Annotated in this window: 48 protein-coding genes and 1 pseudogene (2 of these 49 cut by a window edge); 37 read left to right on the top strand and 12 right to left on the bottom strand. The window is 61.2% G+C overall.

Going from position 1 to position 57,671, the window contains the following annotated elements; genetic code table 11:
- Positions 1–610, top strand: the end of a protein-coding gene (locus HX790_RS15760; protein WP_157786493.1) for a M91 family zinc metallopeptidase. It extends 923 nt beyond the left edge of the window; 610 of the gene's 1,533 nt are visible here — the last part of the coding sequence; its start codon lies off the left edge, out of view; its stop codon occupies positions 608–610.
- A 130-nt stretch (positions 611–740) separates the two neighbouring features.
- On the top strand, positions 741–1,169 hold the full coding sequence (locus HX790_RS15755) for a hypothetical protein (protein WP_017136736.1): 429 nt from the start codon (positions 741–743) through the stop codon (positions 1,167–1,169).
- A gap of 8 nt (positions 1,170–1,177) precedes the next feature.
- Here the strand turns inward: HX790_RS15755 and HX790_RS15750 are convergent, their stop codons facing one another.
- From HX790_RS15750 to HX790_RS15730, 5 genes are all read right to left on the bottom strand, one after another.
- Positions 1,178–2,041: an alpha/beta hydrolase gene (locus HX790_RS15750; protein ID WP_017136737.1), complete on the bottom strand. Its 864-nt coding sequence runs from the start codon at positions 2,039–2,041 to the stop codon at positions 1,178–1,180.
- Between the two features lie 181 nt (positions 2,042–2,222).
- Positions 2,223–4,136: an arginine decarboxylase gene (gene speA / locus HX790_RS15745; protein WP_017136738.1), complete on the bottom strand. Its 1,914-nt coding sequence runs from the start codon at positions 4,134–4,136 to the stop codon at positions 2,223–2,225.
- Positions 4,137–4,348: 212 nt separating this feature from the next.
- Entirely contained in the window at positions 4,349–4,720 is a 372-nt protein-coding gene (locus HX790_RS15740) for a translation initiation factor Sui1 (RefSeq protein WP_012722004.1), read from the bottom strand.
- Between the two features lie 194 nt (positions 4,721–4,914).
- Positions 4,915–5,451: an NUDIX hydrolase gene (locus HX790_RS15735; RefSeq protein ID WP_026013681.1), complete on the bottom strand. Its 537-nt coding sequence runs from the start codon at positions 5,449–5,451 to the stop codon at positions 4,915–4,917.
- Positions 5,452–5,453: 2 nt separating this feature from the next.
- Positions 5,454–6,431, bottom strand: coding sequence for a DUF2333 family protein (locus tag HX790_RS15730; RefSeq protein WP_370589438.1), 978 nt, complete (start codon positions 6,429–6,431; stop codon positions 5,454–5,456).
- 389 nt (positions 6,432–6,820) lie between these two features.
- On the opposite strand from HX790_RS15730, the gene HX790_RS15725 reads away from it, so the two are divergent.
- From HX790_RS15725 to HX790_RS15665, 13 genes and pseudogenes are all read left to right on the top strand, one after another.
- The gene (locus tag HX790_RS15725) at positions 6,821–8,491 is read left to right on the top strand and encodes a PleD family two-component system response regulator (RefSeq protein ID WP_017136741.1); all 1,671 of its coding nucleotides are present in this window, start codon (positions 6,821–6,823) and stop codon (positions 8,489–8,491) included.
- A 1,499-nt stretch (positions 8,492–9,990) separates the two neighbouring features.
- Positions 9,991–10,506, top strand: a pseudogene (locus HX790_RS29880) (methyl-accepting chemotaxis protein); the annotation flags it as partial.
- 272 nt (positions 10,507–10,778) lie between these two features.
- A complete protein-coding gene (gene aroQ / locus HX790_RS15715; RefSeq protein ID WP_017136743.1) occupies positions 10,779–11,234 on the top strand; it encodes a type II 3-dehydroquinate dehydratase in 456 nt (151 codons plus the stop codon).
- Between the two features lie 24 nt (positions 11,235–11,258).
- Entirely contained in the window at positions 11,259–11,720 is a 462-nt protein-coding gene (gene accB, locus HX790_RS15710; protein ID WP_017136744.1) for an acetyl-CoA carboxylase biotin carboxyl carrier protein, read from the top strand.
- Between the two features lie 17 nt (positions 11,721–11,737).
- On the top strand, positions 11,738–13,099 hold the full coding sequence (accC, locus tag HX790_RS15705; protein WP_017136745.1) for an acetyl-CoA carboxylase biotin carboxylase subunit: 1,362 nt from the start codon (positions 11,738–11,740) through the stop codon (positions 13,097–13,099).
- Between the two features lie 202 nt (positions 13,100–13,301).
- On the top strand, positions 13,302–14,180 hold the full coding sequence (gene prmA, locus HX790_RS15700; protein ID WP_017136746.1) for a 50S ribosomal protein L11 methyltransferase: 879 nt from the start codon (positions 13,302–13,304) through the stop codon (positions 14,178–14,180).
- A 30-nt stretch (positions 14,181–14,210) separates the two neighbouring features.
- On the top strand, positions 14,211–15,425 hold the full coding sequence (locus tag HX790_RS15695; protein WP_176991773.1) for a DUF3426 domain-containing protein: 1,215 nt from the start codon (positions 14,211–14,213) through the stop codon (positions 15,423–15,425).
- Between the two features lie 185 nt (positions 15,426–15,610).
- Positions 15,611–16,624 carry a tRNA dihydrouridine synthase DusB gene (gene dusB / locus HX790_RS15690; protein WP_099548135.1) on the top strand — a complete coding sequence of 338 codons (1,014 nt, stop codon included), beginning with the start codon at positions 15,611–15,613 and terminating at the stop codon, positions 16,622–16,624.
- A complete protein-coding gene (gene fis, locus HX790_RS15685; protein ID WP_003221275.1) occupies positions 16,621–16,941 on the top strand; it encodes a DNA-binding transcriptional regulator Fis in 321 nt (106 codons plus the stop codon). The genes dusB and fis overlap by 4 nt, the downstream gene beginning before the upstream one ends.
- A gap of 81 nt (positions 16,942–17,022) precedes the next feature.
- Complete coding sequence (gene purH, locus HX790_RS15680) at positions 17,023–18,630, top strand: bifunctional phosphoribosylaminoimidazolecarboxamide formyltransferase/IMP cyclohydrolase (RefSeq protein ID WP_176991772.1); 1,608 nt, start codon at positions 17,023–17,025, stop codon at positions 18,628–18,630.
- Between the two features lie 125 nt (positions 18,631–18,755).
- Positions 18,756–20,048, top strand: coding sequence for a phosphoribosylamine--glycine ligase (gene purD / locus HX790_RS15675; protein ID WP_017136750.1), 1,293 nt, complete (start codon positions 18,756–18,758; stop codon positions 20,046–20,048).
- Between the two features lie 115 nt (positions 20,049–20,163).
- Positions 20,164–22,935 carry a hybrid sensor histidine kinase/response regulator gene (locus tag HX790_RS15670; RefSeq protein WP_017136751.1) on the top strand — a complete coding sequence of 924 codons (2,772 nt, stop codon included), beginning with the start codon at positions 20,164–20,166 and terminating at the stop codon, positions 22,933–22,935.
- A 162-nt stretch (positions 22,936–23,097) separates the two neighbouring features.
- Positions 23,098–23,694 carry a MarC family protein gene (locus HX790_RS15665; RefSeq protein WP_017136752.1) on the top strand — a complete coding sequence of 199 codons (597 nt, stop codon included), beginning with the start codon at positions 23,098–23,100 and terminating at the stop codon, positions 23,692–23,694.
- Here HX790_RS15665 and HX790_RS15660 read toward each other — a convergent pair.
- From HX790_RS15660 to cobG, 5 genes are all read right to left on the bottom strand, one after another.
- On the bottom strand, positions 23,691–24,467 hold the full coding sequence (locus HX790_RS15660; protein WP_176991771.1) for a hypothetical protein: 777 nt from the start codon (positions 24,465–24,467) through the stop codon (positions 23,691–23,693). The two genes, HX790_RS15665 and HX790_RS15660, sit on opposite strands and share 4 nt — an antisense overlap.
- 237 nt (positions 24,468–24,704) lie before the next feature.
- A complete protein-coding gene (cobJ, locus tag HX790_RS15655; RefSeq protein ID WP_176991770.1) occupies positions 24,705–26,342 on the bottom strand; it encodes a precorrin-3B C(17)-methyltransferase in 1,638 nt (545 codons plus the stop codon).
- Positions 26,342–27,073 (bottom strand): precorrin-2 C(20)-methyltransferase, encoded by a 732-nt coding sequence (locus HX790_RS15650; RefSeq protein WP_017136755.1) that lies wholly within the window; start codon positions 27,071–27,073, stop codon positions 26,342–26,344. The genes cobJ and HX790_RS15650 overlap by 1 nt, the downstream gene beginning before the upstream one ends.
- The gene (locus HX790_RS15645; RefSeq protein ID WP_017136756.1) at positions 27,073–27,699 is read right to left on the bottom strand and encodes a precorrin-8X methylmutase; all 627 of its coding nucleotides are present in this window, start codon (positions 27,697–27,699) and stop codon (positions 27,073–27,075) included. Before HX790_RS15645 ends, HX790_RS15650 begins: the two co-directional genes overlap by 1 nt.
- Entirely contained in the window at positions 27,692–29,038 is a 1,347-nt protein-coding gene (gene cobG, locus HX790_RS15640; RefSeq protein WP_176991769.1) for a precorrin-3B synthase, read from the bottom strand. Before cobG ends, HX790_RS15645 begins: the two co-directional genes overlap by 8 nt.
- 38 nt (positions 29,039–29,076) lie before the next feature.
- Here cobG and cbiE point away from each other — a divergent pair, with 38 nt between their 5' ends.
- Together cbiE and HX790_RS15630 are read left to right on the top strand one after the other, a co-directional pair.
- Positions 29,077–30,282 carry a precorrin-6y C5,15-methyltransferase (decarboxylating) subunit CbiE gene (gene cbiE, locus HX790_RS15635; protein ID WP_176991768.1) on the top strand — a complete coding sequence of 402 codons (1,206 nt, stop codon included), beginning with the start codon at positions 29,077–29,079 and terminating at the stop codon, positions 30,280–30,282.
- Positions 30,279–30,998, top strand: coding sequence for a cobalt-precorrin-6A reductase (locus HX790_RS15630; RefSeq protein WP_099548129.1), 720 nt, complete (start codon positions 30,279–30,281; stop codon positions 30,996–30,998). The genes cbiE and HX790_RS15630 overlap by 4 nt, the downstream gene beginning before the upstream one ends.
- A gap of 30 nt (positions 30,999–31,028) precedes the next feature.
- On the opposite strand, the gene HX790_RS15625 is transcribed toward HX790_RS15630, so the two are convergent.
- Complete coding sequence (locus HX790_RS15625) at positions 31,029–31,277, bottom strand: DUF6124 family protein (RefSeq protein ID WP_176991767.1); 249 nt, start codon at positions 31,275–31,277, stop codon at positions 31,029–31,031.
- A gap of 670 nt (positions 31,278–31,947) precedes the next feature.
- On the opposite strand from HX790_RS15625, the gene HX790_RS15620 reads away from it, so the two are divergent.
- The 9 genes from HX790_RS15620 to HX790_RS15580 all read left to right on the top strand — a co-directional run bounded on the left by HX790_RS15620 (position 31,948) and on the right by HX790_RS15580 (position 42,065).
- Positions 31,948–32,343, top strand: a complete 396-nt coding sequence (locus tag HX790_RS15620) for a DUF2946 domain-containing protein (RefSeq protein WP_068931263.1) — start codon at positions 31,948–31,950, stop codon at positions 32,341–32,343.
- A 46-nt stretch (positions 32,344–32,389) separates the two neighbouring features.
- Positions 32,390–32,872: a copper chaperone PCu(A)C gene (locus HX790_RS15615; protein ID WP_017136762.1), complete on the top strand. Its 483-nt coding sequence runs from the start codon at positions 32,390–32,392 to the stop codon at positions 32,870–32,872.
- 10 nt (positions 32,873–32,882) lie between these two features.
- The gene (locus tag HX790_RS15610) at positions 32,883–33,293 is read left to right on the top strand and encodes a DUF2946 domain-containing protein (RefSeq protein WP_176991766.1); all 411 of its coding nucleotides are present in this window, start codon (positions 32,883–32,885) and stop codon (positions 33,291–33,293) included.
- 93 nt (positions 33,294–33,386) lie between these two features.
- Positions 33,387–35,447 (top strand): TonB-dependent copper receptor, encoded by a 2,061-nt coding sequence (locus HX790_RS15605; protein WP_026013683.1) that lies wholly within the window; start codon positions 33,387–33,389, stop codon positions 35,445–35,447.
- 116 nt (positions 35,448–35,563) lie between these two features.
- The gene (locus tag HX790_RS15600; RefSeq protein WP_176991765.1) at positions 35,564–36,946 is read left to right on the top strand and encodes a PepSY domain-containing protein; all 1,383 of its coding nucleotides are present in this window, start codon (positions 35,564–35,566) and stop codon (positions 36,944–36,946) included.
- Positions 36,947–37,099: 153 nt separating this feature from the next.
- Entirely contained in the window at positions 37,100–39,208 is a 2,109-nt protein-coding gene (locus HX790_RS15595) for a TonB-dependent siderophore receptor (RefSeq protein WP_176991764.1), read from the top strand.
- Between the two features lie 117 nt (positions 39,209–39,325).
- Positions 39,326–40,114 carry an ABC transporter ATP-binding protein gene (locus HX790_RS15590; protein WP_017136767.1) on the top strand — a complete coding sequence of 263 codons (789 nt, stop codon included), beginning with the start codon at positions 39,326–39,328 and terminating at the stop codon, positions 40,112–40,114.
- A complete protein-coding gene (locus HX790_RS15585; protein ID WP_138450637.1) occupies positions 40,111–41,058 on the top strand; it encodes an ABC transporter substrate-binding protein in 948 nt (315 codons plus the stop codon). The genes HX790_RS15590 and HX790_RS15585 overlap by 4 nt, the downstream gene beginning before the upstream one ends.
- The gene (locus tag HX790_RS15580) at positions 41,055–42,065 is read left to right on the top strand and encodes an iron ABC transporter permease (protein WP_017136769.1); all 1,011 of its coding nucleotides are present in this window, start codon (positions 41,055–41,057) and stop codon (positions 42,063–42,065) included. Before HX790_RS15585 ends, HX790_RS15580 begins: the two co-directional genes overlap by 4 nt.
- Positions 42,066–42,067: 2 nt before the next feature.
- Here HX790_RS15580 and HX790_RS15575 read toward each other — a convergent pair whose 3' ends face one another.
- A complete protein-coding gene (locus HX790_RS15575) occupies positions 42,068–47,959 on the bottom strand; it encodes a DUF4329 domain-containing protein (protein ID WP_176991763.1) in 5,892 nt (1,963 codons plus the stop codon).
- A 299-nt stretch (positions 47,960–48,258) separates the two neighbouring features.
- On the opposite strand from HX790_RS15575, the gene urtA reads away from it, so the two are divergent.
- The 11 genes from urtA to ureC all read left to right on the top strand — a co-directional run.
- Positions 48,259–49,524 carry an urea ABC transporter substrate-binding protein gene (gene urtA / locus HX790_RS15570; protein WP_017136771.1) on the top strand — a complete coding sequence of 422 codons (1,266 nt, stop codon included), beginning with the start codon at positions 48,259–48,261 and terminating at the stop codon, positions 49,522–49,524.
- A gap of 140 nt (positions 49,525–49,664) precedes the next feature.
- The gene (urtB, locus tag HX790_RS15565; protein WP_099548121.1) at positions 49,665–51,167 is read left to right on the top strand and encodes an urea ABC transporter permease subunit UrtB; all 1,503 of its coding nucleotides are present in this window, start codon (positions 49,665–49,667) and stop codon (positions 51,165–51,167) included.
- Positions 51,167–52,234, top strand: a complete 1,068-nt coding sequence (urtC, locus tag HX790_RS15560; RefSeq protein WP_017136773.1) for an urea ABC transporter permease subunit UrtC — start codon at positions 51,167–51,169, stop codon at positions 52,232–52,234. Before urtB ends, urtC begins: the two co-directional genes overlap by 1 nt.
- Entirely contained in the window at positions 52,231–53,064 is an 834-nt protein-coding gene (urtD, locus tag HX790_RS15555) for an urea ABC transporter ATP-binding protein UrtD (protein ID WP_169986495.1), read from the top strand. Before urtC ends, urtD begins: the two co-directional genes overlap by 4 nt.
- A 128-nt stretch (positions 53,065–53,192) precedes the next feature.
- Positions 53,193–53,891 carry an urea ABC transporter ATP-binding subunit UrtE gene (urtE, locus tag HX790_RS15550; RefSeq protein WP_065930636.1) on the top strand — a complete coding sequence of 233 codons (699 nt, stop codon included), beginning with the start codon at positions 53,193–53,195 and terminating at the stop codon, positions 53,889–53,891.
- Positions 53,892–53,922: 31 nt separating this feature from the next.
- A complete protein-coding gene (locus tag HX790_RS15545) occupies positions 53,923–54,762 on the top strand; it encodes an urease accessory protein UreD (protein ID WP_099548119.1) in 840 nt (279 codons plus the stop codon).
- 159 nt (positions 54,763–54,921) lie between these two features.
- The gene (gene ureA / locus HX790_RS15540) at positions 54,922–55,224 is read left to right on the top strand and encodes an urease subunit gamma (RefSeq protein ID WP_017136777.1); all 303 of its coding nucleotides are present in this window, start codon (positions 54,922–54,924) and stop codon (positions 55,222–55,224) included.
- 9 nt (positions 55,225–55,233) lie between these two features.
- Positions 55,234–55,746, top strand: a complete 513-nt coding sequence (locus HX790_RS15535) for a GNAT family N-acetyltransferase (RefSeq protein ID WP_017136778.1) — start codon at positions 55,234–55,236, stop codon at positions 55,744–55,746.
- A gap of 5 nt (positions 55,747–55,751) precedes the next feature.
- The gene (locus HX790_RS15530) at positions 55,752–56,285 is read left to right on the top strand and encodes a GNAT family N-acetyltransferase (RefSeq protein WP_017136779.1); all 534 of its coding nucleotides are present in this window, start codon (positions 55,752–55,754) and stop codon (positions 56,283–56,285) included.
- The gene (locus tag HX790_RS15525; RefSeq protein ID WP_012721964.1) at positions 56,282–56,587 is read left to right on the top strand and encodes an urease subunit beta; all 306 of its coding nucleotides are present in this window, start codon (positions 56,282–56,284) and stop codon (positions 56,585–56,587) included. The genes HX790_RS15530 and HX790_RS15525 overlap by 4 nt, the downstream gene beginning before the upstream one ends.
- Positions 56,588–56,700: 113 nt before the next feature.
- A protein-coding gene (gene ureC / locus HX790_RS15520) for an urease subunit alpha (RefSeq protein WP_169986499.1) crosses the window boundary here: on the top strand, positions 56,701–57,671 show its 5' portion. The gene runs 730 nt beyond the window's last position; 971 of the gene's 1,701 nt are visible here — the first part of the coding sequence; its start codon is at positions 56,701–56,703; its stop codon lies beyond the right edge, outside the window.

Genomic DNA, 57,671 nt, shown 5'->3' with positions numbered 1-57,671 from the left:
TCTCGACCAGCTTCGAGGTTCGCCTGTCGGCCAGCGGATGCTTGAGCAAATGGACGACTTCGTGGACGACATAAGGTCTCCCGTCACCCTGCGAGAGTCTGCCGACATGAACGCCAGTTACTACTACTTCCGCAATGCCTACAGCGACGCGCTTTCCGCTTGGCAATCTTCGCAGTTTCAAAGCGAATCAGAATTGGGCTACATCAAAAATGAGGTGCCCGGTGCAGTCGCCACTCACGCCGAAATAGAGCTTCAAACCTTTCACTTCGGCCAACAGCTGTCGACCACACCGATGCTTGCACTCCAGCACGAGTTGGCCCATGCCTTCAATGGCGCCACTGGCACCTACCAACCCGGAAACCAACAGGCTTTTGGCCTCGATGGAAACCCCATTGAGCGCTACGGTCAGCCGGTTTTCGTTAATAACGTCGAGTACCAAGCACTCGGCCTCGCCATTGAGGACGGGGAGCTGTTCGATCACGACAACAACCCGCTCACCCGGCCAACCACCCTCAATCCATCGCCCTTCACCGAGAATGCGCTACGCCAGGAAATGGGCGTGCCCTTGCGTGATCGCTACCTATGGGATGAGGCGCCGCACGCAGTTTAATCAATGGACGGGAGCCAACCTGTCAGTTCTCACAGGTTACAAACCCGACTTTCCGGCGTTGAATGGAGATCGCCGCTGAAGAGCCTTCAGCTTAAGGCTGCGATCTTATTGCACTCAAGGAAGAACCCACATGAGTAACAACACCTACTTGCTTATCGGCGCGTTGATAGTGGTCGCATTGATCGCCGCCGCTGTTATTCGCTCGTCCAAGAAGAAACCAGCCAAGCCCCCTGTCGAAGCCGTCGCCGAGCCGTCCGTTCAGGTTCCCCCCGTCACTCCGGACACGGGCGAATGGACACTCAAACTGGACGACGCTCCGTCAACACTCCCAGCGCAGCCCGCCATCCAGAAAGGCGTGGAGGTTTGGAATCAAACGGATTTCCACTTCTTCGTGACACAACAAGGCATAAGAGCGACGCTGCCACCCCAGGGTCGAACACTGATGGACAATAGCGCTAGTCTGACAGTCAGCCCTTCAGCGCAAAACACGCTGCAGTCTGTAGCGCTGGAGGAAACCAGCCCCGAGAGCTCAGCGCAGTACACCCTGATAATCCGGTAAAGCCAGCCTCACTGGCCTGGAGTGGAGCGAATAAACGCCGTGACCCGATCCAGCACCGGCGCCAGCCAGCGCAATGGCTTGGCAATGGATGCCACTAATGTCGCGTGGCTGGTTCTGGTGAAATAAAACGCCTCGACCGGCACCCCCGCTTCGTGCAGCTTTTTCGCCAGCCCGCCCGTGTTGCGTGTGGGGTTGACCAGCGTGTCGCTCTGCGAGGCGATCAACAGGCTCGGCGGTGCATCATGACTGACGTGGTTGATCGGCTGGGAATCGGGCGGTGAGTCCGGGAAGAAAAACACAGGGCGCACATCGCGGTTTTCAATCGGCAGGAAGTCATAAGGCCCGGCCAGGCCGATCCAACCCTTGAGCATCGAGGGTGACAGGTTCACTTCTTTGAGCCAACGCGCATCCAGCGCCAGCATCGAGGCGTTGTACGCGCCGGAGCTATGGCCCATCAGGTAGAGCTGCTTGGGGTCGGCGCCATATTCGGCGATGTGCTGATGAGTCCAGGCCACCGCTTGGGCGCCGTCCTGGAGAAAAGCGGGGTAACGCACTTGCGGATAGAGCCGGTAGTCCGCGACGACCACCACAATGCCGCGTGAAGCCAGGGCTTCGCCAACGAAACCGTAATCATCCTTGGAGCCGCTGTTCCAGCTGCCGCCGTAGAAAAACACCACGACCGGGGCGTTGGGCAAGGCGGTGACAGGGCGATAGACATCGAGCCTCTGGCGCGGGTCAGGGCCGTAGGCAATCGATGAGGTTTTGGTGAACGTGCTGGAAGGGGTCAGTGCGTTGAGCACTTTGATCGGCGAGCAGGCCGAGAGGAATGCGGCGACTGCCAGGGTTAACGCTTGCAGCCATTTGCTCGACATCGTTCAGACCTCACACAGAAGGTACGACCAAACGAAAATCCAAATGTGGGAGCTGGCTTGCCTGCGATGGCGGTGTGTCAGCCCTGAATGTGCGGACTGATACACCGCCATCGCGGGCAAGCCCGCTCCCACACTGGATCTCAGTCACTTTGAGATCCTTGTCAGCCTGGGAGCAGTGTACTTACGAGGACAGGTAGGACGAACGCGTCAGCCCCAGACGCAACGCATCCAGGAACTGCGTACGCTCGCTGGCACTGATCTTCGCGCTGGCGCACTTGTCGCGGTAGTGCGTCATCAACTCCTCCGGCGACAAGTGCACGTAGCGCAGCATGTCTTCGATGGTGTCGTGGGTCTCGATCCCGGCGCTGTACACCGAACCGTCTTCACGCTGGTAGATGTTTACCGAGTCGGTGTCACCGAACAGGTTGTGCATGTCACCGAGAATTTCCTGGTAAGCGCCCACCAGGAAGATGCCCAGCAAGTAGTCTTCACCTTCGTTCAAGCCATGCACCGGCAGGCTGGTCTCGATGCTCTGCTCGTCGACGTATTGCTTGATCTTGCCGTCGGAGTCGCAGGTCAGGTCTTGCAGCACGGCGCGGCGCAGCGGCTCTTCGTCGAGACGGTGCAGCGGCAGAATCGGCAGCACCTGGCCGATGGCCCAGGTGTCCGGCAAGCTTTGGAATACCGAGAAGTTGCAGATGTACTTGTCGGCCAGCTTGTCGTTGAGCTCGTCCAGCACTTGGCGGTGCGAGCGCTGGCGGGCTTTGAGCGAGTTATGCAGGCGACGGCACACGGCGAAGTAACACTGTTCGGCCAGGGCTTTTTCGGCCAGGGTCAGCTTGCCGTCGGCGTACTGGGTAGCCACGTCGCTCATGTAGTGAGTGGCGCGCCAATACGTCTCGGTGACCATTTCGATGTCGGTCGGGCCCAGCAGGTCCACCAGCCACTGCACGGTTTCCGGCAGGCTTTCCTTGTTCTCGATCTGCGGCACGTCGTCGTTGTGTTTTTCAACGTCGGTGACCTGTACCACCAGCATGGCGTGGTGGGCGGTCAGGGAGCGGCCGCTTTCGGAGAAGATGTGCGGGTGCGGCAGGCTCTGCGCGTCGCAGAATTCCTTGAGCATGCCCACGACCACACCGGCGTAATCGTCCATGTCGTAGTTGATCGAACTGGCGTTACGCGAGTGCGTGCCGTCGTAGTCCACGCCCAGGCCACCGCCCACATCGATGTGATCGACCGGCAGGCCGAGGTTGCGCAATTCGCCGTAGTAACGAATGGCTTCCTTGAAACCGTGCTGGTAGTCGGCCAGGTTGGCGATCTGCGAACCCATATGAAAGTGCAGCAGGCGGATGCCCTGGTCCAGGCCGGCAGCGCGGAAGCGCTCGACCACCGACAGCAATTGCGCCGCCGACAAACCGAACTTGGACTTCTCGCCACCGGTGTCGGCCCATTTGCTCGACGCCAGCGACGACAAACGCACACGCAGGCCAACCTGCGGCTTGACCTTGAGGCTCGCAGCCTCTTCGATCACCAGGCCGACTTCGGATTCTTTCTCGATCACGATAAACACATTGTGACCAAGCTTCTGGCCCATCAGCGCGAGGCGGATGAACTCACGGTCCTTGTAACCGTTGCAGACGATGGTGCCGCCCTTGGGTGCCAGGGCCAGCACGGCCAGCAGCTCGGGCTTGGAGCCGGCTTCCAGGCCGATCGACACGTTCTGGGTGGCGATGATGTTCTCGATCACCGCTTCCTGCTGGTTCACCTTGATCGGGTACAGTGCGGTGTACTTGCTCTGGTATTCCAGGCGCTCGATGTTCGAATCGAACGCACCGGTCAGCTGGCGTACACGGTCTTGCAGGATGTCGGGAAAACGCACCAGCAGCGGCAAGGACAGGCCGCTTTTGCGCAGCTCGTCGACTTGCTCGTAGAGATCAACCGGCGTGCTGTTCGGGCCGTTCGGACGGACTTCAACGCGACCGGCATCATTGATCGCGAAATACCCGGCCCCCCAATGGCGAATCCCATAAACACTGCGGCTGTCCGCAACTGTCCATTGGCTGCCATCGTCTTTGCGTGTGCGTCGTACGGACATCGAAGTCCCCTATATAAAGTCGAAGATCACCACGCCCTTCTTGCAAGGCTGGCGAAGTCTAAAGAATGAAAATGACGATTTGCCTGTAAGGAAGGTAGACCCCACTCGCAGGACAGAGTTTAGACACCGGTCAGGAACAGGCTCTGTGAAAACCATGGAGACGACAGTTCGCGTTCAGCAAAGGGCCATCGGGGTGGGTTTCACAGAGGCTGCTAGCCGCCGGATTTCTTCGCTTTGTAACCCAGCTTGATCAGCTCGGCCAACAGCAACTCGACGTGATCGCCCTGGATCTCGATGACGCCGTCTTTCAACGCGCCACCGGTGCCACAGCGCTTTTTCAGCGTGGTAGCCAGTTCCTTCAGGGCTTCTTCAGCCAAAGGCACGCCAGTGATGGTAGTCACCGTCTTGCCGCCACGGCCTTTGCTCTCGCGTCGTACGCGGGCAATGCCGTCGCCTTCAGGGATCAGGGTCTGTTTGCAGGTACACGAATCCACGGGCTGACGACAGTCCGGGCAGTGTCGACCTGCGTCGGTGGAAAATACCAGGCCACCAAGGGCGGCGAAGGATGCGGCTTTTTTGGCCACCGGCAATCCTCTTGGGAGGACAAAGACTGATCGGAACCCGGCTCTCGTTACAAAAGGCAGCTTACCGACCGCGAAGCCCCACTCAGGCAGGGGCAGCGCTACCGAAACGCCAAGGCGGTTCGGGTGAAAAGGCGCGCAGTGTAACGGCAAAAAGCCGCCTTGCTAAGAGCCAAATAGCGCCAATTTATGCAACTTTAGCGACGTGAGGCCAGATAGCGCCGCAAGCCCTCTTGAGCATCCGGGCAGTAAGGCTTTTGTTGAGCTTCCTGCAGGACCGTTTCAAGGGGCAGAAACCGCGCTTCCATGACCTCCTCGGGCTGCAAGCGCAATGGGCCATCCCAGACTGCCGAGTAAGATTTGCACCAGAGCCGGCTGCCCTCCTCCTCAAAGTAGAAGTGGTCGTGCTCGACCAGTTCCACACCGCCCACGCCGAGTTCTTCTTCCAGCTCACGGGCAGCCGAAACCGCGTAGGTCTCGCCCGCCGCCACCATGCCACCTGCCGCCGTGTCCCAAAAGCCGGGATACAGGGCTTTGCTCAGGGTGCGTCGGTGCACACACAGTTCACCGGCGGAGTTGAACAGGAAGATAAAGGTGCAACGGCCGATCAGGCCGCGCTGGCGCAGGTCGGACCTGACAAGGTCGCCGAGCAGGTTGTCCTGCTCGTCCACCCAGCAGATCAGTTCAGCATCAGAGGCCTCACGGTGTGCGACCTCCTTTTGAGAAGCGTCCATCATTACCCTTGGTTGAGGAGCTGACGCAAGTCGATCACTGCAGCGTTTGCCCGGGAAATATAGTTGGCCATGACCAACGAGTGGTTGGCGAGGATGCCAAAGCCACTGCCGTTAAGAATCATAGGGCTCCACACCGGCTCCTGCGAGGCTTCCAACTCGCGAATGATCTGACGCACGCTGACGGTGGCGTTTTTCTTGGCCAGCACGTCGGCGAAGTCGACTTCAATCGCGCGCAACAGGTGAGACAAGGCCCACGCCTGGCCACGGGCTTCGTAGAACACGTTGTCGATCTGCATCCATGGGGTTTCCACCACTTCTTCATCAACCTGCGGCACTTCACCCGGCGCCAGCGCCTCGGTTTTCAGTGCGGTGTTGAGTTTCACCCGACCCACACTGGCCGACAGGCGTTGCGACAACGAACCCAGGCGCGTGGCGACATCACCCAGCCAGTTGTTCAGGTTGTCGGCGCGGGCATAGAACAGCGCGCCCTTCTGGTTCGGGTCGGACAGTCGTGCCTCGTAGCGGCTCAGGGAGTTGATGCCTTCCTGGTATTCCGACTCGCTGGACGGCAGCACCCAGCTCTTGTTGTCGAAGTTAAAGCGCGGTTCAGCCTTGGCCAGGTCCGCGTCTTCAGCCGACTGCGACTGTGAACGGGCGAAGTCTTTACGCAAGGCGCGGGTCAGGTCACGCACCTGCACCAGCACGCCATATTCCCAGCTCGGCATGTTATCCATCCACAGGCCTGGCGGGAAACGGTCGTTGGAAATGTAGCCACCAGGCTTGTTCAGCAAGGTGCCGACCACGGTCTTGAGGGTTTCGACGGTGGTGTAGCCAATCACCATCTGCTTGCCTTCCTTCTCGGCGGCAAGCTGGGCGTTTTGCTGGACCGGGAACAGCGCCGGCTCTTCGCTCCAGTACCAACCCAGGCCGCCGGTGACCAACAGGTACAAGGCCAGCACGCTGAGCAGCGCTTTGCTCATCAGCAGGTTGCGAAAGTAGCCGCGTTGGGTCGACTTTGGCTCAGGGGCGGGGCCTTTGGCACTGCGTGCACGGTTTTTCCAGTCCAGCATGGCGATATCCTTTCAATCACTTGAGTTCATGCACGTCAATTGTCCGGGTGCGGTCAAACACTCCGACCACAACCCTACCCCATCGTGCCCATCGGCGCGGGGCTTTTAACCGAAAGTGGCAGGTGGGAGACGTTCGACTATAAAGGATGCACGCTTTTTACGCAGCGTGACCATTGGGTCGGTAACTGAATCCCCAAGACTTGCACTTAATTGACGTATGACACTCATGCAACAGAAAAGAGGTGCTAGCATAGAGCCATCAGTCGACCTCAGCATGCACCCTCACTAGTAGTCAGGATATGACCGAGCCAGAAGACCCCAGCCGTGAGCGTCTCAAGCACCATTTTGCCCAGCGGGTAATTCATCAGGCACGTCAAATTCTTGAGATCTGGCAACGCCTGCAACGCAGCGAATGGTCGAACACCGATTTGTCCGAACTCAGCGAAGCCAACCTGCGCCTGCTGCGCTTTGCCGAGCGTTTCGAACAGCCGGAACACGGCCAACTGGCACGACACATCGGCGAATCGCTCAAGGTGGTGGACGAAAATCGCGGCCGGCTGAGCAGCCAGGTCATCACCGAACTCAACCGCCTGATGCAACGCTTGTCCCGCACCGGTCTGCGCCAGGGTGATCAGCTGGAACAAACCTTACTGCCGCCGATGCGCAAGCCCATCTACGTGATGCTGGCCGATCACGACCGCGCCGAACGCCTGGCCAAGCAGTTGGAATTCTTTGGCATGAGCGCCCAGTCCCTGGACAGTGTGCCGGCGTTTCGTGCCTCCCTCGCCGAGCGCCTGCCGTCGGCGATTGTGATGGATGTGGACTTCTGCGGAGCGGGCCTGGGCCTCAAGTTGGCCGCCGAAGCCCAGGAAGGCCTCGAGCAAAAGCTGCCGCTGCTGTTTTTCAGCTTGCACGAAACCGACACGCCAACGCGCCTGGCCGCCGTGCGCGCCGGTGGCCAGGAGTTCCTCACCGGCACCCTGGAAGCATCGAGCCTCTTGGAAAAGATTGAAGTGCTGACCTGCGTCGCGCAGTACGAACCTTATAAAGTGCTGATCATCGATGACTCGCGGGCACAAGCGCTGCACACCGAGCGCCTGCTTAACAGCGCCGGCATCGTCACGCGCACCTTGATCGAACCGATCCAGGCCATGGCCGAACTGGCGGATTTCCAGCCGGACCTGATCATCCTCGACATGTATATGCCTGCCTGTACCGGCACCGAACTGGCCAAGGTGATTCGCCACAACGACCGGTACGTCAGTGTACCGATCATCTACCTGTCGGCCGAAGACGACCTGGATAAACAACTGGACGCCATGAGCGAAGGCGGCGACGACTTCCTCACCAAGCCGATCAAGCCGCGCCACCTGATCACCACCGTGCGCAACCGAGCCGCCCGTGCCCGTAACCTCAAGGCGCGAATGGTGCGCGACAGCCTGACCGGGTTGTACAACCACACCCATATCCTGCAATTGCTCGAAGACTGCAGCTTCCGCGCCCGCCGCGAGAACAAGCCACTGAGCTTTGCGATGCTCGACATCGACCACTTCAAGCGCGTCAACGACAGCCACGGCCACCCCATGGGCGACCGCGTGATCAAGAGCCTGGCGCTGTTTCTCAAGCAACGCCTGCGCAAGACCGACTACATCGGGCGCTACGGCGGCGAAGAGTTCGCCATCGTGATGCCCGACACCGACCTGGAGTCGGCCTGCAAGGTATTGGACGAAATCCGTGGGCGCTTTGCCGAAATTCACTATCCGGCCCAGCCGCAGGATTTATGGTGCACCTTCAGCGCCGGGCTGGTAGAGCTGTGCGACGGCTCCGACAGCCTGATGATGGCTGCCCAGGCCGACGAGGCGCTGTACCGCGCCAAGGACGCAGGACGCAACCGCGTGCAAGCCGCTCGTACATCAAAGCAAAGTGCCACCTTTTCACCGGAATCCACCGAATCCGTCATAACTTTGTAATGGAAACGCAATAACTTCAGGCACTTATCTTTTGCTGTCGGTTGAAACCACGCATGCGCCTGAAGCTGCTGACCAATCTCAATACCCTTCTGCTGGTGGCCGTGTGCCTGGCCCTTGGAGCGACGCTATGGTGGTCGCAACGTGCGCTGGAACGGCCTTATCTGCTGATGGAACGCTACCTGGGCCTGTCGCAGACCTTTCAGAACCAGGCCGCACGCAACATTGATGATTACCTCTCCAGCGGCGATGCCCTGCGTTTGAGCAGCGCCAGTCAAAGCCTGGAAAACCTGTTGCAGCACCTTGACGAATTGCCGGCAGAACTTGGGCAAAACCTGCGTCCCAGCCTGGTGGATCTGGACACCTTCAGCAAAACCGACCTGCTCGCCGCCGGCAAACTGGCGGGCGACCCGCAAGCCCTGTTGCTGCAAGCCGAACGTGAGCTGGGCGCGAACCTTGAGCAACTGAGCCAATACGCCACGGGCGTCAACTCACCAGACGCCGCTCGCTACCTGCCGCCCTTGCTGGCCGCGTCCCAGCACCTGGGCAAACTGTCCCTGGCCCGCGACAAACTGGTCAGCAGCGGGCGCGCGGAGTTGGCCGATGACGTGGAGCGCGAGGTCGCCAGTATCCGCACTCAGGCCGACGTGTTGGCGGGGTTGCCATTGCTTGGTGTCAAGGCCAGCAGTGAATCCAGCGCCGATGATTTTTCCGCCATGATGGGCCTGGAAAACAGCGAGAAAGCCGAAGTTCAGGACACCGGGGTCGACCTCAAGCGCGAACTCAACAGCCTGTTGACCCGCTACCCCGCCGAACTCAAGCGTACCCGCGAGCAAATCCAGCAGCGCACCGCACTGGCCGCCGCCACTCATTTAAAAATCGCCGCCGTGCAACAGGCCATCTCCGGCCTGGAGCCGGTGGTACGCGCCCAACACGCCAGGATCCAGGGCGAAGTTCGCCTGTTACAAGGCGTGATGATCGGCCTGATCCTGCTGATTGCCTTGCTGATCGACACCCTGCAACGGCGCCTGGCGCGGGTGCTGACCAACCTCGCGCCCGCCCTGTCGACCTGGGCCGAAGGTGATTTCAGCCAGCCGATTGCGCTGGGCAAGACCAACCGCGAACTGCACGATATTGAAGCCTCGCTGAACCGCTTGCGCGCTTACCTGGTGGACCTGGTGGGCACCATTCGCGCAAATGCCGAACAAGTCGCCGGCAGCAGCCGCGCCCTGGCCGAGCTGAGCAGTGGCCTGCACGACGGGGCCGAGCGTCAGGCCGGCGATACCGCGCAGATCCGCGATTCCCTGGGCGAGCTGGAAGCCACCATTCAGCAAGTGGCCGGCGATGCCAGCCAGGCCGCCGGTGCCAGCCGCAGTGCAGGCCTGGCCGTGGAACAGGGCCAACGGGTGATCGGCCTGAGCCTCACCGGCTTGCACGCACTGGTGGGTGAAGTGCAGCAAAATGCGCAGATGATCGAAAAACTCGCGGAAGAATCCGCCACCATCGGCGGCGTGCTCACCGTGATTCGCTCGATTGCCGACCAGACCAACCTGCTGGCCCTCAACGCCGCCATCGAGGCTGCGCGCGCCGGGGAAGCCGGGCGTGGGTTTGCCGTGGTGGCTGACGAAGTGCGCACCCTGGCCCAGCGCACGGCGGGCGCCACCGCTGAAATCCAGGGTTTGATCACCGGCCTGCAAAGCGCCGCCCATCAGTCGGTGCAGGGCATGCGCGCGCAGGTCGAACACGCCGAAGCCACCGCCCAGCAGGCCCAGGCGGCCGACGGCGCGCTGGATGAAATCGTCGGGGCGATCCAGACCATTTCCGACACTGCCGTGCGCATCGCCGATGTGACCGCGCAGCAGAGTGGCGCCGTCAGTGAGATTCGTGACAACAGCGAGCGGATTCACCAGCTGGGCGAGGATAATCTGCTGCGAATCGGCCAAGGCCGCAGCCAGGGTGAGCATCTGTTGGAACTGGGTGGGCAACTGAACACTGCCGTGCAGGCGTTTCGCGTTTAATGCGATCGAGATCGTGCCCACGCTCTGCGTGGTCATGCATCCTGTGACGCTCTGCGTCACGACTTTAGAGCGGGACGCGGAGCGTCCGGGGCGGCATTCCCACGCGGAGCGTGGGAACGATCAATCACTGACCAAATCCAGCCTCACAGTCACAAATTTTGCGCAATCATCGCTAATCGTGCCGCCTACTGCATAGAACTGGACAGTCACAAAGGCTTTGCGGCATAGTCGCCGGGTTCTGACGCACCCACATCAATAACAAGGAACAGCCGATGGCGACCTTACTGGTTCTTCACGGACCCAACCTGAACCTGCTCGGTACCCGTGAACCGGGTGTCTACGGGGCGGTGACCCTGGAACAGATCAACCTTGATCTGGAACGCCGGGCGCGTGAAGCCGGCCACCATTTGCTGTACCTGCAAAGCAATGCCGAGTACGAATTGATTGATCGCATCCATGCCGCGCGTGGCGAAGGCGTGGACTTTATCCTGATCAATCCCGCCGCTTTTACGCATACAAGTGTTGCATTACGTGACGCGCTGCTGGCGGTGAGCATCCCATTTATCGAAGTGCATTTGTCGAACGTGCACAAACGCGAAGCTTTCCGCCATCACTCCTACTTCTCCGACGTAGCAGTAGGTGTGATCTGCGGCCTTGGCGCCAGCGGTTACCGACTGGCCCTGGAGGCCGCCCTGGAACAACTTGAACAACCGGCCAAGCGCCCCTGACCGACCCTTGGGAGTTGATGATTCATGGATATCCGTAAAGTTAAGAAACTGATCGAACTGCTGGAAGAATCCGGTATCGACGAGCTGGAAATCAAGGAAGGCGAAGAGTCCGTACGGATCAGCCGCCACAGCAAGACCCCGGCTCAACAGTTCTACGCGCCACAGATGCAAGCACCTGCTCCGGCTGCCGCACCTGCCGCCGCCCCGGCTGCTGCCGCTGCACCTGCCGCCCCAGCCGCGCCTGCGCTGAACGGCTTCGTGGTCAAGTCGCCAATGGTCGGTACTTTCTACCGCACCCCGGCACCGACCTCGCCAGCCTTCGTTGAAGTCGGCGCAACCGTGAAAGTGGGCGACACCATCTGCATCGTTGAAGCGATGAAAATGATGAACCACATCACCGCTGAAAAAGCCGGCGTCATCGAATCCATCCTGGTAGAAAACGGTCAGCCGGTTGAGTACGACCAGCCGCTGTTCACCATCGTTTGAACCGCGGAGCGCCTTCGATGTTGAAACCTGCGAAGAAACTGCAAAAAGTCCTGATCGCCAACCGCGGCGAGATCGCGCTGCGTATCCTGCGCGCCTGTAAGGAAGAGGGCATCAAGACCGTCGCTGTTTACTCGACGGCCGATACCGAATTGATGCACGTGAAACTGGCGGACGAAAGCATTTGCATCGGCCCGCCACTGGCCACGAACTCGTACCTGAAAGTCTCGAACATCATCGCGGCCGCTGAAGTGACCGGCGCTGATGGCATCCACCCAGGCTACGGCTTCCTCGCGGAAAACGCCGATTTCGCCGAACAGGTGGAAAAATCCGGCTTCGCCTTCATCGGCCCTAAAGCCGAAACCATCCGCCTGATGGGCGACAAGGTTTCGGCCAAGGACGCCATGATCGCAGCCGGCGTGCCAACCGTTCCAGGTTCCGACGGCCCACTGCCGGAAGACGAGGCAACCGCCCTGCGCATTGGTCGCGAAGTCGGTTACCCGGTGATCATCAAGGCCGCCGGTGGCGGTGGTGGTCGCGGCATGCGTGTGGTGCACAAAGAAGAAGACCTGATCGAAGCTGCCAAGCAGACCCGCTCCGAAGCGGCTGCCTGGTTCGGCAACCCGATGGTCTACCTGGAGAAGTACCTGACCAACCCACGTCACGTGGAAGTGCAGGTACTGTCCGACGGCCAGGGCCACGCCATCCACCTGGGCGACCGCGATTGCTCGCTGCAACGTCGTCACCAGAAGGTGTTGGAAGAAGCTCCGGCACCGGGCCTGGACGAAACCGCGCGCCAGGAAGTACTGGCTCGCTGCGTCAAGGCGTGCATCGACATCAACTACCGTGGCGCCGGTACCTTTGAGTTCCTCTACGAGAACGGCCGCTTCTACTTCATCGAGATGAACACTCGTGTGCAGGTAGAGCATCCAGTTTCGGAGATGGTCACCGGTATCGACATCGTCAAGGAGATGCTGAGCATCGCCGCCGGCAACGTGCTGTCCTTCACCCAGGACGACGTCAAGATCCACGGCCACTCCCTGGAGTGCCGGATCAACGCCGAAGACCCGAAAACCTTTATCCCAAGCCCTGGCCTGGTCAAGCATTTCCACGCGCCGGGCGGCAACGGCGTGCGTGTGGATTCGCACCTGTACAGCGGCTACAAGGTTCCGTCCAACTACGACTCGCTGATCGGCAAGCTGATCACCTGGGGCGCCACCCGCGACGAGGCCATGGCCCGTATGCGCAATGCCCTGGACGAAATCGTGGTAGACGGCATCAAGACCAACATCCCGCTGCATCGGGATCTGGTACGCGATGAAGGCTTCTGCGAAGGTGGTGTGAACATTCACTACCTGGAACACAAGCTGGCCAACCAGTAAGTGCTCCACCCAACAAAGCCGCCTTCGGGCGGCTTTGTTGTTTGTGGGCCCGCAAGAACACCGCCGCCCCCATGTGTGCGGGCTTGTGTGGGAGCTGGCCAGCTCCCACATAAGCCCGCTCGCCACAAACTCGCCGCTCGCGTAAACTTGCGCGCTTTCGCGACCCAGCCGTCGCACACTCATTTTTTCAAAGGTGCCCGCCATGCCTTGGCTGCAAGTCCGTCTCGCCATCAGCCCAGAACAAGCCGAAACCTACGAAGACGCTTTCCTCGAAGTCGGCGCCGTGTCGGTGACCTTCATGGACGCCGAAGACCAGCCGATCTTCGAACCGGAACTCAATACCACGCCGCTGTGGTCCCACACCCATCTGCTGGCCCTGTTCGAAGACGGCACCGATGCCGCCGCCGTGCTGGCCCACATGGAACTGCTCACCGGCAGCCCGCTGCCCGAGCACCACAGCGAAGTGATCGAAGACCAGGATTGGGAACGCAGCTGGATGGACAACTTCCAGCCGATGCGTTTCGGCCAGCGCCTGTGGATCGTGCCAAGCTGGCACGCCGCGCCTGAGCCGAATGCCGTCAACTTGCTGCTGGACCCGGGCCTGGCGTTCGGCACCGGCACCCACCCTACCACCGCGCTGTGCCTGGAATGGCTGGACGGCCAGGACCTGAGCGACTGCAACGTGCTGGATTTCGGCTGCGGCTCAGGGATCCTGGCGATTGCCGCGCTGCTGCTGGGCGCCAAGGAAGCGGTCGGCACCGATATCGACGTGCAAGCCCTGGAAGCTTCCCGTGATAACGCCGGGCGCAATAACATTGCTGAAGGCAAATTCCCACTCTACCTGCCGGAAGATTTGCCCCAGGTGCAGGCCGATGTGCTGGTGGCCAATATCCTCGCCGGCCCGCTGGTGTCGTTGGCGCCGCAGCTGTCGAGCCTGGTCAAGCCGGGCGGGCGCCTGGCGCTGTCGGGCATCCTCGCCGAGCAAGGCGAAGACGTGGCCGCTGCCTACGCCAAGGATTTCGAACTGGACCCGATCGCCAACCGTGATGGCTGGGTACGCATCAGTGGTCGTCGGCGCTAGAATGAGCGCTTGCCTGAATCGGATGGCCGCATGACCGACAGTTTCGTCACCCAGTGCCCACACTGCCAAGCCCGTTTTCGCGTCAGCCACGCACAACTGAGTGTGGCCCGCGGCGTGGTGCGCTGCGGCTCGTGCCTGCAAGTGTTCAACGCCGCTCGCCAGTTGCTGGAGCAGCGCGGCAAGGTGCCTGCGCCTGAGCAGCCGGCCGTTGCCGAGAAGGCCACTGAGCCGACCGCCGAGGCCCCACGGGCCATCAGCCAGAAGCAGTGGAACGCCGAAGAACTGGACCTGGACAACCTGGACCTGGACGAAGAACTGGCCAAGCTGGAGCGTCGTCAGGCACCCGCTGACCGTCGCCAGCCTGAAGATGCCCTGAGCGCTACGCGCGGCACTGCCAAGGCCGAAGAAGAACAGTGGGCCGCCAGCCTGTTCAGTGAACCGCCCGAGGAGCGCACCCCAGCGCCCGAGGACGAGCCAGAGCCAGAGCCGGCCACTGCGACACGCCAGCGCACCGAACCCTCCATGTCGTTTCGCCTTGACGACATCGACGATGAACCGCCACTGCGCTCGGCGCCCCACGATGAAGATGACGATATCGACCCGCCGTTCACGCCCTTGACCCAGGCCCTGGACGAACCGGAACCCGAAGATCGCCCGCAACCGCGTCGCAAGCGCACGCGCCCCGAGCCAAGTGTTCACGATGACGTACTCCAGGACCTGGAAGACGACCCGCTGCACCTTTACGCCCAAAAGCGCCCGTCCGGCTGGGGCCGCCGCCTGATCTGGATGCTGCTGGTGCTGATCGCCGCCGCAGGCCTTGCAGGCCAGTACATCGCGTATCAATTCGACGACCTGGCCCGCCAGGATGCCTACCGCCCATGGTTTCAGCAGCTGTGCCCGTCACTGGGTTGCACGGTGCCATCGCGGGTCGATATCGCCCATATCAAGAGCAGCAACCTGGTGGTGCGCAGCAACCCGGAGTTTGCCGGGGCGCTGGTGGTGGATGCGATCATCTATAACCGGGCGACGTTTTCCCAGCCCTTTCCGTTGCTGGAACTGCGTTTCGCCGACATGAACGGCAATCTGATCGCCAGTCGTCGCTTCAAACCCGGCGAATACCTGAGCGGCGAATTGGCCGGCGTCAGCGAAATGCCATCGCAGACACCGATCCACATCTCCCTGGATATCCTTGACCCAGGCAATAAAGCGGTGAATTACAGCCTGAGTTTTCACTCGCCCGAGTGAACCGGCGCAGGTTCTGAGGTTTGACGGCAAATTATTGACTTTGCGCTGCGCAACCAAACCGGCAGCGATAAAGAAATAACTGTTCAGATTTTATCCAATTCAGCCTTTATCCAGTCATCGAGAGCGGGTATCATGCCAACCCTTTTTCGAACTCTAATGATCCGGCCCCACAACAGGGAAGTCCTATGTCGGCGGTACGCATCGGCCCATACACATTGCAAAACGGCTTGATCCTCGCCCCGATGGCGGGCGTCACCGACCAGCCCTTTCGTCAGCTGTGCAAGCGTTTGGGCGCGGGTCTAGTAGTCTCTGAAATGGTCACCAGCGACATGAGCTTGTGGAACACCCGCAAATCGCGGATGCGCATGATCCACGAAGGTGATCCCGAGCCCCGCTCGGTGCAGATCGCCGGGGGTGATGCGCAAATGCTGGCAGATGCGGCCCGAGCCAACGTGGAGTTGGGCGCACAGATCATCGACATCAACATGGGCTGCCCGGCCAAGAAGGTCTGCAACAAGGCCGCCGGTTCCGCATTGTTGAAAGATGAGCAGTTGGTAGCCGAGATCCTGCAGGCCGTTGTCGCCGCAGTGGATGTGCCGGTCACCCTGAAAATTCGTACCGGCTGGGACCGGGACAACAAAAATGGCCTGACAGTGGCGAAGATCGCTGAACAGGCCGGGATTACAGCGCTGGCGGTGCATGGCCGCACCCGCGCCGACCTTTACACAGGTGAAGCTGAGTACGACACCATTGCCGCGATCAAGCAGGCGGTGTCGATGCCGGTCTTTGCCAATGGCGATATCGACTCAGCCGAGAAAGCCCGGCGCGTGCTGCACGCAACCGGTGCCGATGGCTTGTTGATTGGCCGGGCCGCCCAGGGGCGGCCATGGATTTTTCGTGAGATCGAACACTTTCTGCGTACCGGCGAAGTCTTGCCGGCACCGGAGTTGATCGAGGTGGAACGTATTCTGCTAGAGCATCTGGCCGCCCTGCACGCCTTCTATGGAGACGTGATGGGAGTACGCATTGCTCGCAAGCATGTCGGCTGGTATCTCGCCACCTTGCCGGGCGCCAAGGAATTCCGCGCTCAGTTCAATCGTTTGGATGAAACGCAGGCACAGGTCGCCACCGTTCGTGAGTTCTTCGCCGAACGTGACAAGAGCCTGGGAACAGGGGATGGAGAGGGGGTGGCCGCATGACGATGATGACCGAGACTTTAGTGAGTGGAACAGCACCCGTGAGCGACAACGTCAATTTGAAACAGCACCTGAACACGCCGAGCGAAGAAGGTCAGACCCTTCGTGGGAGTGTCGAGAAGGCGCTGCACAATTATTTCGCCCACCTTGAGGGCGCTTCCGTCACGGACGTGTACAACCTGGTGCTCTCCGAAGTCGAGGCGCCGTTGCTCGAAAGCGTGATGAACTACGTCAAGGGCAACCAGACCAAAGCCAGTGAGCTGCTGGGCCTCAACCGTGGCACCTTGCGCAAAAAGCTCAAACAATACGATTTGCTGTAAGCATTCAATCAAACCAGAAAGGCGCCCGCGTAAAAACGGTCGCCTTTTTTGCTGACTCCTTTGCTTTTGATGGAAATTGAAATGACCGACCAGACCACCCGCCTGCCGATCCGCCGCGCCTTGATCAGTGTCTCCGACAAGACCGGGATCCTCGAATTTGCCCGGGAGCTGGAAGCCCTTGGCGTGGAAATCCTCTCCACAGGCGGGACCTTCAAACTGCTGCAGGACAACGGCGTGGCCGCAGTAGAAGTCGCGGACTACACCGGTTTCGCAGAAATGATGGACGGTCGGGTCAAGACCCTGCACCCGAAAATCCACGGCGGGATCCTCGGTCGTCGCGGTATCGATGACGCCATCATGAGCGAACACGGCATCAAGCCGATCGACCTGGTAGCCGTTAACCTTTACCCGTTCGAAGCCACCATCAACAAGCCAGGCTGCGACCTGCCGACCGCCATCGAGAACATCGATATCGGCGGCCCGACCATGGTTCGCTCCGCTGCCAAGAACCACAAAGACGTGGCCATCGTGGTTAACGCCAGCGACTACGCGCAAGTATTGGAAAGCCTGAAAGCCGGCGGCCTGACCTACGCCCAGCGTTTCGACCTGATGCTCAAGGCGTTCGAACACACCGCCGCCTACGACGGCATGATCGCCAACTACATGGGCACCGTGAACCAGGCCGCTGAAACCCTGAGCACAGAAGGCCGCAGCCAGTTCCCGCGCACCTTCAACAGCCAGTTCATCAAGGCCCAGGAAATGCGCTACGGCGAGAACCCGCACCAGAGCGCGGCGTTCTACGTTGAGGCCAAGCCTGCCGAAGTCGGCATCGCCACCGCGACCCAGCTGCAAGGCAAGGAGCTGTCCTACAACAACGTGGCCGACACCGACGCCGCGCTGGAATGTGTGAAGAGCTTCGTCAAGCCAGCCTGCGTGATCGTCAAGCACGCCAACCCGTGCGGCGTGGCTGTGAGCCCGGACGCTGAAGGCGGCATTCGCCAGGCCTACGAACTGGCCTACGCCACTGACACTGAATCCGCGTTTGGCGGCATCATTGCCTTCAACCGTGAGCTGGACGCCGAGACCGCCAAGGCGATCGTCGAGCGCCAGTTCGTTGAAGTGATCATTGCCCCATCCGTCAGTGAAGAAGCTCGCGCCATCGTCGCCGCCAAAGCCAACGTGCGCCTGCTGGCCTGCGGCGAGTGGTCAGCAGACCGCGCCGCTGCCTGGGACTACAAGCGCGTCAATGGCGGCTTGCTGGTACAGAGCCGCGACATCGGCATGATCGGCAGCGAAGACTTGAAGGTCGTCACCAAGCGCGCCCCGACCGAGCAAGAGATCAACGACCTGATCTTCGCCTGGAAAGTCGCCAAGTACGTTAAGTCCAACGCCATCGTCTACGCCAAGAACCGCCAGACCATCGGTGTCGGCGCCGGCCAGATGAGCCGCGTGAACTCGGCGCGTATCGCCGCGATCAAGGCAGAACACGCAGGCTTGCAGGTCGTGGGTTCGGTGATGGCTTCCGACGCGTTCTTCCCGTTCCGTGATGGCCTGGACAACGCCGCGAAAGCCGGTGTTACCGCCGTGATCCAACCGGGTGGCTCGATGCGTGATGCTGAAGTGATCGCGGCCGCTGATGAAGCGGGCATCGCGATGGTCTTCACCGGCATGCGCCACTTCCGCCACTGATTGATCGTTCCCACGCTCCGCGTGGGAACGCAGCCAGGGACGCTCCGCGTCCCTCGGACGCAGAGCGTCCGTAGAGGCATTCCCACGCAGAGCGTGGGAACGATCATCCTAACGAGGGTTTTGAAATGAATGTTTTGATCATTGGCAGCGGTGGCCGCGAACACGCCCTGGCCTGGAAAGTTGCCCAGGACCCACGCGTTCAGAAGGTTTTCGTCGCCCCCGGCAACGCCGGCACCGCCATTGAAGCCAAGTGCGAAAACGTCGCCATCGACGTGCTGGCCCTTGAGCAGCTTGCTGATTTTGCCGAAAAAAATGTTTCCCTGACCATCGTCGGCCCGGAAGTACCGCTGGTTGCCGGCGTTGTGGACCTGTTCCGCAGCCGTGGCCTGGATTGCTTCGGCCCAACCGCCGGTGCCGCCCAGCTGGAAGGCTCCAAAGCCTTTACCAAGGATTTCCTGGCTCGCCACAAGATCCCGACGGCGGACTACCAGAACTTCACCGAGATTGAGCCGGCCCTGGCTTACCTGCGTGAAAAAGGCGCACCGATCGTGATCAAGGCCGATGGCCTGGCCGCCGGTAAAGGCGTGATCGTCGCCATGACCTTGCAGGAAGCCGAAGACGCCGTACGCGACATGCTCGCCGGTAACGCGTTTGGTGATGCAGGCTCGCGTGTGGTGATCGAGGAGTTCCTCGACGGCGAAGAAGCCAGCTTCATCGTGATGGTCGATGGCAAAAATGTGTTGCCGATGGCCACCAGCCAGGACCACAAACGTGTTGGCGACGGCGACAGCGGCCCGAACACCGGTGGCATGGGTGCCTACTCCCCTGCCCCGGTCGTCACCGCCGACGTGCACAAACGCGTGATGGACCTGGTGATCTGGCCAACCGTGCGCGGCATGGCCGACGAAGGCAATGTGTACACCGGTTTCCTCTACGCTGGCCTGATGATCGACAAAGCCGGCAACCCGAAAGTCATCGAGTTCAACTGCCGCTTCGGCGACCCGGAAACCCAACCGGTGATGCTGCGTCTGCAATCGAGCCTGGTGCTGCTGGTGGAAGCCGCATTGGCCCAGGCCCTGGACAAGGTTGAAGCACAGTGGGACCCGCGCCCGAGTGTCGGCATCGTACTGGCGGCCGGTGGTTACCCAGCCGACTACGCCAAGGGCGATGTGATTGAAGGCCTGGATGCGGCTGCTACGCTGGAAGGCAAGGTGTTCCATGCAGGCACCGCGCTCAAGGACGGCAAAGTTGTAACCGCAGGTGGCCGTGTATTGTGCGCCACCGCAATGGGTGCCAGTGTCGACGCCGCGCAGCAACAGGCGTACAAACTGGCGGCAAAAATCGACTGGAAAGGTTGCTTCTACCGCACAGACATCGGCTATCGCGCCATTGCCCGTGAACGCGGCGAGAACAACTGAACAGCTACGCTTGCGTAGCTATCCGTTCGGCTAGGTAAGGGCCTCTGGCCCTTGCCGTACCCATGTCGCCCCGCGCATAGTTAACCCGTGCATCAACCTACGAAGGGATTTCGCCGTGCGCTGGCTCAGGATCGCCATAGGTTTTACAGTCAGCTTGCTGACCCTGCTCTGCTTGTTCCCGGCCCAGGCCGCCGCGCAAGGCAGTGGTTGGGCAGTATTGCTTGATGAACAGGCCGACCTGCAACTGAGCGACATCCGCTCCGCCCGCTACACCAATCAATTCAGCCCCATCGAACTCGACCGGATTACCGCCGCGGAGCCGGACGGTGCGTTGTGGGTACGCTTCAAGCTGCAACCCGGCAAGCACGAACAAGTGCTGCGGGTATTCGCCCCGGACCTGTCGCACCTGAACCTGTATGTGCTCGACGGCGACATGCTGGTTGAGCAGCAAAGCACCGGTACCCGCCAGCCCCAGGCGGAACGCCCGCTGCCCAGCAGCGATTTCATGCTGCCGATGCCCCAGAGCCAGAAGCCCCTTGAGGTGTACCTGCGCCTGGTCTCGGAACACGAACTGCGCCCCTACATCACCCTGGAACCGGCCGTGCTCGCCGCCGCCGACCAGACCCAGACGCTGATCTACGGCCTGCTGTTCGGCTGCCTGCTGATGCTGATCCTGCACAACCTCACACGCTTCGCCTATCACCGCTCGCGCAGCAGCCTGTGGCTGGCGGCCTGCGAAGTGCTGTTGATGCTGAGCCTGGCGCTGTTGCTCAACCTGGTGGGGCCGTGGCTGCCAAACTGGCACGCGGTGCAGACCCCGGGCGCCTACCTCGCGCTGCTGCTGACTGCGCCGTGCGGGCTGATGTTTGCCTATCGCTTCTTCATGCCCTTGGGCCCGCACCCGCTGAACAAGCTGTTGATGGCCGACATCCTGCTGATCGTGCTGTGCGGCCTGCTGCTGTTGTTTGTCAACACCTTGCCGCTGAACATCATCACCTACGCGCTGGTCGCCCTGGCAGGCTTGAGCATGTTGTTTATCTCGGCTTACCACTGGCAGAAAGGCTACCGGCCGGCGCGCTTGTTTGTGGTGGCGATGGTGGTGTTCAACATCGGCACCCTGATCATCCTGCCCGCCCTGCTGGGCCTGACGCTGGTGGCACCGCAAGGTTTGATCGTGACCCTGCTGAGCTTTATCTGCCTGAGCGGCCTGCTGATGAGCCTGGCCCTGGGCGAACGCCAGCGCGCCATTGTCGAAGCACGCTTCAGCCTCAGCCGCGACCTGGCGGCCAGCAATGCCGAGATCGCCGCCAAGGCCGAATTCCTGGCGAAGATCAGCCACGAAATCCGCACGCCCATGAACGGCGTACTGGGCATGACCGAGTTGCTGCTCGGCACGCCGCTGTCGGTGAAGCAGCGTGACTATGTGCAGACCATCCACAGCGCCGGCAATGAACTGCTGACGCTGATCAACGAGATCCTCGACATCTCCAAGCTCGAATCCGGGCAGATCGAACTGGACGACGTGCAATTTGACCTCAACGCGCTGATCGATGACTGCTTGAGTATCTTCCGCGCCAAGGCCGAACAGCAGAACGTCGAGCTGATCAGCTTTATCCAGCCGCAGGTGCCCCGCGTGATCAGTGGCGACCCCACGCGCCTGCGCCAGGCGCTGTTGAGCCTGCTGGAAAACGCCCTGCAAAAAACCGATGAAGGCGAAGTGCTGATCGTGGTCGCCCTGGACGAACGCAGCACCAAGCCACGCCTGCGCATCGCCGTACAAGACAGCGGCCTGCCGATGGATGCCGCCGAACGCGACGCGCTGCTGCACAGCGAACTGCACAGCAAGAACTTCCTCTCGGCTACGCGCCTGAGCGGCCACCTGGGCCTGGTCATCGCCCGCCAGTTGATCCTGTTGATGAACGGCGAGTTCGGCATCAAGAGCGGCAGCCACCAGGGCAGCACGCTGTGGCTGACCCTGCCACTGGACCCGGAACGCCTGGAGCACCCGACGTCCGACCTCGACGGGCCGCTCAAAGGCGCGCGGGTGTTGGTGGTCGATGACAACGACACCTGCCGCAAAGTGCTGGTGCAGCAATGCACCGCCTGGGGCTTGAACGTCAGCGCCGTGCCGTCCGGCAAAGAAGCCCTGGCGCTGCTGCGCACCAAAGCGCACCTGCGCGACTACTTCGACGTAGTGCTGCTGGACCAGAACATGCCCGGCATGACCGGCATGCAACTGGCGGCGAAGATCAAGGAAGACCCGAGCCTGAACCACGACATTCTGCTGATCATGCTCACCGGCATCAGCAATGCGCCGAGCAAGATCATCGCGCGCAACAGCGGGATCAAACGCATCCTCGCCAAGCCAGTGGCCGGCTACACACTCAAGACCACCCTGGCCGACGAACTGACCCAGCGCAGCAAGGGCACAATTGCGCCGCGCCCTGCTCTCAGCGCGCCGGCAGCAGTCACCGTGCCCAGTGATTTCAAGATCCTGGTGGCCGAAGACAACAGCATCTCCACCAAAGTGATTCGCGGCATGCTCGGCAAGCTCAACCTCAACCCGGACACCGCCAGCAACGGCGAGGAAGCGCTGGAGGCGATGAAAGCCCAGCGTTACGACCTGGTGTTGATGGACTGCGAAATGCCGATCCTCGATGGCTTCTCTGCCACCCAGCAATTGCGCGCGTGGGAAGTCAGCCACCAGCGTATTCGCACGCCGGTGGTGGCGCTGACGGCGCATATCCTGTCGGAACATAAAGAACGCGCACGCCAGGCCGGCATGGATGGCCACATGGCCAAGCCGGTGGAATTGTCGCAGTTGCGTGAACTGGTGGAGTTTTGGGTGGCGCAGCGTCAGCAGCGGCCGGAACACGCCCCGTCGTGACCTTGAAATGCAGCCTCCGTGGGAGCTGGCTTGCCTGCGATGGCGGAGTGTCAATCACACACCCTTTGTCTGCTCCACCGCTATCGCAGGCAAGCCAGCTCCCACATTTGCCCGGTTGCGCCTGATAGACTCCGCAAACCTCTCCTATCGCGAGCCGCGCCCATGCTCCACGTGTTATTCAGCGTCTACCTGAAAATGCTGGTGCTCTACAGCCCGTTCTTTGTGCTGTCCTGCTTTATCAGCCTGACCCGTGGTTACTCCAGCAAAGAACGGCGCCGGCTGGCCTGGAAGGTCGCGTTGGCCACGCTGGTGTCGAGCGTGTTGCTCTACCTGTTCGGCCGGGTGATTTTCAGCGTGTTCGGCATTACCGTGGATGCATTTCGCATTGGCGCCGGCAGCGTGCTGTTTATCTCGGCCCTGGGCATGGCCCAAGGCAAGTCGGCGGTGCAGACCGACAATGTGCAGCAGGACGTGACCATCGTACCGCTGACCATCCCGCTCACGGTCGGCCCCGGCACCATCGGTGCACTGTTGGTGATGGGCGTGAGCCAGCCCCACTGGGATGACAAGTTCATGGCCATCGTCAGCATTGCCCTGGCCAGCTTCACGGTCGGTGTGGTGCTGTATTTGTCCAACCGTATCGAACGCATTCTGGGTGACCAGGGCTTGCAGATTGTCAGTCGGTTGATGGGGTTGTTCGTGTGTGCGCTGGCCGCGCAGATCATCTTTACCGGCGTGCGCGGTTATCTGGTGCCTTAAATCCGGTACTTCGCGATTGCCAGTTGCACCTTGTCGCCGGCACTCTCGCGCATCAGCTGGATGGTTTTTTCATTGACCACAGAGGTATTGAGCACCAGGCAAGTCTGGCCGCTGAAAGCCTCGACCGAAGAGCTGTCCCACTCCAGAAACGGCAAGCCCAGCTGTTTGCTCACACCGTGGGTGCTGTAAGTCACCAGCACCATCATCACCTCTCCCGCCGTTTCAGCACAGGACGCCAGGCCGAAATCACCGCCCTGATGCACGGTGCTATTGCGCTTGAACAGCTCAAACGAGGCAGGCTGTTGCTTCAAGGCCAGCAGCGCATCCGCCGCCAGTTTCGGCAACGCCGCCAGCAGCGGCCCTGCCAGCGAGGCCGCCGCCAGCGCGGCGATGATATTCAGCGCCGCCACCTGCACCGTCAGCCCTTTGCCGGAGCTTGAGACCCGCTCAAAAGCGCTGCGCACCGGCAACCAGCCCAGGCTGACCATCACCTTGATAAATTCGTCATACCAGGCCTCACTCCCCCGTTGGACCTTCAACACATCACTCACATAACTGCTGGCCAGCAGGTAGCTTTTACGAATGTATTCACGGTTCAGCGCCGACATGCCCTCGATAAACGAAATCACGCCGTTGTTCACGACGGCTGCATTGCTGTCATCTTTCGCGTCCAGGAACACCGAGCGTTTGGCGCCCGGCGCCCCTGGCAGCTTGTAGGCGGCAATCAACTTGCGCCTTTTGGCACTGATGATCCTTTTGTGATGTCGCTCCATTTTCAGTTCTCCACAAGCACCCCACATGGGGCTTGTCTCCACACTAGTCCAGCCGCTGGCGCGCTTTCCAGACCACAAACATCGCTTGGCGCCCCCGTCGAAAAAACGTCAACCAGCAATAACGAGGCATACCGGTAGACCTTCCTTTTTTCATCGGCAAAAAAAGAAAAAGCCCCGAGTAACAACAGGTTTTCACCCTGCGTTACTCGGAGCCTTCTTACCTGCCGCGAGCTGATTTCAGGAAGCGGGTTTCTCGCCGTACCAGCGTGGCGTGTACACCCATTCGCCGCCACCGGCGCGGGGGAATACGCAGGTGGTGGACGAGCCGATCAGCACCATGGTGCGCATATCCACTTGCTCAGGCGTCAACTGCCCCAACGTGGTGACGCGCAAGGTCTGGCCAGGGCGGCCAATGTCGCGACCCAGCACCACCGGTGTTGCGGGCGTGCGGTGCAACGCGACGATTTCCAGGGCGCGCCCCAATTGCCACGGCCGCGAACGCGAGATCGGGTTGTAGAACGCCAGCGCCAGGTCGGCCTGGGATGCAAGGTCCAGGCGTTTTTCGATAATCGACCAGGGCTTGAGGTTGTCCGACAACGACATCACGCAGAAGTCATGCCCCAATGGCGCACCCGCCTGGGCGGCAGTAGCCAGCGAGGCTGAGACGCCCGGCAGAATGTCCAGCTCGACCTGATGCCAGGCCGGGTCACTGGATTCGTGCAACGCCTCAAGCACCGCCGCCGCCATGGCGAATACGCCAGGGTCACCGGACGACACCACCACCACCGAACGGCCTTGAGCGGCCAATTCGAAGGCATGGCGAGCACGCTGCATTTCTTCGCGGTTGTCGGTGCAGTGTTGCACTTGGTCGTCGCGGAACGGCCCGGCCATGCGCACATAGGTTTCGTAGCCCAGCACATCGGTGCAACGCGCCAGCTCGGCCTTCACCGCCGGCACCATCAACTCGGCTGCGCCAGGGCCAAGGCCGATCACGGCAAGGCGGCCACGGGCACGGCCGACCTGCGACAGGTCCAGCGGTTGCTCTGCCACGGTGATCACGATGTCCGCGCCTTGCGCCACTTGCGCAAAACGCAACGGCACACCTAATTCCACTGCGGCTTGCTGCAACGAGGCTTCGGCCATCTGCGTGTCGCTGGCCAGCAGGCACGCCAGGGATTGCACGGCGATACCGGCGTCATGCAAAGCCGTTCGCACGCGCAGAGCTAAATCCACACCTGGCTTACAGGTGACACACACCGTCTTCGGATAAATCAGCAACTCATTGGCAGCCGGCACGCGCTCGGCACTGCCCACGTGAATCGCCAACCGTGCGTGCTGATCCCGCGGCAAATTCGCCTGATCCAGCCACGGCGTCACACCTTCGATGCGCACGCTTTCGCCGGCCAACAGGTCCGAGACAAACCGCTTGCCCAGTTCCAGGTCCGCCAACGCATAACCCGCTGGCGGGTTGAGCAGGCAGGTGCCAAAACGCAGCTCGCCGCTGGTGGTGATCGCTGCGGCGACGCCGAGTGCCGCGCCAATGTCGCGCGCCATCCGGTTCACACCGCCCAGGCCGCCGAGCAACGGCACCACGGCGCTGCCATCTTCAGCCACGGCCAGCACGGCGGGCTCTTCGCCTTTTTCCAGCAGCAGCGGCGCCAGCGTGCGGATCACGATACCGGCAGCACACAGGGCAATCAGTGGCGTGCCTTGTTGGTAAAGCTGGCGCAGGGTCGCGCCGAACTCACTGTAGGTCTGGTCCGCCCCTTCAACTCGCCCGGCCAAGCCGTGGATCAGCGCGCCAGGGTAAACCTGCGCGATCTTGCGCGCCGTCGCCAGGCTGCCTTGGCCGAGAATGACAATCGCCGGGCGCATCAACCTTGCCACCTTTCACCCGGCACGATGATCAGCGAGAAGTACGGCGAGGACGCTGGGTCGACTTGATCCAGCGGCACGATCTTCTGGTTGGCCATGGTCGCGCGTTCCACGTACAGCGCACGTTCGGCCAAACCGAGCTCTTGCAGCACCTGGCGCACCTTTGGAAAGTTACGGCCCAGCTTCATGATCACGGCGGCATCGGCATCCGCCAACCGACGCTTGAGGTCGTCGTGGGGCAACACGCCGGAGAGCACCGACAGGCTTTGGTTGCGGTACACCAACGGCGCGCCAAGCACCGAAGCGCCGCCGAGCATTGAGCAGACGCCGGGGATAACCTGGGCTTCATAACGCTCGGCCAAACGGTCGTGCAGGTACATGTAGGAGCCGTAGAAGAACGGATCGCCTTCGCAGATCACCGCCACATCGCGGCCAGCGTCCAGGTGCGCGGCCACGTCGAGGCTGGCGTTGTCGTAAAAGTCGCTGATGATCTGCTCGTAAGACATCGGTGCCGGCAGCACTTCGGTGGTCACTGGGTACACCAGTGGCATCAAGGTCTGCTGCGCCACCAAGTGGTCTTCGATAATACCGAAAGCATTGCCTTTCTTGCCCTTGGCCACGAAATACGCCACCACCGGCGACTCGCGCAGCAGGCGCAGCGCCTTGAGGGTGATCAGTTCGGGGTCACCGGGGCCAACGCCCAGGCCAATCAAACGTCCACGTGCCTGCATTACTCGACCTCCGTGGCCAAGGCGTTGACCGCCGCGGCAGCCATCGCACTGCCGCCCAGGCGGCCTTGCATGATCACAAACGGCACGCCACGGCTGTCGGCCGCCAGCATCGCCTTGGATTCGGCGGCACCAACAAAGCCCACCGGGAAGCCCAGAATCAACGCCGGTTTCGGCGCGCCGGCGTCGAGCATTTCCAGCAGGTAGAACAGCGCCGTCGGCGCGTTGCCGATCACCACCACGCTGCCTTCCAGGTGCGGGCGCCACAGTTCCAGCGCGGCAGCTGAACGGGTGTTGCCAAGCTCCCGCGCCAACTCCGGCACGCTGTCGTCGCGCAAGGTGCAGATCACCTGGTTATTGGCCGGCAGGCGCGCGCGGGTCACGCCTTCGGAGACCATGCGCGCATCACACAAAATCGGCGCGCCAGCGGCCAGCGCATCGCGCCCGGCCTTGCCTGCGCCTTCGGAGAACTGCAGGCCGTCGATGGCGTCGACCATGCCGCAGGCATGAATCACCCGCACCGCGAGTTTTTCCAGGTCGGCAGGGATGCGCTCCAACTTGGCTTCCGCGCGAATAATGGCGAAGGAGTTGCGATAGATCTCCTGACCGTCGCGGATGTAATCAATCATCGGTGTTGCTCCGTGTGCGGCCGCGTAACAGGGCGCCCGCCGCTTCAATGGAAAGAGTGCGTGCGTGCAGCCGGCCGAAACCGGGGTGGGCTGCCTCGCGAAAATAAACGTCGTAGTGGCCAGGGCTTACCGCCAGCAAGGTGACCGGCGCGGTGTGCGCGGCGGCGCAGGAGCGTGGGCAACCGGACAGGTGCACCTCGGCGCCAGGTTGCAGCGCGGCCAGTTGCAGGGCATCGGCCTTGGTGTCGGCCAGGCCTTTGGCGCAGCCGCTTGAACCGGTGCAGGCGATCATGCGTGCCAGGGGTTGGTCGACTGAGCCAAGGAAGCCCAATTGCTCCAAGCCTTCAGTCACGGCGCCGTGGTTTTTAAGGTTGGGCAGCAGTACGCCCTGCCACGGCGTAAAACGCAACGTGCCGTCGCCGAACTCACTGGCCAACTGTGCGGCGCCTTTGAGCATGCTTGGGTCCAGACGACCCAGCGGCGCAACGGCGGCAACGTAAAACAGATCTTTTTGTCGCTGTGGATAAGTGCCCAAGTGCAACAAATCCCCACTGGGCTGGCGTTTTAACCCATCCACCGACAGTAACGGCAGGTTCAGGCGGGCCAATAAGTTATCAACAGCCAGATGACGCATGCGGGTTTGCGTCGGTGTCGCCAGGTCGAGAAACGCTTCCAGCACCGCCACGACCAAGGCATAGCCTTGCTCCAGCGGCACAGCGCCCAAGGGTGCATCCAGCCCCGGACAACCGGCCAGGCCGAAGGCCAATAGTGTTTCGCCATCGCGCTCGAACGCCGACAGCCACAAGTCATGGTGATGTTCGAGCATCGCCAGGGCTTCACCGCCATCCAACTGCACGGCGAACTTGGCCGACAGCTCATGGAAACGTGGATGGTTTTGCAAGGTGGCAAGGATCTGATCGGCCAGCGGGCGAGTGTCGAACAGCATCTGGGTGTCGATACCTGCGCTGGGGCTGAGCATCAGGTTGCGCACGTCATCGCCAGCGGCGTTGTTCGGGCCAAGGCCTGCGGCCAGCAGCGCGGCGATCAACGCCTCTTGCTCGGCACCGATCCCGCGAATCTGCAAATTGGCGCGGTTGGTCGCCTCAATCACCCCACCCGCATAGGCCTGCGCCGCATCCGCCACTGCAATCGCTTGAGCCGCACTGATCGAGCCACCGGCCAATTTGATCCGGCATATCCCGCCATCCAGCGCCTGGACGATACGCAGCAACCCCGGACAAGCCGAGGGGCGCATGGTATTCAGAGCAGGCGTTGGGTTCACGGGGCTACCGGTTGACGGGTAAAGGCGCGGTATTATGCCTGCTTTGTCCGGCGGCATGAAAAGCCTGCCCGTCGGATGTCGTTCAAGGAATTCTTATGTCGCCCTGGCTGACGGTTGTAGGCATCGGTGAAGACGGCTTCAAGGGGCTGGGCAGAAACGCCCGGCATGCCCTGTTGCGCGCCACCCGGATTATAGGCGGCCAGCGCCAGTTGGACCTGCTGCCCGTGTGTATTGGTGGCGAGCGCCAGCTATGGCCAAGCCCGTTTTCCCTGGAGCCGGTGCTGGCCAGTCGCGGCGAGCCGGTGTGCGTGCTGGCCAGCGGCGACCCGATGTTCTATGGCGTAGGCGCCAGCCTGGCGCGACAGGTGGCCGCTGAGGAATTGCTGATTTTACCGGCGCCGTCCTCCGTGTCGTTGGCCGCAGCGCGTTTGGGCTGGCCGTTGCAGGAGGTGGTGACCTTATCCGTGGTGGCGCGGCCTTTGGCGGCGATTAATGCGCACCTGGCCACTGGCGTGCGGTTGCTGGTGTTGAGCAATGACGGGCGCAGCCCTGCCGCGATTGCCGCGCTGTTAGCCGAGTCCGGTTTCGGGCTCAGCCGGTTGAGCGTGTTTGAACACTTGGGCGGTGCAGATGAACAGCGCGTCGACGGGCTTGCTGTGGATTGGCCACACGCCTCGGTCGCGGATTTGAACCTGGTGGCCATCGACTGCCTGGCCGACGCCAACACCCCGCGCCTGTCACGCCTCGCCGGGCTGCCGGATTCGGCCTTCAAACATGACGGCCAACTGACCAAGCGCGATGTACGCGCCATGACCCTCGCCCGCCTCGCGCCAATGCCGGGCGAATTGCTCTGGGACGTGGGCGCGGGCAGCGGCTCCATCGGCATCGAGTGGATGCGTGCGCACCCGAGTTGTCGCGCACTGGCGATTGAAGCCGACGCAGGTCGCCAAGGGCTGATCGAACACAACCGCGATGCCCTCGGCGTGCCCGGCCTGCAACTGGTTCGCGGCAAGGCGCCTGAGGCGTTGCTCGGCCTGGAAGCACCGGACGCCATCTTTATCGGCGGCGGCGTCACCCGCGACGGTGTGCTCGACACCTGCTGGCAGCACCTGCGCCCTGGTGGGCGTTTGGTCGCCAATGCGGTGACCCTGCAAAGCGAAATGGCCTTGATGGCGTGGCGCGCGCAACACGGCGGCGAGCTGACGCGCATCCATGTGGCCCAGGCCCAGCCGCTGGGTGAGTTCGACACCTGGCGCCAGGCGCTGCCGATCACCTTGCTGGACGTGGTCAAGCCGCTATGAAACGCATCCTGTTGTTGGGCGGCGTCACCGAAGCGCTGGCCATCGCCCGCACGCTGGGGCCGGAGCATATCTATAGCCTGGCTGGGGTTGGGCGCGTGCCCACTGACCTCACCTGCCAAGTGCGCGTCGGCGGCTACGGTGGGCATGCAGGCTTGGCGCAATTTGTGCGCGATGAGCAGATCAGCCTGATCCTCGATGCCACCCACCCGTACGCGGCGCAGATCAGCCAGAACGCTGCCACGGCGGCAAAAATGTGCGGCATTCCCTGCTGGGCGTTGCGGCGCCCGGCGTGGCAGCCGCAGGCGGGTGATGACTGGCGCGAGGTGGGGGATTGGGCTGAGCTGATCGAAGCCTTGAAACCCTTCAAACGTCCGTTGTTCACCTTGGGGCGTGAGCCGTTGCAGCACCTTGACGAAATCCCCGCCGATCAATTCTGGACGCTGCGCGCACTGGATGTATATCCGGGCAATGAGCGCTGTGAAGTCATCGGCGCGCGTGGGCCGTTTCTGATTGAGGACGAGCGCGCGTTGTTTGAACGGCGTGGAATTGATGTGTTGATCAGCAAGAACAGCGGCAGTGCGGCGACCGAGCCGAAGCTGGAAGTGGCACGCGAGCGTGGCGTGCCGGTGTTGGTGTTGAAGCGGCCGGTGTTGGCGCAGGTAGATCGAGAGTTCACCGACGTGGCTGCGGTGCTGCAGGCAACCAGCACTCTCTAAACACCACCACTCCCACACTTGGATGCATTATCAGGCTGCTGCCGTCGACTGCCCTATGCCTTCATGCACGCGTTCAGCCAGCAATTGCGCCAGCTCAATCAACTGCGCAACGCCCAGCAATTCCTCTCGCTTCGGGCCATCCAGGTCAAACGCAAGGTCGCAACTCAGCGCATTAGTCGAGGCGAGTGTTTCGCTGAGGTTGACCAGCAGGTCTTCGGTGCTGATTCCGTCGGCTACGGTGAATAGCCGTACGGGGGGATTTGGGGTGGGTTTGATCATTGTGAATTTCCTTAATCTAAATGGAGCCGCCACTGATCGCCGCGATGCGATAGAGGGTGGCAGCTGTGCGCAGGTTCGCGGACCGGAGATTAAGGAAACCGGCATACCCGAAGGTATCCCGCGCACAGCCACCATAGCGCCGCACAGTAGACGATAAAAAAGCGTCAACTGAAAGGAGGCAATGCTTAATCAATCCGGGCCGCGACGCCCGACCGCTGCGTGTGCAGCGGCGTACACAGACTAGAGTTCCACCTTCCTAGGGACAACCTTAAATCCCTGTCGGACGTTTCCGTAGACGACCACTACACTTAGGTTATGTAGAGGCTCAACTAGAAGCGGCCTACATGAGCAGGGCATTGCTCGTGCAATCAGCAAGCTCAACACCAAGCCATAGCCAAACACACACCAAACTGTGGGAGCTGGCTTGCCTGCGATAGCATCGCCTCAGTACTGCAGGAAAACCGAGTTGTCCGCATCGCAGGCAAGCCAGCTCCCACAGGGTTCAGCGTCACGCTGGAGATCGCGACCCGTCGGTAAAATTGGCAATCCGTGGTTCCCGGCTATCATGAAGGCAACCACTGCGACACCAAACCACACCGCCGCTTTTTACTTATGCCCCCCGATCAGGCTAAATACCCACCTGATCGCTTAACCCTACGGATTGTCCGCCATGGCCCGTCAACGCTTTGCAATTGTGTGGATCGCCTGCTTTGCAGTGCTGTTCAACGCCTTTGCCATGCCGCTGGCCAGCGCGATGCAACAGTCGCAAGACCCCGTGCAGCAATTGCTGTGGGGCAGTTTCTGTTCCTCCAATGGCGCCAGCCTCAAGACCATTGCCTTGGGCAAGTTGGACATCCCGACGCCGCCCCAGGAAGATCATTCCGCCATGCAGCATTGCTGGTGTTGCTCGGGCTCACCGCCGCTGGTGGCGTTACCGGGGCATGTGCCGCAGCTGTATGTCACACGTTTTGATGCCGTGCCGGGCCTGTCGCCGCCCGCACTGCAAGCCCCTACCCCGCGCCAGCAATGGCCGAGTCTTAACCCCCGCGCCTCTCCAACGGTCTGATTTCTTCGCAAGTGAACTGCGTTTAGAACCGTTCTGGAGAACTGCCATGCTTAAATCTTCCCTGCTGCTGGCTGCATTGTTGCTGCCGGTGTTCAGTGCTGCCAATGCCGATGACTACAAGGCCGGCAGCCTGCTGGTCAGCGATCCCTGGTCCCAGGAATTGCCGCCGAATGCGCCGACTGTCGCTGCCTATTTTGTGATTCATAACCAGGGCGAAAGCGCTGATCGTTTGCTTAGCGTCGACACGCCTGTGGCGGCCAAAGCCGAGTTGCATGAGCATGTGATGCAGGGCGATTTGATGAAGATGCAAAAGGTGGAAACCGTTGCCGTACCGGCCAAAGGTGATCTGACCTTCGCACCGATGGCCTACCACGTGATGCTGCTGGACCTGAAAGACCGCAGCCAACTGCGCGACGGCCAACACTTCCCACTCACCCTGAACTTCGAAAAAGCCGGCCCGGTGCAGGTTCAGGTCTCGGTACAAAAAGCGCCGCCGATGGCCGGCCACGAGCATATGCACGCCCAATAGGCCAACGTAAATGGGCGCCCCTCGCGCCAGGTTGTCGCCACACCGCCGCAGGCCCATGAGCCTGGCGCGCGGCAGTTGGATCAGCCTGTTCGCCATGTTGATGATTTTTATCGGTCCGCTGATTTCCCAAGCGATGCCGATGGATCATCACGCCGGTATGTCGATGCAAATGTCCATGGACATGCCGTCGACCAGCCATAGCGAGCACACGCCAGCTCCCAGCGAACACCACGCCCTCTGGGCAAAGTGCGGTTATTGCGACCTGCTCTTCAGTTGCCCGGCCCTGCCCGGCAGCATCTCCCATGTCAGCCTCGGCACCCCGCCACCGGCGAATGCCCTGACGCCCGCCACCCGCCTGGGCCACGCCCGGCAGAGCATCTTCCCTGGCGCCCGCAGCCGCGCCCCGCCTATCGCTTCGTAAGCACTTCACAGCATCACTTCACACCGGCCGACTTTAGACAGACAGCCGCAGGCTGCTGGCCGTGTTGTTTACGATTGATTGATGGAATTTGTCATGTCCAGGTTTTCTGCTGACTCCCGATTGGGATGTACCCCCGTTCTCGCCGTTCTGTGTGGCGCGCTGTTGGCACCACACGCGCAGGCTGAAGATCATGAGTTGAGCCCCACGGTGATCACCGCAATCGCCCCCAGCTCACCGCTGACCGTTGTCACCAACCCCAAAGACCCACGCCAACCGGTGCCCGCCAGCGATGGCGGCGACTACCTCAAGACCATCCCCGGCTTCGCGCTGGTGCGCAACGGTGGCACCAATGGCGACCCGGTGCTGCGCGGTATGTTCGGTTCACGCCTGAATATCCTCACCAATGGCGGCATGATGCTCGGCGCCTGCCCAGGGCGGATGGACGCGCCCACCTCGTATATTTCGCCGGAAACCTACGACAAGCTCACCGTGATCAAAGGCCCGCAAACCGTGCTCTGGGGGCCTGGCGCGTCAGCCGGCACCATCCTGTTCGACCGCGAGCCCGAGCAGTTCGGCGAGCTGGGCACACGGGTCAATGCCAGTGTGCTGGCCGGCTCCAACGGGCGCTTCGACAAGGTGGTCGATGCCGCTGCCGGTGGGCCTTTGGGCTATGTGAGGGTGATCGGCAATCAGGCCCACGCCGATGACTACAAGGACGGCAATAACAACACCGTCGCCTCGCGCTACGACAAGTGGAATGGCGACGTGGCCGTCGGTTTCACCCCCGATGCCGACACCCTGCTGGAGCTCACTGCCGGCCGTGGCGATGGCGAAGCGCGCTACGCCGGGCGCGGCATGGATGGCTCGCAGTTTCTGCGCGAAAGCCTGGGGCTGCGGTTTGAAAAGTCCAATATCGGTGAGGTACTGGATAAGGTCGAAGCGCAGGTCTACTACAACTACGCCGACCATGTGATGGACAACTACAGCCTGCGTACGCCGTCGGGCACCGGCATGATGGCCGGGCCGATGGCCTCCAACGTCGATCGCCGCACCCTCGGTGCACGCATCAAGGCGACCTGGCGCTGGGCCGATGTGCAACTGATCAGCGGCCTGGATGCGCAGACCAACGAGCATCGCCAGCGCAGCAGCATGGGCATCGACACCTACAAGGAACTGCCACGGGTCAAGGATGCCAATTTCCACAACTACGGCGTGTTCAGCGAGCTGACCTGGTACGCCGCCGACCGCGATCGGCTGATCACCGGCGCCCGCCTGGACCGCGCCTCGGCCAAGGATTTCCGCCAGACCACCGGTTCGGGAATGATGGCGCGCCCCAACCCGACCGCCGACAACACTCGCGCTGAAACCTTGCCATCGGGCTTTGTGCGTTATGAGCACGACCTGGCTGACACACCCACCACCGTCTACGCAGGGCTCGGCCATTCGGAGCGTTTCCCGGATTACTGGGAGCTGTTTTCGCCCAACACCGGCGCGGTCGGTTCGGTAAATGCCTTCGACGGCGTGAAGCCGGAGAAAACCACCCAACTCGACTTCGGTGCGCAGTACAAAACCGCCGACCTTGAAGCCTGGGCCTCGGGCTATATCGGCCGGGTGCAGGACTTTATCCTGTTCGACTACAAGCCCGGCATGATGGGTACCACGTCCCAGGCCCGCAATGTCGACGCGCGCATCATGGGCGGTGAACTGGGCGCAGCGTACAAACTGACCCAGCACTGGAAAGCCGACGCCAGCCTCGCCTACGCCTGGGGCAAGAACACCAGCGACGGCAAGGCGCTGCCGCAGATGCCACCGCTGGACGCGCGTTTGGGCCTCACCTACAGCCAGGACGACTGGAGCGCCGGCGCCTTGTGGCGTGTGGTCGCGGCGCAAAACCGCATCGACCAGAACAAGGGCAACGTGGTCGGCAAGGACTTCGACAAAAGCAGCGGTTTTGGCGTGTTCTCGCTGAACGCGGCGTACCGCATCAATAAAAACTTCAAGGTCAGCACGGGCGTCGACAACCTGTTCGGCAAAGCCTATGCCGAGCATTTGAACCTGGCGGGTAACGCAGGCTTCGGCTACCCGGCCAACGACCCGCAAGCCATCAAGGAGCCGGGGCGTACGCTCTGGACCAAAGTCGACATGAGCTTCTAAAAGCATCGCGGGCAAGCCCGCTCCCACAGGGAAATGCATTCCAAATGTGGGAGCTGGCTTGCCTGCGATAGCGGCCTGACAGACAAAAAATATCTAAAGCCTTGCGGAGCCTAATGATGACCACCCCAAAAATTTCCTTCTACAACCTGGCCTGGCGCTGGCACTTCTACGCCGGCCTCTTCGTCGCCCCGTTCATGGTGCTGCTGGCCCTCACCGGCATCATCTACCTGTTCAAACCCCAGCTCGACCCGCTGATGTACGGCAACCTGCTCAACGTGCAAAGCGCCGAGCACGCCCTCAGCGCCGACGAACAACTGCAACGCGCCCAGGCAGCTTTTCCCCAGGGCAAAATCAGCAAATACCTGCCACCCGCCGACGCCACCAGCAGCGCGCAATTCGTGATGCACAACGATGGCCGTGAAGTGACGGTGTTCGTCGACCCGTATCGCGGCACCGTCCTCGGTGAACAGGATGCCCAATACAACCTGCAAGCCATCGCCCGCGCACTGCATGGCGAACTGATGATCGGCACCGTCGGCGACCGTCTGGTGGAACTCGCCGCCGGTTGGGGCGTGATGCTGGTGGTATCCGGCGTGTACCTGTGGTGGCCACGCGGCAAGTCTTCGGCGGGCGTATTGTGGCCTCGTTTGAACAGCCGTGGCCGAGTGTTCTGGCGCGATATGCATGCGGTCGCCGGTTTCTGGGGCGCGGCATTTTTGCTGGTGATGCTGCTCAGCGGCATGACCTGGACCGGCTTCTGGGGCAAACAATACGCCGAGCTGTGGAATAAGTTTCCCGCCGCGATGTGGAACAACGTGCCGCAGTCCGACCAGCAAGCGCGCAGCCTCAATACGGCCAGCCAGCAGACTGTGCCGTGGGCAATGGAGAACACGCCAATGCCCATGTCCGGCGACCACGCCGAACATATGAACCACGGTGCGATGCATTCAGGCCCTGCCGCGCCGACTGTACGCCTGCAACAAGTGGTCGACCTGGCCAACGCGCGCAAGGTCGAACCCGGCTACAGCATCACGTTCCCCACCACTGCCGAAGGCGTGTTTACTGTCGCGGTGTTCGCCAACGACCCACGCAATGACGCGACCCTGCATGTGGACCAGTACACCGGCAAAGTGCTGGCCGATGTACGCTGGGAACACTACAACCTCGTCGCACGCGCCACCGAAACCGGCGTGATGCTGCATGAGGGCAAGATGTTCGGGTGGGTCAATCAACTGATCGTGCTGGTGATCTGCTTGATGATTCTGCTCAGTGCGGTGAGTGGCGTGGTGATCTGGTGGAAGCGTCGGCCACAAGGTGGGCTGGGCGTTCCGCCGTTGCGCCATGACCTGCCCAAGTGGAAAACCGCGATGGTGATCATGCTCGCGCTGGCGATTATTTTTCCGCTGGTGGGCGCTTCGTTGATCGTGGTGTGGGCCTTGGATCGCCTGGTGCTGGCGCGCTTTTTCGGCCAACGTGAATCGGCCTCAGGTTCTGCATGAGGCAGGCGAGATGCCCACGGCAGAGGCCTTCTGTAGCCTTGCGCGACTTTAGTCGCGCAGCCAATAAGTGTTAACTTATAACACTTTCTGCGTTATCGTTGCTCGCCGCGCCCTGCGGCGAGCACACCCTTTCAAGAAGCGATTGATCGACCGATGAACAAGTACCTTGCGTGCGGCGTATGCCTGCTCGCCCTGCACAACAATGCCCAGGCGCTGACCCTGCCCGCCAGCCCCGTGACCGCGCCCGCCGTGGATGACGAACGTGTCGACCTGAACACACCGACCACTGCCGGTTCGCGCCTGAACCTCACGGCCTTGCAAACGCCAGGCAGCGTTGAGAGCCAGACCGGCGAGAAGATCCGCGAACGCGGCGACGCCAGTGTGCAGGACGCCATCTCCCGCGCCACCGGCATCAGCCGCACCGGCTCGCCGGGCGACGGCGGCACGTCGTTGCAGGCCCGTGGTTTTACCGGGCAAAGTTCGGTGCTGCAGCTGTACGACGGGCAGCGCATGTTCGACGGCGCAGGCACGTCCACCTTCCCGGTGGACACCTGGTCGGTTGAGCGCGTGGATGTGCTGCGCGGCCCGGCCTCGGTGATGTACGGCCAGGGCGCCACCGGCGCGGTGATCAATACGATTGCGAAGAAGCCGTTCACCGGCGAAATCGAAAACCATGTGCGCCTGGGCTACGGTTCCTATGACCGCCAACAGCAAGCGCTGGACAGCGGCGGCTCGCTGACTGACACACTGAGCTACCGCCTGAACGTCAACCGCCTGCGCAGCAACGGTTTCATCGCACGCGGCGACTCCGCCAGCGATTTCGTCAGCGGCGCGCTGCGCTGGCAGCCGGCCGACACCCTGAGCTTCACCCTGGCCCACGACTATGGCGACCAGAGCCCGCAGAACTACTACGGCACACCACTGATCAACGGCCAGTTGCACAAAGGCCTGCGCGACAAGAACTACAACGTCAGCGACGACAAACAGCACTACAACGACCAGTGGACGCGCCTGACCAGCGAGTGGCAGATCAACGACAACGTCACCGCCACCAACGAGCTGTCGTACCTGAAAAACCAGCGCCGCTGGCAGAACGCCGAGAGCTACAACTTTGTGAATGGCGGTTTGGTGCGCCAGGACTACCTGGGCATCAAGCACAACCAGGAACAGCTCGGTGACCGCCAGACGTTCACGTTTAAACACACGCTGTTGGGCCTCGACAGCCAGACGGTGACGGGCGTTGAATACAACCGCATTCGCTTCCGCCTGGCCAGTAACGCACCGTTTAACGACGTGCCAGGCGGCGGCCAGCCGGTGGATATTCAGTACCCGGTGCCGCAGCCGTTTGAAAGCAGCAGCCCATTCATCCCCCAAGCGGTCACCACCACCAAACAACTCGCAGCCTTCGCCGAAAACCGCCTGCAATTGACCGACAAACTCTCGCTGATCACTGGCGCGCGCCGCGACTACCTGCACATCGATAGCAATGATCTGACGGCTGCGAACACAGATTCCGACAAGACCCTGACCGGCAACAACTGGAAAGCCGGCCTGGTCTACGCGATCACACCGAGCACTTCGGTCTACGGCCAGTACGCCACCAGCACCGACGGTGTCGGCAGCCTGATCAGCCTGAGCCCGAGCCAGCAGCAGTTTGGTTTGTCCACCGCCAAACAGGCCGAAATCGGCTTCAAGCAGGCGTTCTGGGACGCGCGTGGTGAATGGACCCTGGCGGCCTATCACATCGTCAAAAAGAAACTGCTGGTGAGCATCCCCGGCACCACCCTCAAGGAGCAAGTCGGCCAGCAATCCTCCAACGGCCTGGAAGCCAGCCTGGACCTGCAACTGCCCAACGCCTGGCAGCTGCAAGCCAATGCGGCCATTGTGCGGGCGCAGTACGACGACTTTTCCGAAGTGGTCAACGGCCAGGCTGTTTCCCGCGACGGCAACCGCCCGGTGGACGTGCCGAACCGCACCGCCAACCTGTGGTTGAGCAAGGCGGTGACCGATGACATTCGCGCCGGTGCCGGTGTGCGTTACGTCAGCGCCCGTTATGCCGACACCGCCAACAGCAGCGAAGTGCCGAGCTACACCGTGGCCGACGCCAGCGTATCGTGGAGGGCCATGCGCAATACCACCCTGGGCCTTGAGCTGAACAACCTGTTCAACCGCACCTACGCCGTCAGCCAGTACAACAACGGCCAACAGTGGATACTGGGTGAGCCGCGCTCGTTCTTCGTCACGGCGGACTACACCTTCTAACCGAAACACATGGACTAGTGTGGGAGCTGGCTTGCCTGCGATAGCGGTCTGCCTGATACACCGCTATCGCAGGCAAGCCAGCTCCCACAATTTACTGTGTTGAACTTGAGAATATTGATGGCCTCACTCACCCTCACCGACCTTGGCTGGACCCCACCCGGCCACGACCACTGCAATCATCGCTTCCAGCTGCGGGATGCCGGGCTGCAGGTCGGCGCGGGCGAGTTTGTCGGGCTGATCGGCCCCAATGGCAGCGGCAAGACCAGCCTGTTGCGCTGCGCTTATCGCTTCAGCAAACCCGAACGCGGTGACGTGCTGCTCGAACACCAGAATGTGTGGAAACAAAGCGCCAAATGGTGCGCACAACGCATCGCGGTGGTGCTGCAGGAGTTCCCGGACACCTTCGGCTTGCGCGTCGACGAAGTGGTCGGCATGGGCCGCACGCCCCACAAGGGGTTGTTCGATGGCGACACACTGCACGACCAGCATCTCATCCGGCAGGCGCTGGAATCGGTCGGTATGCACGGCTTTGAAGACCACGCGTTCGCCACGCTCTCGGGCGGTGAAAAACAGCGCGTGATCCTCGCCCGCGCCTTGGCGCAGCAGCCGCAATTGTTGATCCTCGACGAGCCGACCAACCACCTCGACCCACGCTACCAGTTGGAGCTGCTGCGGCTGGTCAAGCGCTTGAACATCGGCACCCTGGCCAGCATTCATGACCTGAACCTGGCCGCGGCTTTCTGTGACCGTTTATACGTGATCAACCATGGGCGCATTGTCGCCAGCGGCACGCCTCACCAAGTGCTGACCGCCGAATTGCTGCGTGATGTCTTCGGCGTCGAAGCCTTGATCGACGCTCACCCTTTGGCCGGCTACCCCCGAATCACCTGGATAACCCAACCATGATCCTGCGCTCCCTGTTGTCTCTCGCGTTGTTGTTCGGCACTGCCCAAGCGTTTGCCGAAGCCACCCATTACCCGGTGACCGTCAAAAGCTGCAACCGCGACGTGACCTTTCAGGAAGCGCCGAAATACGCGGTCAGCCACGACATCAACATGACCCAAATGATGCTCGCCCTGGGGCTCAAGGATCACATGGCCGGCTACAGCGGCGTTACCGGCTGGAAGTCGGTCACGCCGCAAATGGCCGAAATCCTCGACGGCCTGCCGGAGTTGGCGAGCAAATACCCGTCGGTGGAAACCCTGCTCAACGCCAACGTGGATTTCTTCTTCGCCGGCTGGGATTACGGCATGCGCGTGGGCGGCGATCTCACGCCGCAAACCTTGCAGCCACTGGGCATCAACGTCTACGAGCTGACCGAGTCCTGCGCCTTCGTAATGAAGCGCCCGGCCGCGACCCTGGACGACACCTATAACGACCTGCGCAACCTGGGCAAGATCTTCAACGTGCAGGACCGCGCCACGGCCTTGATCGCGCAGATGCAGGCGCAAGTGGCCGAGGTGCAACAGCACCTGCCCGCCGACAAGCCTCGGGTGTTCCTCTATGACAGCGGCGAAGACCGCGCCATGACCTCCGGCCGCCTGGGCATGCCGCAAGCGCTGATCACCGCCGCAGGCGGGCGCAATATCCTCGATGACATCGACGCCAGCTGGACCCGCGTCAATTGGGAAACCGTGGTGGAGCGCAACCCGCAGGTGATCGTGATTGTCGACTACAGCGAAATCACCGCCGCGCAAAAAGAACAATTCCTGCTGGATAACCCGGCGTTGCAGTCGGTGGACGCCATCAAGAATCAGCGCTTTATCGTGATCCCGTATGTGCAGGCAACGCCAGGCATCGACAACGTGCTGGCGGTGGAAACCCTGGCCAAAGGATTCCACGGCGAATGATCAGCCGCCGCTATGCTCTGCTGCTGAGTGCGCTTGGCGCGTTGTTGCTGGTCTCTTGCGTGATCTCGCTGGGGTTTGGCTCGGCGCGGGTGCCGGCGGACGTGGTGTGGCGGATTCTGCTCAACAAGGCCTTCGGCCTCGGTGACGTCAACTGGAGCACCGGCCAGGAACATATCGTCTGGTTGATCCGCGTGCCGCGCATGTTGCTTGGCGCACTGGTCGGGGCCGGGCTGGCGTTGATCGGCGCCGTGTTGCAGGCGGTGACGCGCAACCCGCTGGCCGACCCGCACCTGCTCGGCGTGACCTCCGGCGCCACTCTCGGCGCGGTGATCGTGGTGTTGCACGTAGGGGAAGTCGTCGGCTTGCTGACCTTACCTATCGCCGCCTTCATCGGTGCGCTGCTGAGCATGCTGGTGGTGCTGGCCGTGGCCAGTCGTAACGGCCGCCTGGAGAGTGATCGCCTGCTGTTGTGCGGCGTAGCCGTGTCATTCGTGATGATGGCGGTGGCCAACCTGCTGCTGTTCATGGGCGACCATCGCGCCGCCTCGGCGGTGATGTTCTGGATGCTCGGCGGCCTGGGCCTGGCGCGCTGGGAACTGTTGGCGATCCCCACTGCGACTGTGCTGCTGGGGCTGTTGATACTGGTGGGCATGGCGCGGCCGCTGAACGCATTGATGGCCGGCGAACAGACCGCCGTGACCCTGGGCATGAACGCACGTTCTGTGCGTTTGAAGGTGTTCCTGGTGGCGTCGTTGATGACCGGTGTGCTGGTGTCCATCAGCGGCTCCATAGGCTTTGTCGGGCTGATGGTGCCGCATATTGCGCGGCGTCTTGTGGGCGCTGAGCACCGGCGTTTATTGCCGGTGTGCGCGTTGCTGGGCAGCCTGTTCCTGGTGTGGGTTGATGTCGCCGCCCGCACCCTGATCGCCCCCGAAGACTTGCCCATTGGCGTGGCGACGGCGGCGATTGGCGGGCTGTTTTTTATCGGGTTGATGCGTAAGCGCTGAACTCAGAGTTCGTCCCGATTCCGTTCATACCAGAACTCTTCGGGTTCCGGCTCTGCCTCGCTCCACTCCTCACCCAATGGCCCAGCAACTCTCCAGAAGGCATCGGTGACCAGCACTGACAATTTGCCCAAGGTTCGCAATCGCGCAACGAACACACGGGGCACTGGTGCCATACCCGGGGCAAGCAATCGGTCTTCAGATGCCGTAAACGCCGGTACGTACTTGAGCAGCGCACCATTGCGGCAGGACAGATAACAACTCTCGGCGTCAGGGGCATTCGCCCTGGCTACCGACACGTAGTCGTGAAGATCGTCCTTGGCAACGAAGTTACCCAAGAGTTCTTTATCTATCGCTTCAAAGCTGGACGTCGACGCAATGGCTTTATAGAACGCCTGCACAGCGGCGATTTTGTAGGTACTCAGTGTATTTTCAGGCGGTACATCAAACCCGGCATGATCAGCCCAGAACAACAATTCCAGGGTACTGGTACTTCCCGTACCCTGATCTTCCACCGGGTCCAGCGCGACGTACCCCGGCGTTTGCCCCGGCACCAGCACAGCGCCCAGGTACTGCTTGCCCTTGAACGGTGCAACCAAGCCTTGTGCATAGCGGGCCGCATCATCGGTGTAAGTAAACAGCGGGCCGCAGAACGAATGAAAATGCGGATCGTCGCCGAAAGCATGAGGCGCTTTATTCGGCTCCCAATGCTCAGTGACCCTCTCTTTCTTACCCCAGACCTCACTGGTCACCCGAATGTACAACTTCCCCGCGCCCGCAAGGCGGCGCACATAATCACGTACCGTAAGGGAGCCATCGAGCAATTGTGTGCGTTCGATATGTGCCTTGCTCGTCCATGGGTACAACGGCGCCGTTTTGGGAAACTCATACGTGAGCAGCGCACCGTCGCTGCACAACAGATACAGCGTCGGAGCACTGCCGTTACGTGCATAGGTGACAACGTTGAGTGCCTTGGCGATGTACTGGGGCGGGAAAAAACTGCGCGCCATTTCATCATTGCTACCGGCGATGGCCACGGTCGAAGCACAGAGATACAAACCATCAAACACATAGCCCTGTGGCAATTGGCCGTCGATAAAGACCTGTTTAAAATCAGCAAAGTCGTCTCTGACAAGCGCCAGGGTTGCCTTATAGAACGGTTTGTTAGCCGACTTGAGTACGTAACCGAAGGCCACTTCGGTTTGAGGCTTCCATAGGCGTTGAGCGTAACGAACGGCATCGACCGCCCGGGTGAAAATCGGGCTGCAGGGCGCGTCCATGAACACAGCGCGAATATCCCCAGGATGGGTTGGCGGTATATTCGCCACAAAATCCCCCGCCAACTTTCTGGGCGGGCCCCATACCCCATCGCCTTCTATCACGCTCAGATTGCCGGCTTTCACCACCTCGGTGATGAAGTCCTGCGGCGAGAGCGTGCCACTGCGAAGTTGCTGCTCAATACTGTTGTCACCGTAATCACCCTTGACCTTGTTAAGTGGCGCGAGACGATCCTTGAGTCGCTCCTCCTCGGCAGAGCCCGACAGGTGGTAACTGAGGATCGAGCCACTGGGGCCAAACACATATTCACGGTTAAGGTGGGCCTCACGACGCAACAGGTTTGACAATACCGCAGTCGGTATCATGGTTTTATAGATGGCTTTTTGGGCGACGGATAACAACAACGGCCCCTCTTGATCTATCAAAGAACGATAGCGCGCAACAATCGTACTGTTCTGAGGGTAAAGCGCTAAATCAGCAGCCCGATCCGGGTATATCCAGTGTAATGCCAACCCTTGAGGTGGAAGCGCCAGTGGTTCAGTCGAGACAAACAGACCATTTCCCAGCCTGAGTATCACCCCGGCAAAACGCCGATAGTATCCGTTGTTCACCCTGGCAGCTGCATAGCGGGCTGCATCGTCGGCACTCGCGAAGCAGGGGCTTAAACGCCGCGGTGTCAGGGTTGCGTAACTGCTCCAGCTAGGGGCGACCTGACCTTTTTTATCCCAGAACTGGCTGGTACGTACCACATGCAGCATTCCCTTCAGCGCCCACTCACTGAGGAAGCTCTGGGGTGTCTTCTCGCCGGAGTCCAATGCTTGCTGCGCCTGCGTCAGCAATGTATCTGCCGGGCCGCCACTTTTGACGTCAAGCCGCGGGGGCTCATACCGCAACAGCGCGCCATCAAGGGTGGAAAAGTACACCGACAGGTTGCTCGGGCCACTCCGAATAGCGGCAAAAAGAGCAGAGAACAATACTGTTGGCGTGACAAAAAACAGCGTCAACCAGGCGTTCGACGTATTTTGCCCGGCACGTGACCATTGCTGCGAGCGAAACAGCCCGTGCAATATAAAACCATCGGGTAGCTGGTAACCCCCCTCGGGCTTAAGTTCAAACAGGCTGTTGAGATTGAACAGTTCGCTCTCACTGACAACGCCCACTACCTCGCTGGCAATGTACTGCTCCTTGTCCCTATGCTTGAGGATGAAAGCAAAACAGGCCGCCTGCGCGAAGTTGCGCGCATGCACGCGTCCGTGCAGGTTACGGGCCGCCTCATCGGCACTGGCAAATACGGCACCGTAGGTGGTGTAGTCAGGTGGGCCCGATCTTGGTGCGTAGGAATAGTTAGGCGTCCAGTCGTTGTAGACCACCGAACGCTGGCCCCATAACGGGTTGCCCAGGATGATCTTGAAGTCCCCCGCCTCGGCCAGCCGCCGGACCCAATCGGCCGGCCGGATCTGCCCGCTGTCTAGGCGCTTGCCGAGGCTGTTGTCGCCCGCCTGCGGGCCGATATTGGCCAGCAGCAACTGTTCCTGCGCCGAATGATTTGGGGTGTACTCCAACAAGCAATCACTGGCCCCCGACAGGTACGCCACGCGACCGGCCGGAATGATCGAGTACATTTCATCATCGGAGAACACTTGCAGGTTGATCTGCGCCTCCTCATGCGTCCAGCCGCGCCGCGCAACCCAGGCCGGGCTCACCATCGACAGAGCGGTATGGGAACCGTAGCGAGCATGCAACACATAAGGCTCCGGCGGGATCAACGGCCCGTTACCGTCGCGTGGAAAAAACAGAGTGAAGGCAAATGGGTTGGCCGCACTGGACACTGGCTCAGTGATAACAAAACGGCCGTCTTCGCCCTTGAGTATATAACCGCCGTAGTAGCCGCCACGCCAGTTGTTGATTTGCTCATGGGCATACACCGCGGCATCGCGCGCCGAGAGAAACGAACGGCTAAGGGTTGCCTTGTAAAACGACTCTATCAGGTTCGAGCGGTTATCTACCCTCCCGACCTTGCGCCACAATCCTCCGGCCTGCACCACCGAAAGGTCCGTCGCCGCAATAACCCTGCGCACGTAAGCCCGAGGGCTCAACGTACCGGTGAGCATGGCCGCCTGAGCACCGTTATCGTTTAGCTCGCCCGTGTCGGTTTCCCGCACCAGATCGGTGGTGTTCGTGGCTGCGGGCACCCTGAAGCTCAACAGCGATGAATCCGAGGCCAGCATGTACAGCGACAACCCACGGGCCGGGTTCTGGCTGTCCTGGCTTGCGCGCGCTTGACGGGTGGCGGCCACCACCTGCGCCGGGGTGAAAAACGCACTGGCCAGCCAGGTTTCCCGGGCGGCAATTTCGCCGGTCTCGTACCAACTGCTGAAGTAAATGGCTTCCAGCCGAAATTGCGAAGGCAAGCGCAGCTTGCCGTCTGGGCGTTTTGGAAACACCAGGTTTGGCGAAAACAGTGGATCACCCTTGGGCAGTGCCAACGTCGCAACATACGCGTCATCACGGGAGTGCTTGAGTACAAAGCCACACCGGCCGCCCTCGCTCCCCGCCAGCGAAAGTGCACGCAACACCGCAAGCTCAGGCCGTGAAAACACCTGAGTAAAAAACGGTTGTTGCGGTGCAAGGGTCGCCGGCGTTCTGATCCGCCATGTGTTGCTTATACGCCCGCGAACGCCTCCCCATACCGGGTTGGCAATCACTGTCCACAACTCACCCGCCGCAGCCAGCAACCGGATGGGATGCTCGAAATCACTGCTGGTTTCACCCGGCCCGCCGCGCAGTTGCAGGTCCAGCGTTTTTTCAGCGATCGAGCCACTGCTGACATACTTGAGCAGCACATCATCTGGCCCGGACAAATAGTGGACTTTGGCGAACGTTCTTTTTTCAAAGCTGAAGAGTTGATCGGCACCGGAATAGAAGTTGTTGAACACCTGCACCTGGTCCGCCGTGAAGTGTGGAAGTGCGCGCTTGATGCCCTCAGCATCGGCGGGATGAGAGTGGTAAAAGGCCTCGGCCTGGTAATCATCAGGGGCGATGAACTTGCCCTCACTGTCACGGGCCAACATGCGCCCGTGATCAAATTGAACGCGCTCTCCTGCGATGGGATCTGTGGCGTAGAAGCGATTGCCGCGCTTGAAGATCACACCACCATACTCAATGTCACGACGCTGGCCGATCACCGCATGCGCCCAACGCGCCGCATCATCGGCGGTGACAAAGGCCGGACTGAACACCGGTAAGGGAATGCCAGAAAAGGGTCGCCAATTCGCCTCGACCGTGCCGGTTTTGTCCCAGAGTTGGCTGCCCTTGCCGGGAGCGCTGACCTTGAGCACCGTCAATTGTCCCGCCGCCGCCAGGCGCTGCACGAACTCACTCGGTTTGAGGCTGCCGGCGATCAAGGTCGAATCGATTTGGTTATCCACAATCGCGCCGTCAGGCTCAACACGATAAAGCTGCGCTTCGATAGCCGAGAATGAACAGGTGTAGCGCAACACCGCGCCATCTTCGGTGTTAAGAAATATCGACAGCCCGGACTGCTTGAGCAGTTCAGGCACCAATCGCCCCTGGTAAAGGTGCCGGACCAGTTCCGGGGGTGAAAAGAAATTGCGGTACAGCCATGGTTGCCGGGTCTGGGCCAATGCCGCATAGCCCGCCTTGCCCAGGCAAATACCGATCAAGTGAAAATGCGCAGGCAGGCGATGTTTGCCATCCATGTCCTTGGGAAAAACCTCTTGCACCGAGGGCTGGCGGTCCACCGTGCCAGAAGGCTCGGTCACCCCATACAAGTCCTGGGTATCATGCTTGAGCAGGAACACATACGGGGCCGCCCCTGGCATAGCGGCCAGACGCGCCCGAGCGTGGCTGAGCGCATCGGTGAGGCTCGCCTGCACGGGGCCACAGGGCGGCAGCTCCTGGGTTTTGGTTTTGAAGGCCCGGTAGGGCGTCCATGTGTGGGGCACCTCTCCCGTAGAGCCGCCCCACACGGCGTTGGACACGACAATCGACAGCTGGCTGACGCTGGCGACTTTCTTGAATAGATTCTCCACCACACCGTCATAGCCTTCGGGCCTGCCGAACGGTTCCTTGTCCCGCAGCCACACGGCAAAACGCCGCTCGGCCTCCGAACGGGTGGGGACGTGCTTGAACAACGAACCATCAGGGCCGGACACATAGAAGGCGCTGAAAAATACCGGATCCAGAATATTGCCGATCAAGTCAGGCTCGGAATAAAAGCTGTTCAGCGCCTTGATCTGACGAGCTGAAAGCTCAGGGTTGTTGCTTTTGTACTGGGTGAAAAAGTCCGGGTGCGAGTGATAATCCGCCACGCACCGATAGCCCTCGGGATGCAGGAGCCGCTTATTACTGTCCTCGTTGAGAACCGTGCCCACATCAAAAAAATTCTCGCCGCCCTCAATGGGGTCGGTCGCGTAAAACAGATCGTCGGCCAGGCTTTGCATAATGACCCCGCCATACTCCTTGTCCTGCGCGCCACCCATCTGGTGATGGGCATACCGGGCCGCATCATCCATGCTGACAAACCCCGGCCCAACCGGGGGCAACTCCACCTCTGGCTTGGGGTCTGCCCCAAACCAGCCACGTTTGACTCGTGCCATCGCATCACCTTCCTATGACAGGCTTCATGGCGCCAGGATTGGCGGCCATAAAGCCCATCTTCGGCAATGGCAGGCGACCTGGGGTGCCAAATAGGCACCCCAACAAGTACGCCCTCACGCGATGCCCCGTTTTGAGGCTTGCCCTGCACGGGGCCGCTTTAGCGGCGCCACACTGGTGCGCCATGCGACAGCGACGGGCGCCATAGCGCCCTGAAACCGGTACTGCACGGCGCAGGCACAGCCTTTGCAAAGCCCTGTGTATCTGCCCCACAACACTATCGGTTTACGGAGATCGCACCATGAAGCGTCGTAGCTTGATCAAGGCTTTCACTTTGTCGGCATCCATTGCCGCCATGGGTTTGACCTGGACCGTCCAGGCCGCAGAGACCATCAAGGTCGGCATCCTGCACTCGCTGTCCGGCACCATGGCAATCTCCGAAACTTCGCTTAAAGACATGGCCTTGATGACCATCGACGAGATCAACGCCAAGGGCGGTGTGAACGGCAAGATGTTGGAGCCAGTGGTGGTGGACCCGGCGTCGAACTGGCCGCTGTTTGCCGAAAAAGGCCGGCAGTTGCTGACCCAGGACAAGGTTGCCGTGGTGTTTGGCTGCTGGACCTCGGTGTCACGTAAATCGGTATTGCCGGTGTTCGAAGAACTCAACGGCCTGCTGTTCTACCCGGTGCAATACGAAGGTGAAGAGATGTCGCCGAACGTGTTCTATACCGGTGCAGCGCCTAACCAGCAGGCGATCCCGGCCGTGGAATACCTGATGAGCGAAGAAGGTGGCGGCGCCAAGCGCTTCTTCCTGCTCGGTACCGATTATGTGTACCCACGCACCACCAACAAGATTCTGCGCTCGTTCCTGCACTCCAAAGGCGTAGCCGATAAAGATATCGAAGAGGTCTACACCCCGTTCGGCCACAGCGACTACCAGACCATCGTCGCCAACATCAAGAAGTTCTCGGCCGGCGGCAAGACCGCAGTGATCTCCACCGTGAATGGCGACTCCAACGTGCCGTTCTACAAAGAGCTAGCCAACCAGGGCTTGAAAGCCACCGACGTGCCAGTGGTGGCGTTCTCCGTGGGTGAAGAAGAGCTGCGCGGCATCGACACCAAGCCACTGGTGGGCAACCTCGCGGCCTGGAACTACTTCCAGTCGGTGGAGAACCCGGTGAACAAGAAATTCGTTGCTGACTGGAAGGCCTACGCCAAAGCCCACAACCTGCCAGGCGCGGACAAAGCCGTGACCAACGACCCGATGGAAGCCACCTACGTAGGCATCCATATGTGGGCACAGGCGGTTGAGAAAGCCAAATCCACCGATGTCGACAAAGTCCGTGAAGCCATGGCCGGCCAGACCTTCGCCGCGCCGTCGGGCTTCACCCTGACCATGGACAAGACCAACCACCACCTGCACAAGCCGGTGATGATCGGTGAAATCCAGGCCGACGGGCAGTTCTCGGTGGTATGGCAGACCGAGAAGCCGATCCGCGCCCAACCGTGGAGCCCGTACATTCCGGGTAATGACAAAAAGCCGGACTATGCCGTGAAGAGCAACTGATCCGAGGGGTGTCGGCCCTTAAGGCTGACACACACCCTGTGGGAGCTGGCTTGCCTGAGATGCAGACAACTCGGTGTATCTGATACACCGCCATCGCAGGCAAGCCAGCTCCCACATTTGTTCGAGCAAGGCCCAAGACTATGCCCACTGCCCTTTACCGCCTCATCCTCGCCGCCCTGCTGTTGCTTCCCTTTGCCGCACACGCCAGCGACGCCGAAGACTTCATCAACGCCAACCCGATGCAACAAGCCAAGCTGCTCCAGGACTGGGCCGCCCAGCCCGACCCGGCGCGCATCGAGCTGGTGGACGCGCTGCAACAAGGCCAACTTAACGTCAACGGCGAAACCAAAACCGTGCGCCTGAACAACCGCCTGCGCGGCTTGATCGACAACGTGCAAGCCAGCCAGCAACTGCTCGCCGCCGACCCCAAGGTGCGCCTCGCTGCTGCGCAAACCCTGCAAAAAAGCGCACAACCTGCACAGCTCAAATTCCTCGACCAGCAAGTCGCCGCCGAGACCAACGAGGCCGTGCACACCGCGTTGAGCCTGGCCCTGGCCAACCTGCAACTGGTTGACCCCGACCCGGTCATTCGCCTCGCCGCCGTGCGCCTGCTAGGCAGTACCGGTGACCCGCTGGCGCGCACACGCCTTGAGGCGCTGCTGGCGCCCGGTGTCGAAACCGATGCCGCCGTGCACACCGCCGCCGAGACCAGCCTGGCTCAGGTCAAACGCAAATTGATGTTCGGCGAGATCCTCGGCCAGGCTTTCAGTGGCATGTCTTTGGGTTCGATCCTGCTGCTCGCGGCCCTGGGCCTGGCGATCACCTTCGGCCTGCTTGGCGTGATCAACATGGCCCACGGCGAGATGCTGATGCTCGGCGCTTACTCCACGTATGTGGTGCAGTTGATGATGCAGCGCTACGTACCGTCGGCCATCGAGTTCTACCCGCTGATTGCGCTGCCGGTGGCTTTCTTTGTGACTGCCGCGATTGGCATGGCGCTGGAGCGCACGGTGATTCGCCACCTCTACGGGCGGCCGCTGGAAACCCTGCTGGCCACCTGGGGCATCAGCCTGATGCTGATCCAGCTGGTGCGCCTGGTGTTCGGTGCGCAGAACGTCGAAGTCGCCAACCCCGAATGGCTGTCCGGCGGCATTCAAGTGCTGCCCAACCTGGTGCTGCCGTACAACCGCATCGTGATCATCGCCTTTGCCCTGTGCGTGGTAGTGCTGACCTGGCTGCTACTGAACAAGACGCGCCTGGGCCTCAACGTGCGCGCCGTCACCCAGAACCGCAACATGGCCGCCTGCTGCGGCGTGCCCACCGGGCGTGTGGACATGCTCGCCTTTGGCCTTGGCTCCGGTATCGCGGGCCTGGGTGGTGTGGCGCTGAGCCAGATCGGCAACGTCGGCCCGGACCTGGGCCAGAGCTACATCATCGACTCGTTCCTGGTGGTGGTGCTCGGCGGCGTCGGCCAGTTGGCCGGTAGCGTGATGGCCGCCTTCGGGCTGGGCATCGCCAACAAGATTCTTGAACCGCAGATCGGCGCCGTGCTCGGCAAGATCCTGATCCTCGCGCTGATCATTCTGTTTATCCAGAAACGCCCGCAAGGACTCTTTGCACTAAAAGGACGGGTGATCGACTGATGAACCAGCCATTGATGCTTACCGCCGCGCAAAAGGCCGGCCCCAAGATCACGATAGCGGTGGGTACGGTGATTTTGATCCTGCTGCTGGCGCTGCCTTTGTGCTCGCTGCTGTCGCCGGCAAATCCGTTTTACGTCTCGGCCTACACCCTGACGCTGGTGGGCAAGATCCTCTGCTACGCCATCGTCGCCCTCGCGCTGGATCTGGTGTGGGGCTATGCGGGGATGTTGTCCCTCGGCCACGGTTTGTTCTTTGCCCTCGGCGGTTATGCGATGGGCATGTACCTGATGCGCCAGGCGTCCGGCGATGAGTTGCCGGCGTTCATGACCTTTTTGTCGTGGACCGAATTGCCGTGGTATTGGGTCGGCACCGAGCACTTCCTCTGGGCCATGTGCCTGGTGGTATTGGCACCCGGTTTATTGGCGTTGGTGTTCGGGTTCTTCGCCTTTCGTTCGCGGATCAAGGGCGTGTATTTCTCGATCATGACCCAGGCGTTGACCTTTGCCGGGATGCTGCTGTTTTTCCGCAACGAAACCGGGTTTGGCGGCAATAACGGCTTCACAAACTTTCGCAGCATTCTGGGCTTTGGCATCACCGAGCCGGGCACGCGGGCGGTGCTGTTTGTGGCCACCGTACTGTTGCTGGTCGCCAGTTTGTACACCGGCTGGCGCCTGGCGCAGAGCAAGTTCGGCCGCGTGCTGACGGCATTGCGTGACGCCGAGAACCGCCTGATGTTCTGCGGCTACGACCCACGTGGCTTCAAGCTGTTTGTGTGGGTGTTGAGTGCAGTGCTGTGTGGTTTGGCAGGCGCGTTGTATGTGCCGCAAGTGGGCATCATCAACCCCAGCGAAATGTCGCCGACCAACTCCATCGAAGCCGCCGTGTGGGTGGCCCTGGGCGGGCGCGGCACCTTGATCGGGCCGTTGCTGGGCGCCGGTGTGGTCAATGGCATGAAGAGCTGGTTCACCGTGGCTTTCCCGGAATACTGGCTGTTCTTCCTTGGGGCGCTGTTCATCATCGTCACGCTGTACCTGCCCAAGGGCATCATCGGCCTGCTGAAGAAATGAGGAACGTCATGCTTGAACCTATTTTCGATGCAGGCAGCGGCCGCGATGCCATCGGTATCGGCCAGGCTGCCGGCAAGGGGCTGAACACACGCCACGGCACCATCCTGACCCTGGAAGACATCAGCGTCAGCTTCGATGGCTTCAAGGCGCTCAATGACTTGAACCTGTATATCGGCGTCGGCGAGCTGCGCTGCATCATCGGCCCCAACGGCGCGGGCAAGACCACACTGATGGACGTGATCACCGGCAAGACCCGCCCCAGCCACGGCAAGGCCTGGTTTGGCGAAACTCTCGACTTGACCAGCATGAGCGAAGTGCAGATCGCCCAGGCCGGCATTGGCCGCAAGTTCCAGAAACCCACGGTGTTCGAAGCCCTGAGCGTGTTCGAAAACCTGGAGCTGGCGCAAAAGACTGACAAGTCGGTATGGGCCAGCCTGCGCGCACGTCTGAGCGGTGAGCAGAAAGACCGCATCGAGGAAGTGCTCGATACCATCCGCCTGACCGCCTCGGCACTGCGCCCGGCGGGGTTGCTGTCCCACGGGCAGAAGCAGTTCCTGGAAATCGGCATGCTGCTGATGCAAGACCCGCAACTGTTGCTGCTGGATGAACCGGTGGCGGGCATGACCGACGCCGAAACCGAGTTCACCGCCGAGCTGTTCAAGCGCCTGGCGGGCAAGCATTCGCTGATGGTGGTGGAACACGACATGGGGTTTGTCGGTTCGATTGCCGACCACGTGACCGTGTTGCACCAGGGCAGCGTGCTGGCCGAAGGGTCGCTTGCACAGGTGCAGGAAAACGAGCGCGTTATCGAGGTTTACCTCGGTCGCTGACGCGCACCGCTTTATGTGGGAGCTGGCTTGCCTGCGATAGCGGTGAGCCTGATACACCGCCATCGCAGGCAAGCCAGCTCCCACATTTGATCCAGTTCCCTCAGTGGGGAATTGAGGAGGTTTTGAACATGCTGCAAGTCGACAAGCTGCACCAGTACTACGGTGGTAGCCACATCCTGCGCGGGCTCTCATTTGACGTGAAGATCGGCGAAGTCACCTGCCTGCTCGGCCGTAACGGCGTGGGCAAGACCACCTTGCTTAAATGCCTGATGGGTTTGCTGCCGGCCAAAGACGGCGCGGTGAATTGGGAAGGCAAGGCCATCACCGGGTTCAAACCGCACCAGCGCGTACACGCGGGCATCGCCTACGTGCCCCAGGGCCGGGAGATTTTCGGACGGCTGACGGTAGAAGAAAACCTGTTGATGGGGCTCTCGCGCTTCCCAGGCTCCGAAGCCAAGGAAGTCCCGGCGTTTATCTATGAACTGTTCCCCGTATTGCTGCAGATGAAACATCGGCGCGGTGGCGACCTGTCCGGCGGTCAACAGCAGCAGTTGGCAATTGGCCGCGCATTGGCCAGCCGCCCGCGCCTGTTGATTCTCGACGAGCCCACCGAGGGCATCCAGCCGTCAGTCATCAAGGAGATCGGTGCAGTGATCAAAAAGCTCGCGGCGCGCGGCGATATGGCGATCCTTTTGGTGGAGCAGTTCTACGACTTCGCCGCCGAACTGGCCGACCAGTACCTGGTGATGTCTCGTGGTGAAATCGTGCAGCAGGGCCGAGGTGAAAATATGGAAAGCGAGGGTGTGCGCGGGCTGGTTACGATTTAATCTGTTGTGTCCTGACGATAAGTAAAAAAACATGAACCTGCCCGTTACCCCTGCCCTGTTCACCCCCAGCTGGCATGCCGAGCTGGAACTCGGCTACGCGCGCTTCGGCGACACCACGCGCCCGGTAATGCGCCGCCACCTCGGCCCGCTGCGGGTGCAAAAGCACTTGTACGCCGAAGGCCCCGAGGTGTGCCAGCACATCATCGTCCACCCGCCCGGCGGGATTGCCGGCGGGGACCGCTTGGACATCAGCGCACACGTGGGTGCAGGCGCATGGGCGCAACTTACCAGCCCCGGTGCGGCCAAGTGGTATCGCGCCAGCGGCCCGGCCTATCAAACACTCGACCTCACCGTGGAAGCTGGTGCGACCCTGGAATGGCTGCCCCAGGAAACCATCGTGTTCAGCGCTGCCCAGGCCGAACTCAGCACGCGCATCGACCTGCAAGGCGATGCCCGGCTGTTCTACTGGGACGTGATCGCCCTTGGCCGCCCGGCCAGTGGTGAACGTTTTGACCTGGGCCACTTTCAATCGCACCTGGATATTCGCCGCGACGGCCAGTTGCTCTGGCATGAGCGCCAGCGCATTGTAGGCGCCGACGGTTTGCTCGACTCGCCCATCGGGCTGGACGGGCAACCGGTGTTTGCCACGCTGTTGCTGACCGGCGATATAGACCCTCAATTATTGGAAACCTGCCGCGCCCTGCCCCATGCGATTCGCGGCGACCTGACCCAACTGCCCGGCTTGCTGGTCGCCCGCTGCCTGGCCAGTGAGGCGCTGCTGGCGCGGGGTTGGCTGATTGATTTATGGAAATTGTTACGTCCGAGTGTGCTTGGGCGAGAAGCGGTTCCACCCAGAATCTGGAGCACATGAAGATCAACCTGTGGAACTGAGTTTATGTGGGAGCTGGCTTGCCTGCGATGGCGGTGTGCCTGATACACCGCTATCGCAGGCAAGCCAGCTCCCACACAAGCCTGTTTCCACAGGGGATCTGCGGTGTTTTTATGAATGCTGTTTGAAGGACCTTGAACCATGGATTTGACCCCACGGGAAAAAGACAAACTGCTGATCTTCACTGCTGGCCTGGTGGCCGAGCGCCGCTTGGCGCGGGGTGTGAAGCTCAACTACCCGGAAACCATCGCCTATATCTCGGCCGCGCTGATGGAAGGTGCCCGCGATGGCCGCACCGTGGCCGAGTTGATGCACTACGGCACCACCCTGCTCAGCCGCGAGCAAGTGATGGAAGGCATCCCGGAAATGATCCCGGATATCCAGGTGGAAGCCACCTTCCCCGATGGCACCAAGCTGGTGACCGTCCACCAGCCAATCGCGTGAGGCCCAGCCATGATTCGTGATGCTACCGAGCAAGACCTGCCGGCGATCCGCGACATCTACAACGATGCGGTGCTCAACACCACGGCCATCTGGAACGAGCAACCGGTGGACCTGGCCAACCGTCAGGCCTGGTTCGCTGCGCGTCAAACCCAGGGCTATCCGATTCTGGTGGCGGTGGAAAACGATGAAGTCACCGGCTACGCCTCATTCGGCGATTGGCGCCCGTTCGAAGGTTTTCGCTACAGCGTTGAGCACTCGGTGTACGTGCGCAATGACCAACGCGGCAAAGGCCTCGGCCCGCGGCTGATGCAAGCGCTGATCGAGCGCGCCGCAACCTGCGGCAAGCACGTGATGGTCGCGGCTATCGAAAGCGGCAACCAGGCGTCTATTCGCCTGCATGAGCGCCTGGGTTTCATCACCACCGGGCAAATGCCGCAAGTGGGCATCAAGTTCGGCCGCTGGCTGGACCTGACCTTTATGCAACTGACATTGAATCCGGGCGCCGAACCGCCCAAGGAGTGAGATCGATGAGCGCTACGCAACTGCGTCGAGTCAATGCTGAAAGTTTTGCCCATTACCGCCTGGGTTTGATTGAGCTGTTGCTGGACGCGGTAAAGCACGGCGCTTCAATCGGCTTTATGGCTGACTTCGATGACGCCCAGGCCCGCACCTATTTGAGCGGCGTGCAGGCAAGTATCGAAGAGGGCAGCCTGCTGCTGTGGGTGGTGGTACGCGATGAGCAAGTGATCGCCAGCGTGCAACTGGCGCTGTGCCTGAAAGCCAACGGCATGAACCGCGCCGAAGTGCAAAAGTTGCTGGTACACAGCAGCGCCCGCCGCCATGGCCTGGGCCAACAGTTGATGAACAGCCTGGAACTCGCCGCGCGCCAGCACAAGCGCGGCCTGCTGTACCTGGACACCGAGGCCGGCTCCGGCGCCGAAGCCTTTTACCAGTCGCTGCGCTACACCAAGATAGGTGAGTTGCCCGACTACTGCCAAAGCCCGGACGGGCGCTACACCCCGACCGCCATCTATTTCAAGACCCTGGGGCAACCTGCATGATTCCTGGTGAATATCAGATCCAGCCTGGTGACATCGAACTCAACGTCGGCCGGCGCACCGTCACCCTCAGCGTGGCCAACAGCGGCGACCGGCCGATTCAGGTGGGCTCGCACTACCATTTTTTCGAGACCAACGATGCGCTGACCTTTGATCGCGCCGCCAGCCGTGGCATGCGTTTGAATATTCCGGCGGGCACGGCAGTGCGGTTTGAGCCAGGGCAAAGTCGCGAGATCGAGTTGGTGGATTTGAGCGGGGGGCGGCGGGTGTTCGGGTTTGCCGGACGGATCATGGGCGACCTTTAGGGCCTCATCGCAGGCAAGCCAGCTCCCACAGTTGGAATGCGTTCCCCTGTGGGAGCTGGCTTGCCTGCGATAGCGATATCACATTCAACACCTATTTTTCAGGGCATACACACATGAAGATCAGCCGCCAAGCCTACGCCGACATGTACGGCCCCACCGTCGGTGACAAGGTCCGCCTGGCCGACACCGACCTGTTCGTCGAAGTCGAACAGGACTTCACCGTCTACGGTGAAGAAGTCAAATTCGGCGGCGGCAAAGTTATCCGCGACGGCCAGGGCCAGAGCCAACTGCTCGCCCATGAAGTGGTCGACACCTTGATCACCAATGCGCTGATCATCGACCACTGGGGCATCGTGAAGGCCGACGTCGGCCTGAAAAACGGCCGCATTCATGCGATCGGCAAGGCCGGCAACCCGGATATCCAGCCCGGCGTGACCATGGCCATCGGCGCCAGCACCGAGGTGATTGCCGGTGAAGGCATGATCCTCACCGCCGGCGGCATCGACAGCCACGTGCACTTCATTTGCCCGCAGCAGATCGAAGAAGCGCTGACCAGCGGCGTCACCACCATGATCGGCGGCGGCACCGGCCCTGCGACCGGCACCAACGCCACCACCTGCACCTCCGGCCCGTGGCACCTGGCGCGCATGCTGCAAGCCAGCGATTCGTTCCCGATGAACATCGGTTTTACCGGCAAAGGCAATGCCAGCTTGCCGGAACCGTTGATCGAGCAGGTCAAGGCCGGGGCCATCGGTTTGAAGCTGCACGAAGACTGGGGCACCACACCCGCCAGCATCGACAACTGCCTGAGCGTTGCGGACGAGTACGACGTGCAGGTCGCGATTCACAGCGACACCCTTAACGAATCCGGCTTCGTCGAAACCACCCTGGCCGCGCTCAAGGGTCGCACCATCCACACCTACCACACCGAAGGTGCCGGTGGCGGCCACGCGCCGGACATCATCAAGGCCTGCGGCTTCGCCAACGTGCTGCCCAGTTCCACCAACCCGACGCGGCCGTTCACGCGCAACACCATCGATGAGCACCTGGACATGTTGATGGTCTGCCATCACCTGGACCCGAG

Source organism: Pseudomonas sp. IPO3747 (genome assembly GCF_013385245.1).
GTDB lineage: Bacteria > Pseudomonadota > Gammaproteobacteria > Pseudomonadales > Pseudomonadaceae > Aquipseudomonas > Aquipseudomonas edaphica.
This window is presented reverse-complemented; position numbering and strand designations above follow the sequence as displayed.

Excerpts from the sequence above, each read along its gene's own strand:
- speA (WP_017136738.1), bottom strand. The coding sequence starts at position 4,136 with ATGTCCGTACGACGCACACGCAAAGACGATGGCAGCCAATGGACAGTT.
- HX790_RS15585 (WP_138450637.1), top strand. The coding sequence starts at position 40,111 with ATGATCCTGCGCTCCCTGTTGTCTCTCGCGTTGTTGTTCGGCACTGCC.
- fis (WP_003221275.1), top strand. The coding sequence starts at position 16,621 with ATGACGATGATGACCGAGACTTTAGTGAGTGGAACAGCACCCGTGAGC.
- purH (WP_176991772.1), top strand. The coding sequence starts at position 17,023 with ATGACCGACCAGACCACCCGCCTGCCGATCCGCCGCGCCTTGATCAGT.
- HX790_RS15545 (WP_099548119.1), top strand. The coding sequence starts at position 53,923 with ATGAACCTGCCCGTTACCCCTGCCCTGTTCACCCCCAGCTGGCATGCC.
- cobJ (WP_176991770.1), bottom strand. The coding sequence starts at position 26,342 with ATGCGCCCGGCGATTGTCATTCTCGGCCAAGGCAGCCTGGCGACGGCG.
- HX790_RS15735 (WP_026013681.1), bottom strand. The coding sequence starts at position 5,451 with ATGGACGCTTCTCAAAAGGAGGTCGCACACCGTGAGGCCTCTGATGCT.
- accC (WP_017136745.1), top strand. The coding sequence starts at position 11,738 with ATGTTGAAACCTGCGAAGAAACTGCAAAAAGTCCTGATCGCCAACCGC.
- urtB (WP_099548121.1), top strand. The coding sequence starts at position 49,665 with ATGCCCACTGCCCTTTACCGCCTCATCCTCGCCGCCCTGCTGTTGCTT.
- dusB (WP_099548135.1), top strand. The coding sequence starts at position 15,611 with ATGTCGGCGGTACGCATCGGCCCATACACATTGCAAAACGGCTTGATC.
- urtC (WP_017136773.1), top strand. The coding sequence starts at position 51,167 with ATGAACCAGCCATTGATGCTTACCGCCGCGCAAAAGGCCGGCCCCAAG.
- HX790_RS15665 (WP_017136752.1), top strand. The coding sequence starts at position 23,098 with ATGCTCCACGTGTTATTCAGCGTCTACCTGAAAATGCTGGTGCTCTAC.
- HX790_RS15660 (WP_176991771.1), bottom strand. The coding sequence starts at position 24,467 with ATGGAGCGACATCACAAAAGGATCATCAGTGCCAAAAGGCGCAAGTTG.
- HX790_RS15650 (WP_017136755.1), bottom strand. The coding sequence starts at position 27,073 with ATGCAGGCACGTGGACGTTTGATTGGCCTGGGCGTTGGCCCCGGTGAC.
- HX790_RS15610 (WP_176991766.1), top strand. The coding sequence starts at position 32,883 with ATGGGCGCCCCTCGCGCCAGGTTGTCGCCACACCGCCGCAGGCCCATG.
- purD (WP_017136750.1), top strand. The coding sequence starts at position 18,756 with ATGAATGTTTTGATCATTGGCAGCGGTGGCCGCGAACACGCCCTGGCC.
- HX790_RS15730 (WP_370589438.1), bottom strand. The coding sequence starts at position 6,431 with ATGAGCAAAGCGCTGCTCAGCGTGCTGGCCTTGTACCTGTTGGTCACC.
- aroQ (WP_017136743.1), top strand. The coding sequence starts at position 10,779 with ATGGCGACCTTACTGGTTCTTCACGGACCCAACCTGAACCTGCTCGGT.
- HX790_RS15645 (WP_017136756.1), bottom strand. The coding sequence starts at position 27,699 with ATGATTGATTACATCCGCGACGGTCAGGAGATCTATCGCAACTCCTTC.
- HX790_RS15615 (WP_017136762.1), top strand. The coding sequence starts at position 32,390 with ATGCTTAAATCTTCCCTGCTGCTGGCTGCATTGTTGCTGCCGGTGTTC.
- cbiE (WP_176991768.1), top strand. The coding sequence starts at position 29,077 with ATGTCGCCCTGGCTGACGGTTGTAGGCATCGGTGAAGACGGCTTCAAG.
- HX790_RS15620 (WP_068931263.1), top strand. The coding sequence starts at position 31,948 with ATGGCCCGTCAACGCTTTGCAATTGTGTGGATCGCCTGCTTTGCAGTG.
- ureA (WP_017136777.1), top strand. The coding sequence starts at position 54,922 with ATGGATTTGACCCCACGGGAAAAAGACAAACTGCTGATCTTCACTGCT.
- HX790_RS15750 (WP_017136737.1), bottom strand. The coding sequence starts at position 2,041 with ATGTCGAGCAAATGGCTGCAAGCGTTAACCCTGGCAGTCGCCGCATTC.
- HX790_RS15725 (WP_017136741.1), top strand. The coding sequence starts at position 6,821 with ATGACCGAGCCAGAAGACCCCAGCCGTGAGCGTCTCAAGCACCATTTT.
- HX790_RS15630 (WP_099548129.1), top strand. The coding sequence starts at position 30,279 with ATGAAACGCATCCTGTTGTTGGGCGGCGTCACCGAAGCGCTGGCCATC.
- HX790_RS15530 (WP_017136779.1), top strand. The coding sequence starts at position 55,752 with ATGAGCGCTACGCAACTGCGTCGAGTCAATGCTGAAAGTTTTGCCCAT.
- HX790_RS15595 (WP_176991764.1), top strand. The coding sequence starts at position 37,100 with ATGAACAAGTACCTTGCGTGCGGCGTATGCCTGCTCGCCCTGCACAAC.
- HX790_RS15535 (WP_017136778.1), top strand. The coding sequence starts at position 55,234 with ATGATTCGTGATGCTACCGAGCAAGACCTGCCGGCGATCCGCGACATC.
- HX790_RS15580 (WP_017136769.1), top strand. The coding sequence starts at position 41,055 with ATGATCAGCCGCCGCTATGCTCTGCTGCTGAGTGCGCTTGGCGCGTTG.
- urtD (WP_169986495.1), top strand. The coding sequence starts at position 52,231 with ATGAGGAACGTCATGCTTGAACCTATTTTCGATGCAGGCAGCGGCCGC.
- cobG (WP_176991769.1), bottom strand. The coding sequence starts at position 29,038 with ATGCCGCCGGACAAAGCAGGCATAATACCGCGCCTTTACCCGTCAACC.
- HX790_RS15755 (WP_017136736.1), top strand. The coding sequence starts at position 741 with ATGAGTAACAACACCTACTTGCTTATCGGCGCGTTGATAGTGGTCGCA.
- HX790_RS15575 (WP_176991763.1), bottom strand. The coding sequence starts at position 47,959 with ATGGCACGAGTCAAACGTGGCTGGTTTGGGGCAGACCCCAAGCCAGAG.
- HX790_RS15695 (WP_176991773.1), top strand. The coding sequence starts at position 14,211 with ATGACCGACAGTTTCGTCACCCAGTGCCCACACTGCCAAGCCCGTTTT.
- HX790_RS15605 (WP_026013683.1), top strand. The coding sequence starts at position 33,387 with ATGTCCAGGTTTTCTGCTGACTCCCGATTGGGATGTACCCCCGTTCTC.
- prmA (WP_017136746.1), top strand. The coding sequence starts at position 13,302 with ATGCCTTGGCTGCAAGTCCGTCTCGCCATCAGCCCAGAACAAGCCGAA.
- HX790_RS15600 (WP_176991765.1), top strand. The coding sequence starts at position 35,564 with ATGACCACCCCAAAAATTTCCTTCTACAACCTGGCCTGGCGCTGGCAC.
- accB (WP_017136744.1), top strand. The coding sequence starts at position 11,259 with ATGGATATCCGTAAAGTTAAGAAACTGATCGAACTGCTGGAAGAATCC.
- urtE (WP_065930636.1), top strand. The coding sequence starts at position 53,193 with ATGCTGCAAGTCGACAAGCTGCACCAGTACTACGGTGGTAGCCACATC.
- HX790_RS15590 (WP_017136767.1), top strand. The coding sequence starts at position 39,326 with ATGGCCTCACTCACCCTCACCGACCTTGGCTGGACCCCACCCGGCCAC.
- HX790_RS15625 (WP_176991767.1), bottom strand. The coding sequence starts at position 31,277 with ATGATCAAACCCACCCCAAATCCCCCCGTACGGCTATTCACCGTAGCC.
- urtA (WP_017136771.1), top strand. The coding sequence starts at position 48,259 with ATGAAGCGTCGTAGCTTGATCAAGGCTTTCACTTTGTCGGCATCCATT.
- HX790_RS15525 (WP_012721964.1), top strand. The coding sequence starts at position 56,282 with ATGATTCCTGGTGAATATCAGATCCAGCCTGGTGACATCGAACTCAAC.